The sequence below is a fragment of the Bradyrhizobium sp. WSM2793 genome (assembly GCF_000379585.1).
Classification (GTDB): Bacteria; Pseudomonadota; Alphaproteobacteria; order Rhizobiales; family Xanthobacteraceae; genus Bradyrhizobium.
In genome coordinates this window covers 1-57671 of record NZ_KB902786.1, presented here as the reverse complement: position 1 = coordinate 57671, position 57671 = coordinate 1, and the positions used below count along the sequence as shown (strand labels likewise).

The following is a 57671-nucleotide window of genomic DNA, read 5'->3' as shown; positions in this document are numbered from 1 at the left end:
GACTACGGCCGCGTCATCCCGCAGGGCAACGACAAGGAGCTCGTCGTCGACAAGAAGGATTTCGAGAACGCGGTTGACCGCGTCTCGACGATCTCGAGCGAGCGCGGCCGGGCGGTGAAGTTGTCGCTGTCACCGGGCAAGCTGGTGCTGTCGGTGACCAATCCGGATTCCGGCAGCGCCACCGAAGAGCTGGAAGTCGAATACGCCTCCGACGCCCTCGATATCGGCTTCAACTCGCGCTATTTGCTCGACATCGCCGCCCAGATCGAAGGCGACGTCGCAACACTCAGGCTCGCCGATCCCGGCTCCCCGACCCTGGTCCAAGACCGCGACGACAAGAGCGCGCTGTATGTGCTGATGCCGATGCGGGTGTGAGGGACGTGCTCCCCCTCTCGCGATACCTTGTACGCGGAGACAACCCCTCGCCCGGCTTCGGTGCGCGAAGCCACCCTCTCCTACGAGGGAAGAGGCTGAAGCTACAGCCTATCCTGTCGCCACAAGCGCGACGCACGTTGTTGTGCCCTCTCCCCTTGTGGGAGAGGGCAGCTCCGGTGGCGGATACACACTCAGTCGGGTGAGGGGTTCGTGCCGCAGGAGCCATCCCATCGGCCAGTCGCCAAGCGTCTCCGCCAATTCGCGAAGAACATGCGGCACGAACCAACCGATGCTGAAACCGCAATGTGGCGCTTGCTGAGGGATCGTCGGGTCTCCACTTTCAAGTTTCGCCGACAGGTACCATTCAAAAACTACATTCTCGATTTTGTCTGTTTCGAAAAGCGCCTTGTGATCGAGATCGACGGTAGCCAGCACGTAGAATCACAACGTGACGCGACGCGAGAGGCGACGCTTGCTGCCGAAGGGTTTTGGACATTGCGCTACTGGAACAACGACGTGCTACAGCAGCCCGCTTCTGTATTAGAGGATATCCTTGCAAAGCTTGCCGGGCGGTAAGATACCCCTCACCCGTCGCCTCACTGCGTGAGGCGCCACCCTCTCCCACAAGGGGAGAGGGGAAGAATCGCGCCAGATCGAATAACTGATGACCCCCTCCCGCATTCATCGCCTGACGCTGACGCATTTTCGCAATTATCGGGCGGCGGGGCTCGAGACGGCGGCTGACATGGTGGCGCTGGTCGGGCCGAACGGGGCGGGCAAGACCAATTGCATCGAGGCGATCTCGTTTCTGTCGCCCGGGCGCGGCTTGCGGCGGGCGACGCTGGAAGACGTCGCCGACAACCAGGGCGACGGATCCTGGGCCGTCTCGGCGCAGGTCGAGGGCGCGCTGGGGCTGGCCACGCTCGGCACCGGCATCGATGCGCCGCGGCCCGACAGCGCGGTGAGCCGGCGCTGCCGCATCGACCGCGAGCCGGTGGGGTCCGCGACGGCCTTCGGCGACCATATCCGCATGGTGTGGCTGACGCCGGCGATGGACGGGCTGTTCATGGGCGCGGGCTCGGAGCGGCGGCGTTTCTTCGACCGCCTGGTGCTGGCGATCGACAATGAGCATTCGAGCCGCATCAACGCGCTGGAGCGCTCGCTGCGCTCGCGCAACCGCCTGCTCGAAACCCGCAATTACGACGACCATTGGTGCGACGCCATCGAGCGCGAGACCGCGGAGCTTGCCGTCGCGGTCGCAGCGACGCGCGGCCAGACCGCAGCAAGGCTCACCGGCATGCTCAACGCGCGCGCGCAGGCCTCCGCCTTTCCCTCGGCGCAGATCGCGCTCGACGGCTGGATGGAGAACGCGCTGCTGACTGAGACGGCGACGTCGGTCGAGGATCGCTACCGCCAGATCCTGCGCGACAACCGGCCGCGCGATGCCATCGCCGGCCGCACCACCGACGGTCCGCATCTCACCGATCTCCAGGTGATCTATGCGCCGAAGAGCATGCCCGCGCGTGATGCGTCCACAGGCGAGCAGAAGGCGCTGCTGATTGGTCTCGTGCTGGCGCATGCGAGCCTGGTCGCCGAGATGACCGGCATCGTGCCGCTGCTGCTGCTCGACGAGGTCGTCGCCCATCTCGATCCTAGCAGGCGCGCCGCGCTGTTCGACGAGCTGCGCAAGCTCGGCGCGCAAGTGTGGCTGACCGGCGCGGACCCGGCGGCCTTCACCGAGATCGGCGCTGGAGGCGAAGTCTTCGACGTCGAGAGCGGACAGGTCTCGTCTCGACGCTAGGCCTCCGGGTTGAACCCGCCCTGTTCCATCAGCGACTAGCTGTCTGAAGCGGCGCCGACGATGTCGCCGTTGTGCAATCGCGCAGTATTTCACACACACGCGATGCTTGGAGCATAGGCATGACGACGGTAAGGCATGGGGCGACAGCTCCAGCGCGATGGCAACTTCTTGCGTGCGGCCTCGCTCTGTTCGCGAGCTGCCTGCTCGCGGCAAGCGCCGGCGCCTGGGTATCGAATTTGTCGCCGCTGTTCTCAGTGGCGCTCACGCCGGATCCCGATGCGCGGCTGCCCGCGCCGACCCGCTACCTCTATCGAGGGACCCACACCACCGTGATGCCCGGCGTCGAAGCCCCGCTCCGCACCAGGCTCGAAACCACCGTGCCCGCAGAGCTCGGCGACGTCCTCAGCTTCTATCGCACGGAGCTTGGAAAGCTTGGCTGGCAGGAACAGACCGATGGCGCGGTGATCGCAACCGATCACGCCCAGCTCGCCTTCGCCTCCCCGCTGGGGCCGGCCGCGCTGCAGCTCGCCCGCAAGGACAGCAGCACCTCGATCCATCTCGTGCAGAAGAACGCCGATGCGGCGACCCGGGCCAATATCATGCCCGAACCCGGCCAGGCGAAACTGGTGTTCAGCAACATCAGCGGGAGGGACGCGGCGCTCACGATCAACGCCCGAACCGTCAAGCGCGCTGCCGGCGCCAATGCGGTATCGCTGGACCTTGCGCCCGGCAAGTATTCCTACGAACTGAGCGGGCCAGACCATTCAGCCACCACGAACGTCCTCACCCTTGCCGCCGGCGATGCCTGGGAGCTCACGATCGGACGCGACGGAGACGCCTGGCCGCCGCTCCAGCTGTATTGAGCCATGCCTGCCTGATCAGGCCCATGACGCCGCTCGTACGCCGTCCGTTGAACCTCTCCGGTTCCCATCGCGACTTCTCGTCTGAGGCCGCGCGCCGAGGTGTCGCAGCCTGCCCATGCGCAGGGCGACGGCCCGCGCAACACCCAGGAGTTTGACGATGCGGATGATCCCGCTTGGGGCGCAAGTCCCGGCAAGATGGCTGCTGCTTGCCTGCGGCGTTCTCGCGATGGCGAGCACGTCGTATCCCGCGGACGCGGCAGACGACAGCTTCGTCGACGTCCATACGCTGCCGCGGCTGGACGGCGCGGTGGAGGATACTTCGCGCCCCGACACCTATCGCGTCATCTACACCGTCCCGACCGCCCTTGCCGCCACGTCCGACGCCACGAAGAAGCTGCTGAGCGCCGACGGCTGGGTGCCCTATGTGTATCCGCTGGACGAGAAGAGTGCCGCGCTGACCTTCAAGAAAGGACGGCAGGGGCTGCGCGTCTCCTTCACACAGGCGCGCGGGCGCTCCGACCAATCCGCCGTGTTCTACACGCCGAACCGGATCTATGCGAACGTGCCGTTCCCGGACGGCGCGACCGATCTCGTGTTCGACGAGACCCGACCCTATCTCGGCTGCATCGCGCCCGGTGCGTTCGAGGCGACCTCCGAGTTCTTTGCGAAGGACATGGCGGCCATGGGATGGCGCAAGCTCACGCCTGAAACGTCCTCGCGCTGGCCGAACGCCGATCTTGACGGGACCGTCCCGAACGGCGTGCGCGTCTTTTACGACCACCCCGATCGCGACGCGACGCACATCTATCAGAAGCCGGTGATGCTGACCCTGACACGACGCGACGACGGCCGCACCAATGTCGACATCCGGGTGGCGCCGTTCGCGCTGCCCCAAGAGCTCGAGGCCGACGATGACATGGCGGGCTTGCCGCGGCCGAAGCCGACCAAATCGGCGAGAGGCCTCGGCAGCGCGAGCTCCAACAAGCGCGAGATGTCGGCCGCCGCGATGGCCGAGCTGCCCGCCGTGCTCGCGTTCTATCACCGCGAGTTCGCCGCGCGTGGCTGGCAGGAAGGTGGCAATGCGCCGCTCGCGCCCGGCGACGACGTCGCGATCAAGATCTCCAACGCCGAGGAAACTGGCGTGCTGCGGCTCGGCCGCAAATATGATTTCACGATGATCAGCCTGACCGCGCAGGTGAAGGACTCCGCACTTGCGGCCCGGGCCAAGGCGAAGAAGGAGGCCGACGAGAGATTTCTCGGCGATGCCTTGGGGGCGGCTCAGCAGCTCATTGCCGCCGACGAGGCCAGGCGCAAGACACAGGCCGCCTCCCTGTCGGATGCGCCACTCACTGCGCTCGCGGGCAGCAACACGCCGGTGCCGCTGCCCGAAAACGCCGAAGGCGTGAAATTCGAGGGCGACGACGGCCATCTCGAATTCTCCTCCGCCTCGAGCGTCAAGGCGCTCACCGCGTTCTATCGCGTATCGCTCAAGCCCGCCGGCTGGAAGGAGCAGCCCTCCGTCATCAACCAGCCCAACATGGCTGTGATGGAATTCTCCAAGAGCGGCAAATCGATCTCGATGACCGTGATGCAGATGGGTCCGAAGGTGAGCGTGCGCGCCGACGGATCGGGGCTCGTGATGGCCGCCGCGAAGCCGGCGGCCACCGCGGACGTGCAGGCCAAATCCTCCGAGCCGCTCAAGCCCGACCCTGAATCCCAGCTCCCCGTGCCGACGCAGCGGTCCTCGACCTCGCTCGCCACCACCAAAATGCCGGGTAGCGAGATGCCGTTCCGCCGCGAGCTGGCAGCCAGCATCCCTGCCCCGCTCGGCGATGTCCTGGCCTTCTACCGGGCCGAGCTTTCCAAGCTCGGGTGGCAGGAAAAGGCCGACGGCGCCACCGTGTCCGCCGAACGCGCGCAGATCGACTTCACCTCGCCGCAAGGCCCGGCCGTGCTCAAGCTCGGCCGCACCAAGGGCGAGACCAGGGTCAGCCTGGCGCAGAAGAATCCGGATGCCGCTGTGAAGGCCGACATCATGCCGAAGCCTGGCCAGGCCAGGCTAATGCTGGGCAATATCGGGGCGAAGGAAGCCTCGCTGACCATCAACAAGCAGACGGTGAAGATCGCGGCCGGCGCCGGCGGTCCGCAATCGCCGAAAGGCCCGATGCTCGACCTGCCGCCGGGCACCTACCAGTACGCCCTGCGCATGCCCGGGCGCCCGGCCCACACCGAGACCCTCACCGTCGCTGCCGGTGACGCCTGGGGCCTGCTGGTGGGGCCGAGCGGCGACGTACTGCCGTTGCAGATGTATTGACCCCGCTTGCGCCTGTAACGACCAGGTTGAACCTGTCCGGTTCGTGGGCCGACTAGTCGTCGAGAGGCGGCGGCGACGGTGTCGCAGCCGCTGTATCGCGCGAAGATCGCGGCATTCCTGGAGAGTAGGCATGACGACGGTAAGGCGCGGGACGAAGGTCCCGGCACGGTGGTGGCTATTGATGTGCGGCCTCCCTCTTCTTGCAGCTTGTTCGCAGGAGCCGCTTACCGCAGCAGATTCCCACGCCGACATGCCCGTGCCGACGCGAGCCAGTCACGCAAGCTTCAGCACCGCGCACGCGTCCGGCATCGAAATCCCGTTCCGGCTCGAGCTCAAAGCCCATGTGCCCGCAGAACTCAGCGACGTACTGGCCTTCTATCGCGCGGAACTCGGAAAGCGCGGCTGGCAGGAGAAGCCTGATGGCGCGATGGTCGCCGCCGATCACGCGCTGCTCGTCTTCGCCTCGTCGAAAGGGCCGGGCATGCTGACGCTCGACCGCGCCAAGGGCGAGACCACGGTCGACCTCGTGCAGCGAAATACGGAGGTCGTGGCCAAGGCAAATTTCCTGCCGATAGCAGGACACGCGCGGCTGATCTTCGGCTATCTCGTACCTGACGTGGCCTCGCTCACGATCAACGACCAGACCATCGAGATCGCGGGCGGCGTCAACCATCCACAAGTGCTGGATCTGCCGCCCGGCACGTACTCCTACGCGCTACGCGTGTCGGGTCACATGGTGCACACCAACACCATCACTTTGGCCGCAGGCGAGGCTTGGTCCCTCAGGTTGAGTGACGACAGCAAGTCGGACCAGATCTACTGAACCCAGGCTTCTTCCGGAACACCACGGCGCCGCCTCGGAACAGGCCTGCGCGCGCCCGCAAAAACCCCGCCTCAGCGGGCCCAAAAGAGGCCTCGAATCGGGCTTTTGGCCAGCCTCGGAATCGGCCTTCGAACGCCTTGAAAACCGGCCTAAAAACCCCATTTAGTCAAAGGGTTGACGGAAGATACTTTGCGCTAGGCGCAGGCCCTCTTTCGTGGCACAAATAGCTCGCAAATCAGCGCCTTTTGCGCCGCTGATTCGGGCGACATCTCGAAGGCCTCTCATGACAGAACCTGCTCGGCAGCCCGCTGCCGAAAACGAGCCCTCCACCGCGAGCGATTACGGCGCGGAATCGATCCGCGTGCTCAAGGGTCTCGATGCCGTCCGCAAGCGCCCGGGCATGTATATCGGCGACACCGACGACGGCTCGGGCCTGCACCACATGGTCTACGAAGTCGTCGACAACGCGATCGACGAGGCGCTGGCGGGCCACGCCACGCGCGTCGACGTCGTGCTCAATGCCGACAATTCCGTCACCGTGCGCGACGACGGGCGCGGCATCCCCGTCGACATCCACAAGGGCGAAGGCATCTCGGCGGCCGAGGTCATCATGACCCAGCTGCACGCCGGCGGAAAGTTCGACCAGAACTCCTACAAGGTCTCCGGCGGCCTGCACGGCGTGGGCGTCTCCGTTGTCAACGCGCTCTCGAGCAAGCTCGGCTTGCGCATCTGGCGCGACAACAAGGAGCACTACATCGAGTTCGCCCATGGCGATGCCGTCGCACCGCTGGTGGTGGTCGGCGACGCGCCGGGCAAGCGCGGCACCGAGGTGACGTTCCTCGCCTCGACCGAGACCTTCAAGAACATCGAATATGATTTCGCGACGCTCGAGCATCGGCTGCGCGAGCTCGCCTTCCTCAATTCCGGCGTCAACATCGCCCTCTCCGACATGCGTCATGCGGTCGAGAAACGCGAGGAGATGCACTATTCCGGCGGCGTCGAGGAATTCGTCAAATATCTCGACCGCAACAAGAAGGCGATCGTGCCGGCGCCGATCATGGTGCGCGCGGAAGCCAACGGCATCGGCGTCGAGGCGGCGTTGTGGTGGAACGACAGCTACCACGAGAACGTGCTGTGCTTCACCAACAACATCCCGCAGCGGGACGGCGGCACCCATCTGGCCGGTTTCCGCGGCGCGCTGACGCGCCAGGTCAACGGCTATGCCGAGGCCAATGCGAAAAAGGAAAAGATCGCGCTGACCGGCGACGATTGCCGCGAAGGCCTCACCGCCGTGCTGTCGGTGAAGGTGCCCGATCCGAAATTCTCGTCGCAGACCAAGGACAAGCTGGTGTCCTCGGAAGTGCGTCCCGTGGTCGAGAACGTCCTCAACGAGGCGCTCCAGGCCTGGTTCGAGGAGCACCCGAGCGAAGCCAAGATGATCGTCGGCAAGGTGATCCAGGCCGCCGCCGCGCGTGAGGCCGCGCGAAAAGCGCGCGAGCTGACGCGCAAGAGCCCGCTCTCGGTCTCCTCGCTGCCCGGCAAGCTCGCCGACTGCCAGGAAAAGGATCCGGCCAAATCCGAGCTTTTCATCGTCGAGGGTGACTCGGCAGGAGGCAGCGCCAAGCAGGGCCGCAACCGCGAATTCCAGGCGGTGCTGCCGCTGCGCGGCAAGATCCTCAACGTCGAACGCGTCCGCCCCGACAAGATGCTGTCGTCGGAGCAGATCGGCACGCTGATCACCGCGCTCGGCACCGGCATCAGCGACGAATTCTCGGTCGAGAAGCTGCGCTATCACAAGATCATCGTGATGACGGACGCCGACGTCGACGGCGCCCACATCCGCACGCTGCTGCTGACCTTCTTCTACCGGCAGATGCGCGACATCATCGACGGCGGCTATCTCTACATCGCCCAGCCGCCGCTCTATAAGGTTTCCCGCGGCAAGTCCGAGCAGTATCTGAAGGACGAGCGGGCGCTGGAAGACTATCTGATCGACGCCGGCTTGGATGACTGCGTCTACATTCCCGGTACCGGCGGCGACCGCACCGGCCGCGATTTGCGCTCGCTGGTCGAGGACGCCCGCGTGGTCCGCAGCATCCTGCGCAACCTGCACAGCCGCTATAACCGCAAGGTGATCGAGCAGGCCGCCATCACCGGCGTGCTGAACAAATCGATCTACGGCAATCCCGAGAACGCCGCGGCCGCCGCCCAATACATCGCGAGCCGGCTGGACAATCAGGCCGAAGAGGTCGAGCGCGGCTGGATCGGGCAATACGTGGAAGGCCAGGGCTTCCTGTTCGAGCGCACCGTGCGCGGCGTCAAGGAAGCCGCTGTGATCGACGATGCCTTCCTGGGCTCGGCCGAAGCCCGCAAGCTCGACGAGTACACGACGAAGCTGCAGGACGTCTACGCCCGCTCCGGCAAGCTGCGGCGCAAGGATACCGAGCACATGGTCCATGGCCCGGTCGACCTGTTCGAGGCGGTGACCGAGGCCGGCCGCAAGGGCATCTCGCTGCAGCGCTACAAAGGTCTCGGCGAGATGAACCCGGAGCAGCTCTGGGAGACGACGCTGGACACCGACGTGCGCTCGCTGCTGCAGGTGAAGGTCAAGGAGGTCGACGAGGCCGACGACATCTTCACCAAGCTGATGGGCGACGTGGTCGAACCGCGCCGCGACTTCATCCAGGAACATTCGCTCAGCGCGACGATCGATATTTGAGGTTTGCTTCGCCACTCCCGCTTGCGGGAGAGGCCGACGCGCTCGCAGAGCGCGGCGGGTGAGGGCTTTCTCCTCGCGGAGATATTCTCGGTAAATTCGACGATCCCGCTGCGGAAGCACCCCCACCCCAGCCCTCCCCCGCAAGCGGGAGAGGGAGCGCACCACCTTCACCGCAACACCACCACCTGAACCTCCCCACCTGCCATCGCGACAAAATGACGTAGCCGGCACTGGAAGAGGTCCGAACGAATGTTGTCGACTTTAGCTGGCCAGCGCCAAATGTTCGTGCAGCAGGCCTTCGAATTGGCCGAGCTCTTCGGTTTGGAAACCCGCAATAAGTACCGCATCTGCGATCAAAATGGTCGCGATCTGCTCTATGCGGCTGAACAGCAAAAGGGACTTCTCGGCTTCTTGGGGCGCCAAGTATTTGGACATTGGCGCTCTTTCGAGATCCATTTTTTCGACAACACCCGACAGACGGTCATGCGCGGGGTTCATCCCTTCCGCTGGTTCTTTCAGTGTCTGGAACTGCATTCGCGCGACGGCCGGCTCATCGGAACGATCGAGCGTCAGTTTTCGATTCTCACCAAGACATTCCATGTGATCGATGCGCAGGGGAGAGTGGTGCTCGAGGTCAGTTCGCCATTTTGGCGCGTGTAGACGTTCCCGTTCATGCGTGGAGCGAACGAGCACGCGCGCGTCGCGAAAAAATGGTCCGGCCTTGCCTCCGAACTGTTTACGGACCGCGATAGTTTTCTCGTGGAATATCTAGACCCCGGCCTGACGGAAGATGAGCGAGCGCTGGTTCTTGCCGCTGCGATCTACATCGATCTGATGTATTTCGAAGTCAAAGGCGAGGGCGGCGTCATCAACTTGTTCCGCAATTGAAGCGCGGCGGACCTCTCTCGCTTGTCCACCGCAGCTCCCTGAACCGACCCACAAGGCCAATTCCGGCCGGGAAGTGTCACGCCATGACCGCCTCTGCAACGACCAGTTCCGCCGCGCCATCCCGCCGTCTCGGCGTGATCGGTAGCATCGTCGGCGTGCTGGCGCTGATCGCGGCCGTGTTGCCGCATTGGGTCATACCTGCGATCTACCCGCCACCGCCGGCGGACAAAGTGATCGTCGACACCGGCCATCGACTGAAGGATCGCCTGATCGCTCGCGTCAAGGGCGTCGAGTACCAGGCCCCGCCGCGGGAGAAGTCGACGGGGAGCCAATTGAGGGAGGCGTCCTCGATCGCTGCGATCTCGCTCGGCCTGCTTGCCATCCTGCTCTCGGTCCTCGCGCTGGTGTTTCGCGAAGAGCGGCTGCTGGCCGGCGTCGCGGCCGCGCTTGGGGCCGGCGCCATTGCCGTCGAAATCTCCTTCCTGGCCATGGGCGTGCTGATGCTGATCGTCATCCTTTATGTGGTGGCGAATGTTATCGGTCTGTTCTAAACGCGGGTCCGACGGGTTTCCTCGGCCGCCGAGTGGCCTTCCGCCGCAACAAGTGCGGAATTGCTCCCCTGCTCAATTCTTTGTAGTTTCCGCCCGAAACAGGCCCGCCCACCCAACAAGACAGCGAGAACCCCGTGGCGCCCATCCAATACATCGTCGAGGGCGGTCACCGGCTCTCGGGCTCGATCGAGCCGTCCGGCAACAAGAATTCGGCGCTGCCGATCATCGCCGCGGCGCTGCTCACCGAGCATCCGGTGACGCTGGGGAATGTGCCGCGCATCCGCGACACCGAGACGCTGGTCGAGCTGATCCGCTCGGTCGGCGCGGCGGCGGAATGGACCGGGCGCAACACGCTTCACATCCATGCCAAGAGCATCCGCGCCGCCGATCTCGACCCTGAGCTGTGCGTGCGCATCCGCGCCTCGATCCTGCTCGCGGGCCCCCTGCTGGCGCGCTGCGGCGAGGTGATGCTGCCGCCGCCCGGCGGCGACGTCATCGGCCGCCGCCGCCTGGACACCCATGTGCTGGCGCTGGAGCAGCTCGGCGCCAGGGTCACCGCGACCGACCGGCTCGAATTCCGCGCGCCCAAGCTTGCCGGCGCGGACGTGTTCCTGGACGAGCCGAGCGTCACCGCGACGGAGAACGCGCTGGTGGCGGCGGTTGCCGCCGACGGCGTCACCCATTTGCGCAACGCGGCCTCCGAGCCGCATGTGCAGGATCTCGCCAACTTCCTGGTCGCGCTCGGTGCGAAGATCGAGGGCATCGGCACCAACACCATGATCATTCATGGGCCGGCAACGCTGGGAGAAGCGACCTATCGGATCCAGCCCGACCATATCGAGGTCGGCTCGCTGATCGGGCTTGCCGCCGTGACGCGCTCGCCGCTTCGCATCACGCGCGCCGGCGTCGAGCATCTGCGCTCGATCCGCATGGGTTTCGAGCGGCTCGGCATCGTCTGCCGCGTCGAGGGCGACGACCTGATCGTGCCGGCGAACCAGACGCTGAAGATCCAGGACGATTTCGGCGGCCACGTGCCGAAGCTGGAAGACCAGCCCTGGCCGGCCTTCCCGGCCGATCTGATGTCGATCGCGATCGTCACCGCCACGCAATGCGAGGGCGTGATCCTGATGTTCGAGAAGATGTTCGAATCCAGGATGTTCTTCGTCGACAAGCTGATCGCAATGGGCGCGCGCATCGTGCTGTGCGACCCGCACCGCGCCATCATCGCAGGGCCCAGCCGCCTGCACGGCGCGACGATGACCTCGCCCGACATCCGCGCCGGCATGGCGATGCTGCTGGCCGCGGTGTGCGCCCAGGGCACCTCCACCATCAACAACGCCGACCAGATCGAGCGCGGCTATGAGCGCATCGAGGAAAGGCTGAACGCGCTGGGGGCGAAGATCACGCGCGTGCCGGAGCGGAAGGGCTGAGGTTCGCCCTCATCCCAACCACAGTATCGTAGGGTGGGCAAAGCGAAGCGTGCCCACGCTTCTGTTGCAATATTGACGAGGTGGTGGGCGCGGCGCAAACGCGCCTTTGCCCACCCTACGAGACCGAGCTAGCGGATAGAGCACCTCACGTCTCGTTCTCACGGGCCATGTTTTCGTCGCGCGGCCGTGCTATTGAGCGCGCCATGCTCGACACCGTGCAACATCGATCGCAGCCGCAAGCCGGCGTGCCGCAAAACCATCTCGCCGAAGAATTCGTCGAGACGCTGCGGCTGGCCGTGCCGATGATGCTGACGCAGCTCGGGCAGATCGCGATGATCACGACCGATCTCGCGCTGATCGGACGGCTTGGCGAGGATGCGGTGGCCGCGGCGGCGCTGGCGCACACGGTCTATTTCGTCAGCTTCACCTTCGGGCTCGGATTGATGGCTGCGGTGTCGCCGCTGGCCGCGCAGGCATTCGGCGCCGGCGATGTCAGGCTGATCCGCCGCTCCTTGCGCGTCGGCCTGTGGGTCGCGCTGCTGATCTCGCTGCCGATGATGGCCTCGCCGCTCTATGGTGAGCGGATCCTGCTCGCGCTCGGACAGGCGCCGCAATCGGCCGCGCTGGCCCAGCGCTACCTCAACGGCCTGGCCTGGGGCATCGCGCCGGCGCTCGGCTTCATCGCGCTGCGCAGCATGATGAGCGCAGTGAACCGGCCGCAGCCGCCGCTGTGGATCACGCTCGCGGCGATTCCGGTCAATGCCGCGCTGGTCTATGCCCTGATCCACGGCCTGTTCGGCCTGCCGGAGCTCGGCCTGTTCGGCGCCGGACTTGCGACCACGATCGTCAATCTCGGCACGTTCTTCGCCGTGCTCGCCATCGCAGGGCTGTGCAAGCCGTTTTCGGACTACCGCCCGCTCGCCCGCCTATGGCGGATCGATTGGCCCCTGATGCGCCAGCTGATTGCGATCGGCGCGCCGATCTCGTTTTCGCTGCTGCTGGAATATGGCCTGTTCTCCTCGGCAGCACTGCTGATGGGGTTGATCTCGACCGCCGCGATTGCCGCGCATCAGATCGCGCTGCAGATCACCGCCGTGCTGTTCATGGTGCCGCTCGGCATCGGCATGGCGGCCACCGTGCGGGTCGGCCATGCCTTCGGCCGCGGCGAGCCGGCGGCGGTGAAGCGCGCCGGGCTCGTCGCCGCCGTGCTCGGCATGGCGCTCGTCTCCGCCCTGACGATCGCCATCATCCTCGGCCGCTATCAGCTGGGCCGGCTGTTCTTCGGCAGCGGCGAGGCGAGCGCGGCCACCATCGAGCTGACCGCAACGCTGCTGCTGGTCGGAGCCACCTTCTTCATCGCCGACGGCCTGCAGACCATCATGGGCGGCGCGCTGCGCGGCATCAACGATACGAGAATGACGCTGCTGTTCGCGGCAATCGGCTACTGGGGCATCGCCTTTCCCATCGCCTGGGTACTGGCCTTCAACGTCGGGCTCGGCGCCGTCGGCGTCTGGGTCGGGTTTTCGCTCGGGACGTTCGTTTATGCCGGGCTCTTGATCTTGCGCTTCCGGATGCTGACGCGCAGACTGGCGGGATGAACGGGACCGTCCGCGAAGTCACGCCCGAGGTCGATGCCATCACGCTGCTGGCAGGCGCGCAATTCGTCGACGCGTTTCGCGTCGAGATCGGCGCAGCGACGGTGAATGCCCGCGAGGCCTGCACCCGGATGGTGCTGCACGGGCCCCGCTGGATCGACGTGCTGCTGCGCCTGCGCAACATTCTGGTGACGCCGTTCGGGCTGAAGACATCGGGCGAAGGCGCACCGGCTCCGCACGGATTGATCGGCCTGTTTCCGGTGGTCGACGAAACGCCCGAGCGTCTGGTCGCGGGTTTCGATGATTACCACCTCGACTTCCGCATCGTGGTCGATGTTGCAGGAGGTGCCACAAGCCGGCAGGTGACCTCGACCACGCTGGTGCGGACGCATAATCTTCTGGGCCGAACCTACCTCGCCCTCATCACACCCTTCCACAAGCTCGTCGTCCGCGCCATGATGGGGCGCATCGTGGAGCCGGCGCGATGACGCTGTCCGTCGATCTGTTCTTCTCCTTCCGCAGCCCTTTCAGCTATCTGGCGCTGCCGAAGACGCTGAAGCTCGTCGAAGACTACGATCTCGCCGTGAACCTGCGGCCGGTTTACCCGCTCGCGGTCCGCGTGCCCGGCTTCTTCAAAAAGGCCAGCCCGAACTTCATTCGCTATGTGGTGCTCGACAGCACGCGCGTGGCGCAGCACGAGCGCATTCCGTTTCGCTTTCCCCGGCCCGATCCGATCGTGCAGGACAAGACGACGTTCGATGTCGCGGCCGAGCAACCCTACATCCACCGCCTGACCCGCCTGGGCGCCATGGCGCAGCTCGAGGGACGCTCGCTCGCATTCACCTCCGCGATCGCGCGCGTGCTGTGGGACGGCTCGGTGGCGGGCTGGAACGAAGGCGATCATCTCGCGCGCGCCGCCGAGAGCGCCGGCTTCGACCTCGCCGCGATGGATGAAGCGATCAGCGCCGACGCGGATCGCTACGAGCAGGTGATCGCCGGAAACGAGAAGGATCACGCCGCCTCCGGCCATTGGGGCGTGCCGACCTTCGTATTCGAGAACGAGCCGTTCTTCGGCCAGGACCGCATCGATCTCTTGCTCTGGCGCATGCAGGGCAAGGGGCTGACGAAGCGTCCGGACCGACATTGACGAACACCGCCGTGTTCAGCCCACCGGCCCCGGGGTCCAATTGTCCCCTGCAAGCGGACTCACTCTCACATCGGGAATGACCCCGAGGTCCATGCTTGGATCGAAATGGCGCATCGTCCGCTCATTGAGGTCAATGATGCGGCCAGGTCTTAGTGGCCCCACGTCATTTATCTTGACGATGACCTTCTTGCCCACGGCTTCGACGAGGGCATATTTCGGCCTCGCGCCAAATTGAACCCCACCGAATTTGCGACGCAAGCTCGTCTTGATGGCAGCCGTCCAGGCAGAGGGATCATAACGCTCGCCGGTGGCTGTCTTCGGACCGCCCTCCTCCTTGCCGGGCTTGAACGGATTGTATGTGGACGCAGCCCCAACGATCGCATCGCCGGAGGCGGCATCGACGACGTCACTTGAGTGATCCCCGCGTGTTTCACTTCGAGCAACGGCAACAGAGAAGGCGAGCGCAACCAGGGCGCCGCAAATTGCGGCGCTCGAGCGGAATAGCATCATAAGTCCTGTGATTTTTTAGATTGTCCGGTTCCAGAACCGCAAGCGTGGTCAAGCGAACGCAGAAGCGTTCATGAACTCGCGCCAATCGTTTTGCGGATTCGAGCCAACCCCTGGCTACGGAACCGTCGTGGGAACCGGAGTGGTCTCACGTCGTGTTTTCGCTTCACACCGACTAAGACAGAGATTGCGTCAGCAGCATGACCCGATGGAACCCAGCGCGTGCAGCGTCTCAGGCTCGCAGGCAGCAGATCACGGCCAAGCCGCGCGACGTGCGCATTTCTCGAAAGCCGAGTTGACGAGGCCGCGCCCGAACTCACTCCGCCACGCGCGGGGATTTGTCGGCCGAGGCCTCCGACCATTCGCCGACGACGCGATCAAGGTCGCAGAGATTCTGGTGCATCTGCTCCAGCGAGAAGCCGAGTGCGAAGAAGCGTTCGGCAGTGTCGCCGGGCTGACCGCGGATCAGGCCGTCGTGGCGGACGGCGGCGACCGCTTCGGCGTAGTGCTGAAGCGCGACATGGACGGGATGGATCGGCGGCGCGCCGGCGCCTTCGCGCAAGGCCGCCGCGGCCGACCGCAGGAAGCGTGCGATCACGGCCGAAACTTCCGTCAGCGGCGCTGCGAGCCGCGTCTGCACCTCGATCGGCAACGGCACCACGGTGGCGCGGCCGATCATCACGACGTCATGGCGCAGGCGCAGGACGGTGCGCAGCAGCGGCCCGGTGTCCGGACCGCTCGACAGCCGTGCGGCGCGCTCGCGCTCGGCTTCGGCGCCGATCGCAGTGAGACCAACCATCGCGGTGCCGATCCCGTCCTGGATCCGGTGCAGCGCGTCGTTGTCGCGGCCGCGGGTGAGGCCCGCGAGCAGCTCGGTGAACGCGTCCGCGATCAGCTCGAGCAGGATCGCGGCGCTGGCACGGATCTGCCGCACCGCGCGCGAGGGCAGCACCAGGAACGAGACCAGCAATCCCGTAATGGCGCCGACCGCGACCTCGCTGACGCGATCGATTGCCGAGGTCATGGGATCGGAGTGATGCATGGTCGGAACCAGGAGCACGATCACGGCGGTCACGGTGGCGGCGCTGAGGCTCGGATTGATCGCGGCGATGAAGGCGAGCGGCGCGACCGAGAGCACCAGCAGGCCGAGCAGGCCTGCCTCGCTGGAATAAGGAATCAGGATCGCGATGGCGCCGCCATAGATGGCGCCGCCGATGGTGCCGAGCATGTAGTCGCGCGTCGCCTTCAACGAGCGGCCGACGCTCATCTGGGTCACGATCAGCGAGGTCAGCACCGCCCAAAGCGGCAATAGCAGATGCAGCGCGGTGGCCAGCGCATAGGCCGCGGTCGCGGCCACCGTGACCCGGATCGCCAGCCCGAGCTGCGTCCGCCGCGACCTAATCCGCTCCCACACCTGTCCTGCGAATGCCATCGTCAGACGTCCCAATCTTCTCGGGCCAAGCAAAAGCATGGCTGATGCCCGCGGCCCCAAGGCCGCTTGAAAGGCCAAATCAGCCCGCCTAACTTGCGCGCCAAAACGAGGAAACACGATGGCCCACGAAACCGCAACGCTCGCCGCCTACGTCTTCAACCTGAAATACCAGGATATTCCGGCCGAGGTGCTGGACCGCGCCAAGGTGCTGACGCTGGACTTCCTCGGCAGCGCGATCCGGGCCAGGCGCGAGGCCGAGTCGACCCCGTCGATGCTGAAAATGCTGGAGGCGCTGGCGCTCGACACCAAGGGCGAATCCACCGTGTTCGGCGACTCCAAGACCTGGACGCCCGCGGTCGCGGCGCTGCTCAATGGCGCACTCGGCCATTCCCTCGACTTCGACGACACCCACGCGGATTCCTCGCTGCATCCGAGCGCGCCGGTCGTTCCGGCTGCCTTCGCCGTCGGCGAGATGGTCGGCGCATCGGGCCGCGACGTGCTGACCGCGATCGTCGCGGGCTATGAGGTCTGCTGCCGGCTCGGCAACGCACTCGACCCGACCTCGCATTATGCGCGCGGCTTCCACCCGACCGCGACCGCCGGCACCTATGGCGCGGCGGCCGCCGCTGGCAAACTGTTCGGGCTGTCCGAGCAGCAGCTCATCGCCGCCTTCGGTGTCTCCGGCAGCCAGGCCGCCGGCTCGCTGCAATTTTTGGTCAACGGCGCCTGGAACAAGCGCTACCAGGTCGGCGCCGCCGCGATGAACGGCGTGATCGCCGCGACGCTGGCGCGCAACGATTTCGTCGGCGCGACGGAATCAGTTGAGGGCAAGCACGGCCTGCTCGCCGGCTACACCGACGATGCACATCCGGACAAGGCGGTCGCCGAACTCGGCAAGACCTACGAGACCATGAAGATCGGCGTGAAGCCATATCCGAGCTGCCGCTATACCCATGCCGCGATCGACGCGCTGATCGCGATGCGTCGCGAGCACAATCTGACGCCCGACCAGGTCAAGCGCGTCGAGATCGGTTTGCATCGGAACGGCATCACCTTGACCGGCGATGCCGCCACCAAGCGTCATCCGACCTCGATCGTCGGCGGCCAGTTCTCGATGTTCTTCACCGGCGCACTCGCGCTCGACCAGGGTTCGTTCGGCTGGGACGACTATAACCGCCTCGGCGACGCCGCCATCGACGCACTTGCCGACAAGTTTGACGTGGTCCAGGACGACCGGCTCGAGATCGGCCGCACCCATCCGTTCGGCGCCCGCGTCAGCATCACGACGGACGATGGCGTACATGAGCGGCTCTATGCGGACCCGTCCGGCGAGCCGAATTCGTTCCCGGACGCGCAGGCCATGCAGCAGAAATTCCTGACGCTGGCGCGCCCCGTGCTGAACGCGCGCGCGGAGAAATTCGCGGATGCGATCATGACGCTGGAGCGATTCGACCGCGTGGCCAAGGCGACGGAGCTGGGGCGGTAGAAGCGACGGCTCTTTCCTTCCCTTCTCCCCTTGTTGTGGGAGAAGGGGGCGCGAAGCGCCGGATGAGGGGTACGTCTCCGCGCAATCAACTGCATGAGAGGCGTGCGGAGAGAGACCCCTCACCCGTCTCGCCGCTACGCGGCGAGCCACCCTCTCCCACAAGGAGAGAGGGGAAGTAGCGCCAAGCTCTACTTTCAATTCACCCCCGCCAGCTTCCCCTTCTCGCGCGTCGCGGCCACCACATCCCGCACCAGATCGAACACGCCATCGGCCCCCAGCGGCCCGTTCGGTGAGCGACCGAGCCTCACGATCACCAACTTCTCCGACGGGATCATGATCGCGTACTGCCCGATCGTGCCCTTGGCGAAGAAGGCATCGCGCGGCCAGCCGTGCGCGATGCGAAACTTTGCACCAATGCTGTCGCCCTGGTTGGTCCAGAAGCCGGCGCCGATGCCGACCCAGGCATGCGGCGTGGCCGACGCGGAATAATTCACCCAGCCCTCGGGCAGGATACGCTTGCCGCCGGCTATGCCGTCGTTGAGATAGAGCTGGCCGAAGCGCGCCCAGTCGCGCGCAGAGGCCAGCATTTCGCCGGAGCCCTCGATCATGCCTGAAGCGTCGAGCTGAAGCGTGACGTTGACCATGCCGAGTGGCGCGAACAATTCGCGGCGTGCGAAGCGGAGCGCATCGGCAGGCTTGCCGTCGGCGGCATCACGCAGCAGATGCGCGAGGACGAGGAAGTTGCCGTCGTGATAATTCCACGCCGTGCCCGGCGCGGTCGCAAGCGGCGCGCGCTCGGCAAAGCTGGCCATATCGTCTTCGGCGTATTTCATGGTGTTGACCGGTTCCAGCGCGGAGCCGAGCGAGGCCTCCAGCGAGCTTCCGAGCGCAATGCCTGCGGTGTGACGCAGCAATTGATCGACGGTGATGGGATGACGCGGATCATCCGGATTTTGCCAGGCAGCGACGGGTGCGGGACCGTCGAGCTTCAACTTGCCCTGGCGCACCAGAATGCCTGTCAGCGCTGACATCACCGACTTCGTCATGGAGAAACCGAGCAGTTGCGTCTCCGGCCCGATGCCGTCGGCATAGCGCTCGGCAATGATGCGGCCGGCCTTCATCACGACGATCGCGCGGGTGTGACGATAGGGCGGCTGCGCGGGCTCGGCGAAGGCGCGGTCGAGCGCGGCTGCCAGGCCGTCGCTCTGCGGCGGCACGATCCCCGGGCCGGCGATCTCAGGGAGCAGCGCGGGCTGCCTGTCGTCAGGCGGCAACGCGACATCGGCGATCCCCTGCCCGTGCTCGAGCGTACAACCAAGTCCCTCGCGATAGACGGCATGGCTGCGGCCGATTCCGAACAGGGACACCGTGACATCCTTGCGCGTGCGATCGACCCGAAGATCCATCGCCCAGGTGAGCAGACCCGCGCCCGGCATCGCGTCGGTGGTCTCGGCGAGGTCGCGCATGAGATCGAGGCCGGAGACGAATATCTCCGAGCAGAGCGTGTGGGCGATGAAGCCGGTCGCAACCTTCGGCGCGTCGCGGGCGCGTGCGGCGCCGAGCGCGAGGCCGGCACAGGCGATGGTGGTGGTGAGCAGAATGATCTTGCGGCGGCGGGTCACGGGCTTTCTCCGGCTTTGGGGCGAGTGCGGGAGAGCAGGCCGGAGGCGGGCGATACGCGCTCGCCGGATTTGGAAAACGACCTCGTCGAACTGATCGAGGCTAGTCGATTTCGGAATTCTTACGCGATTTCAAAGGTCTAAAAATCTAGGCCGCATTCACCTTCAGCCGCCGATATTCCGTCGGCGTCACCCCAGTCACCGCCTTGAAAGCGCGATTGAACGGGCCGAGCGACTGGAAGCCGGCATCCATCGCGATGGTGATGACGGGGACCTCGGCCTGGGCGGGATCGGCGAGCGCCGCCTTGGCCTCCTCGATCCGGTGATTGTTCAGGAACACATTGAAGTTGCGATAACCGAGCCGCTGGTTGATCAGCCGGCGCAGCCGGTATTCCGGAATTTTCAGCCGACCCGCCAGCACGCCGATGGTGATGTTCTCCTGACGATAGATCCGCTCGTCCGCCATCAGCCGCATCAGGGCGTCGATGAGTTTTTGATCGGCGGATTCATCGACCGCAGGCTGACTGAAAACAACCGGCGGGGCGGGCGCCACCGCGGCCGGAAACAGATCCGCCCCATCGATGCGCATCATGGCATAGACGATCGCCGCGACGGTGCAGGCGAGCACGCCGGCACTGATGGTTTCGGCGACATCGCCGACGTGGTGGCCGACGACGGCGATCTGGAGCACCGCGTTCAGCCCGCCATAGAGCGCGATTGCACAGACGACGAAGACACGAGCGCTGCGGCGGCGCTCGACCAGGTCAGCCGGCCAGGAGGCGATCATCTGCCCGACCGCAAGGGCGATGAAACCGAGCACGATCAGATTGACCACCGTCACCGAGAAGCGCACATGGCCGCTGGGTGCAATCCAGACGCAGCCCGCGAAGCTGAAGGCCGTCACCAGCGCCCAGACCCATCCGTGCCACCAGCGGAGGCGAAACTCGTCGTCGAACAGGGAGCGTGTGAACAGCCAGAACACTACGATGGTGCCAGTCGACAACGCGATCAGCGGTGCATGCCAGAGCGCGATCGGCGAGGTGACATCCACCGAATAGCTCACCGCATGCGCTGCCGAGCTGAGCGCGAAGGCGGCGCCGAGGCGGGCTGCCAGCACGTTGCGAAAGTCGTGCAACAGCGACGCCGCCAGCATCAGTAGCAGCGCAACGCTGGCAGCGCGGAAGGCGAGCTCGGTTGCGGCAAGGGTCATCGGCTGGGGCGAACGGGAGTGGTTGGAACCAGCCGAACATCGTTCGTTGGCGTTATTTTTTCAAGGACCATCCTTACTCACAACTGTCAGCGCCCGGTTTCACAGATCGTAGGGTGGGCAAAGCGAAGCGTGCCCACCGCTTCTTCTCGATCAGAGAAAGATGGTGGGCACGGCGCTAGCGCGCCTTTGCCCACCCTACGGCTCGATGCACCGCTTTCGCGGAGCATGACAGTGGAGTATGTGGAGCGATTGCCCCCGGCGACGGCCCCCGGCCTTTGTCGCGACGGCGACGTCAAATCCTGCTACGATCGCGCTCGCTTAATACGGAAGGAATCCACCATGAGCTGGCAACCCTCGAACGATCCCGTGCTCGGCGATCCCATGTCCTGCGATGCGCTCGATCTCGTCATCGTGCCGCGCACGCGCGATCTCGGCGACGGATTCGCGGTGCGGCGTGCGCTGCCGCATGGCAAGCGGCAGATGGTCGGGCCCTTCATCTTCTTCGACCATTTCGGCCCCGTCCAGTTCGTCTCCGGCAAGGGCATGGACGTGCGGCCGCATCCGCATATCGGACTTGCCACCGTCACCTATCTGTTCGATGGCGCGATCATGCATCGCGACAGCGAGGGCAACGTCCAGGAGATCGCGCCCGGTGCGATGAACCTGATGACTGCCGGGCGCGGCATCGCGCATTCCGAGCGCACGCCCGAAGCGCAGCGCGCCTCGGGCCAGAAAATGCTGGGCCTGCAAAGCTGGATCGCGCTGCCGGCGGGATCGGAAGAGATCGCGCCGTCGTTCCAGCATTACGGCGCCGGCGATTTGCCGATGATCTCCGAGCGCGATTTCACCGCGCGGGTGATCGCAGGCACGTCGTTCGGCATCACGTCGCCTGTGGCGATGGTGTCGCCCTGGTTCTACACCGAGGTCACGGCCGCCGCCGGCGCGAGCGTGCCGCTCGATCCCGATCATGAGGAGCGCGCGATCTATATCGTCGACGGCGAGGTCGAGATCGCAAACGAGCGTTACGAGGCGCCGCGACTGCTGATCTTCCGCCCGGGCGACCGCATCACCGTGAAGGCGCTGAAAGCGACCCGGATGATGTTTCTCGGCGGCGATGCGCTGGAGGGGCCGCGCCACGTCTGGTGGAATTTCGTGTCCTCCAGCAAGGAGCGGATCGAGCAGGCCAAGCAGGACTGGAAAACCGGCCGTTTCGCCGCAGTTCCGCAGGAACATGAGTTCATTCCGCTGCCGGAATAGGCTAACCCGGTTGCCGGCCGTGCTGTCCAGTGCGGCCGGATATCCCGCCTGAAAGCCAAGTCCGCGAAAGCTTTGCCGATGACCACCATGCTCTCCAGCGACCTGCCCCTGACCAAGATCGGACGCGGCAAGGTGCGCGATATCTACGCCGTCGATGACGAGCGCCTGCTGCTTGTCACCACCGACCGCATCAGCGCCTTTGACGTGGTGATGGGCGAGACCATCCCGATGAAGGGCGCGGTGCTGACGCAGATCAGCGCGTTCTGGTTCGGCAAGCTGGAAGGCGTGGTGCCGCATCATATGATCAGCGCCGATACCGACGAGATCATCGCGGCCGTGCCGGCGCTGAAACCGCACCGCGCCGAGATCCTTGGCCGCGCCATGGTGTGCAAGCGCACCACCGTATTCCCGATCGAGTGCGTGATCCGCGGCTATATCTCAGGCTCGGCCTGGAAGGAGTACGCTGCCAGCGGCACGCTCGCGGGCGAGAAGCTGAAGGCCGGCCTCGTCGAGAGCGAGAAGCTCGAGCCTTCGATCTTCAGCCCGGCGACCAAGGCCGAGACCGGCCACGACGAGAACATCACGATTGCGAAAATGCGCGAGGTCGTCGGCGACGAGGTCGCCTACACGCTGGAGAGCATGACGCGCGCGATCTACACGCTCGGCGAGGAGCTGGCGCGCGAGCAGGGCATCATCATCGCCGACACCAAGTTCGAATTCGGCCGGGACAAGGACGGCCGCATCATCCTGATCGACGAAGTCATGACGCCGGATTCCTCGCGCTTCTGGGCGGTCGATGCCTACAAGCCCGGCCAGCCGCAGGCGAGTTTCGACAAGCAACCCTTGCGCGACCATCTCGACGTCGAGCGCCGTGCCGGCCGCTGGAACGGCGACGCCCCGCCGCCGCCATTGCCGGCAAGCGTGGTGGACGCGACCAGCAAGCGCTATCTGGAGGCGTATCGGCGGGTGACGGGCACGGAGCTGAAGATCTAGGCGCGATACTGCCGCACGCCCCGCCTCCTACGTCGACCGTCATTCACACTTCGCTGTCGTCCCGGACAAGCGTAGCGCAGATCGGGAACCGTCCGACGAGCAGAGAATTCGGATTTAAGTGGAGGTCGTCCTTAGGGCGGCGCTTTGGCCCCATCTGGGCTGCGATCTCGACTCCATTGATCCAGATCAAACCGGGAGCCAACGATAAAAGGAAGCTGATCACCTCGGCTTGATACAACAACGAGGGAGGTTGCCATGAGGCTGGTCGGCATCAAGCGAACGCTACTTTTTGCAGCCGTTCTGGGCTGCGGAATTTTCGGCTCGACCCAATGGTCGAACGACGCCGGCACCGTGTTCGGCGTTTCAAGCGCCGAAGCCAGGGTCGGTCGGCCGGCAACTCCCGCGAGCGTTGCCGGCGTTGCACGCCGAACCACGCGGCGCGCGGTCGTCGGTGGCGCGGCTGTGGGTGCGGCAGCTGCCGGCGCAGCATGCGTCCGCGTCTATGTGAACGGCGCCTACGTGTGCCGCTGATGCCTTCGCGCCGGCGAGTCCAATCGCCGGCGCGGGAGCCTCGATTGCCGGTCAGATCCCAGCCATCATCACGTATTTGATCTCGACATATTCTTCCATGCCGTGACGCGAGCCTTCGCGCCCCAGGCCGCTTTCCTTGACGCCGCCGAAGGGCGCAACTTCGGTGGTGATGAGACCGGTGTTGACGCCGACCATGCCTGATTCCAGCGCTTCGGCGACGCGCCAGACGCGGCCGAGATCGCGGGAGTAGAAATACGACGCCAGGCCAAACGGCGAGGCATTGCACATCGCGACCACGTCGGCCTCGTCCTTGAAGCGGATCACCGGCGCGAGTGGCCCGAAGGTTTCCTCCTGCGACACCAGCGAGTCCGACTTGACGTCGGCCAGCACGGTGGGTTCGAAGAACGAGCGGCCGAGCTCGCTGCGCTTGCCGCCGGTCACGACCTTGGCGCCGCGCTTCACCGCATCAGCAATGTGGCGCTCGACCTTGTCGACCGCCTTCAGGTTGATCAGCGGGCCCTGCGTGACGCCGCTCTCGGTGCCGTCACCGATCTTCATCGCGGCGACCTTCTTCGACAGCTTCTGCACGAACTCGTCGTAGATCTTGTCCTGGGCGTAGAGGCGGTTGGCGCAGACGCAGGTCTGGCCCATGTTGCGATATTTCGAGACGATGGCGCCTTCGACCGCAGCGTCGATATCGGCGTCGTCGAACACCACGAAGGGCGCATTGCCGCCGAGCTCGAGGCCAAGCCGCTTCACGCCGACGGAGGCCTGCTGGTAGAGGATCTTGCCGACCGCGGTCGAGCCGGTGAAGCCGACGAAGCGCACTGCCGGATGCTCGCACAGCACCTTGCCGATCGGCGGGGCGTCCCCGGTGATGATGTTGAGCACGCCCTTGGGGATTCCGGCCTTCTCGGCAAGCACGGCCAGCGCCAGCGCCGACAGCGGCGTCTCGTTGGCGGGCTTGAGCACCACGGTGCAACCGGCGGCGAGCGCCGGGGAGACCTTGCGGGTGATCATCGAGTTTGGGAAATTCCATGGCGTGATCGCGCCGCAGACGCCGATCGGCTGCTTGATCGCGAGCAGCCGCGCGTCGGGCCGCTGCGTCGGAATGGTCTCGCCGTAGACGCGCCTCGCTTCCTCGGCGAAGAACTCGATATAGGCCGCACCGATATCGACCTCGCCGAGCGCTTCCGAGAGCGGCTTGCCCTGCTCGGAGGTCAGGATCAGCGCGAGATCCTCGCGGTTGGCGATGATCAGCTCGAACCATTTGCGCAGGATGTTGGAGCGCTGCTTGGCGGTGTGCTTGGCCCAGGCCGGAAAGGCACGCTGAGCGGCCTCGACCGCCTTGGTCGTATCGTCGGCACCGAGCTGCGGCACTTTTGCAAGCTCGACGCCGGTCGCGGGATTGTTGACGGCAAAGACCGGCGTGCCGACCCAGGTGCCGTCGATGTAGCAGGCCTCCTTCAGGAGCGAGGGGTCTTTCAACCGGTCGCGGAGGGTGGCGGTGGCTTGCGTGGCGCGTGCGGCAGCGGGCGGGGTCATGGCGTTACTCCTCGAACGATCATTTTGGGGCGATCGGATCGGCCGGAATATAGGGACAAGCAGCGCGCAATGCACCGTCCCACAACGCACATCTGATGGGAGCTAAACCGGCAGCGGCCTTAGGCCGCGCCGCTCATATAGGTCTCGCGGCGACCGATCATGCGTTCGGCCGCGGCCTTGGCGTCGGCCTTCGACGAGGTTGCGCAGGTACGGTATTCGAGATCGGGAACGTCGGACGGGTTGCGGCGGCCGAACCAGTTCTTGGAGCCCACCGGCAGCAGCGCCAGCGCCTGCGCCAGATTGTCGACTGCACCGAAGGAATAGAGCGCGCCGGTCCCGGCGATCCGCACCTCGTAGATCCCAGGCGAGATCGGCGCCTCCAGGTTCTCGCCCCGTCCGGGACGGGGATAGCGCTTCCATTCGCTCCAGGTCGAAATCATCTGAGGTCCCCCCTCGCGGCCGCTCGGCGACCGCCAAATTTGCATCAAGTCTTAACGTCGGCCGTCGATTGGCCGAGTGCTGAACGCCGCAACGCACAAAATGTTTCAAGTGCTTCAAACACAGGAATCATATCGCCAGCACCCATTCACGGTCACGGCGAGATGCGGTCATCCACCGCAGATTGTGACGGAGTGTTGCCGTTCGGCCTGCTTGTCGTCCTGCGTGAGGCACCGACCGTCAAGTCACGACATCGCGACCGAAGCGGGCATCTGGACGCGCTTGCCGCGCGGAGCGTGCGGGAGGACAATCGATCACTGCCAACAATAATCAAACTCGAGGAAACGCCATGCAAAGCAAAGCTGAGATCGATGAGATTCTGCGTCAGAAGAGCGACGCCAAGGAGATCCCCGGCGTCGTCGCCATCGCCGCCAGCGGTAACGACGTGCTGTATCAGGGCGCGTTCGGCAAGCGCGACCTGTCCAAGCCCGACGCGATGACAGCGGACAGCGTGTTCTGGATCGCCTCGATGACCAAAGCGGTGACATCGGCGGGCGCGATGCAGCTGGTCGAGCAGGGCAAGCTGTCGCTGGACGCGCCGATCGGCGACGTGCTGCCCGATCTCGCCAATCCGCAAGTGCTCGAGGGCTTCGATGCCAAGGGCGAGGCGAAGCTGCGGCCGGCGAAGGGGCCGATCACGCTGCGCCAGCTGATGACCCACACCGCCGGCTTCTGCTACAACATGTGGAACGGCGATCTGGCGGTCTATCTCGACAAGAACGGCATTCCCGCGATCACCACCTGCCAGAACGCGGCGCTGAAGACGCCTGTCATGACCGATCCCGGCACGCGCTGGGAATACGGCACCAACATCGATTTCGTCGGCAAGGCCGTGGAAGCCGTCAGCGGCAAGCGGCTGGACGCCTACCTGCGCGACAATCTTTTCGCGCCGCTGGGCATGAGCGACACGGCGTTCAAGATCACCGACAGCATGCGCAAGCGCCTCGTCGGCATGCATGCGCGCGGCGAGGACGGGCAGCTCGCATCGATCCCGTTCGAGCTCGAGCAGAATCCGGAATTCCACATGGGTGGCGGCGGCCTCTATTCGACCGCAGCCGACTACATCAAGTTCACCCAGATGATCCTGAACAAGGGGAGCGGCAACGGCAACCAGGTGCTGAAGGCCGATACGATCGCCATGATGAGCCAGAACCAGATGGGCGATCTCAACATGACCAAGATGACGACGGCTGCGCCGATGTACACCAACGACGTCGATCTCTATCCGGAGCAGGTCAAGAAGTGGGGCCTCAGCTTCATGATCAACACCGCCAAGACGGCTGAAGGCCGTAGCGCCGGCAGCCTCGCCTGGGCGGGCCTTGCCAACACCTATTACTGGATCGACCCGGCGCGTGACGTCACCGGGGTGATCCTGATGCAGCTGCTGCCGTTCGCGGATGGAAAGTGCCTGGAGACATTCGCGGGCTTCGAGCGCGGGGTGTACGCCGGGCTTGATGCGGGGAGCGGGCAGAAGGCTGCCTAGCCACTTAGTATGAGGTGCGCGGCGTCGCGCGCCTTCGCCGCAATCGATAACCTCGTGCCCAAGGCCATCGGCCAGGCACGAGGCACCAGCTTTGAGGAGACGAACTTGGCGGACGATCTGGCAGATAAAGCCGACAGCTACGTTTGCGGCATCTCGGACACGCCGCTGCTCGGCGACACCATTGGCCGCAGCCTCGACCGCGCCGTGCGGCGCTGGGGCGATCGCGAGGCGCTGGTCTCGCCCAGCCATGGCGTCAGATGGACCTGGAAAGAATTCGCCGAGCGGGTCGATGCGCTCGCCGCCGGCTTTCTCGCCCTCGGGCTCGAACGCGAGGAGCGGATCGGCATCTGGTCGCTGAACCGGCCGGAATGGACGCTGACCCAGTTCGCCGCCGCCAAGGCCGGCCTGATCCTGGTGACGATCAATCCGGCCTACCGGCTCAGCGAGCTGGAATTCGCGCTGAAGAAGGTCAGCTGCGCGGCGATCGTCACCGCAACCGCGTTCAAGACCAGCAATTACATGGAGATGCTCAACACGCTGTTGCCGGAGTTGGCGCGTGCCAAACCCGGACAGTTGCAGGCGGCGCAACTGCCGGCCTTGCGGATGGTGATCCAGATCGGCGACCCGGCGGCCTCAGGTACGATCCCTTTCGAGGAGGTCGCGCGCATGGGCCAAGCGGAGCATCGCGAGCAACTTGCCGCGCTCGGTGCTGCGCTTCAGTTCGACGACCCCGTCAACATCCAGTTCACCAGCGGCACCACGGGATCGCCGAAGGGCGTCACGCTGACCCACCACAACATCCTCAACAACGGCTATTTCACGGGACGCGCGATGCGCCTGACGGAAGCGGACCGCATCTGCATTCCGGTGCCGCTCTATCATTGCTTCGGCATGGTCATGGGCAACCTCGCCTCGGTCACGCTCGGCACAACCATAGTCTACCCGGGCGAGGGCTTTGATCCGCTCGCGACGCTGCGCGCGGTCGAGCAGGAGAAATGCACCGCGCTGTATGGCGTGCCGACCATGTTCATCGCGGAGCTCGATCACCCCGAATTCAAGAATTTCAATTTGAAATCACTGCGCACCGGCATCATGGCCGGCGCGCCCTGCCCGATCGAGGTGATGAAGCGCGTCAACACCGAGATGAACATGCGCGAGGTCACCATCGCCTATGGCATGACCGAGACCAGCCCGGTGAGCTTCCAGAGCGCGACTGACGATCTGCTCGAACGGCGCGTCTCCACGGTCGGCCGCATTCACCCGCACGTCGAGGTCAAGGTCGTCGATCTCGAAGGCAGGATCGTGAAGCGGGGCGAACGCGGCGAGCTCTGCACCCGCGGCTATAGCGTCATGCTGGGCTATTGGGAGGAGAAGGAAAAAACGTCCGACGTGCTCGACGCCAATGGCTGGATGCACACCGGCGACCTCGCCACCATCGATGCCGCCGGCTATTGCAACATCGTCGGCCGCATCAAGGACATGGTGATCCGCGGCGGCGAGAACCTTTACCCGCGCGAGATCGAGGAGTTTTTGTACCGTCACCCCAAGATCCAGGACGTGCAGATCTTCGGCGTGGCCGACACCCGCTACGGCGAGGAGCTCTGCGCCTGGATCCGCGTCAGGCCGGGCGAGACGCTGACGGCCGAGGAGGTCCGCGCCTTCTGCGACGGCCAGATCGCCCACAACAAGATCCCGCGCTACGTCGAGTTCGTCGATGAATTCCCGATGACGGTGACGGGCAAGATCCAGAAATTCGTGATGCGCGATGCGGTGGAGCAGCGGCTGGGATTGAAGGCGGCGAAGACGGCGTGAGGGACTGAACACTTTGCCACGCAATCGCTGTCATTCCCCGCGGAGGCGGGGAATCCAGTACACTGCGGCTTCTCGATTCAATCACAACCGCCTCTGGAATACTGGATCGCCCGGTCGAGCCGGACGATGACAGCGAGGCTGGTGCGCGACTTCCCTAAACCGTCAGCCCGCGCTGCTGGGCCAGCTCCCTCAGCGACACAAGCGGACGCGCACCGATGTGCTGGATCACTTCGGCGGCCGCGAGCGCGCCGAGCTCGCCGCACTGCTTGTGCGCGAGGTTACGTGAAAGGCCGTAGAGGAAGCCCGCTGCGAAGAGATCGCCGGCGCCGGTCGTGTCCACCAGTTTCGTGACCGGCGAGGCCGGGGCTGCGACGGCGTCGGTCGGTGTCACCACGACGCAGCCCTTCTCGCTGCGGGTGACCACGCCGAGATTGACGTCGTTGCGCAGCTGCTTCAGGGCGGTGTCGAAATCCGAGGTCATGTAGAGCGAATGCAGCTCGGATTCGTTGGCAAAGACGATGTCGACGGTGCCGTCGCGCATCAGCGCGAGAAACTCGTCGCGATAGCGATCGACGCAGAAGGAATCCGAGAGCGTCAGCGCCACCTTGCGCTTGGCATCATGGGCGATCTTGGCCGCCTTGACGAAGGCGTCCTTGGCGTTCTTGGGGTCCCAGAGATAACCCTCGAGATAGACGATGCCGGCGCCGGCGATCTCGGCCGGATCGATGTCGGCGGGCGAAAGATCCTGCGCGGCGCCGAGATAGGTGTTCATGGTGCGCTCGCCGTCACCGGTGACCAGGATGTAGGAGCAGCCGGTGGCGGGGCCGTCCTGCGCGGCGGGCGTGTTGAAGGCGACGCCGGCAGCGCGGATGTCATGGACATAGAGCTTGCCGATCTGGTCATCCTTGACCTTGCCGACATAGGCGGCACGTGCCCCCAAGCTGCCGATGCCGACGATGGTGTTGGCGGCAGATCCCCCCGAGACTTCCGTGGCCGGCCCCATGTCCTTGTAGATGGCAGCCGCCCGCGCCTCGTCGATCAGGGACATGCTGCCCTTGGTCATGCCATGCTTGCCCAAAAAGGCCTCGTCGGTCCTGACCAGCACGTCGAACAGCGCGTTGCCGATACCGAGAACGTCATATTTCACGTCAGCCATTCACCTTGATCCTGTTTGGCGGATTGCGAACCCTGCGGAAATCCGCTTCCTGTCATCCCGAAATCTGGCTCGCGGCCTATCACGACCGGGCCTGCGCGAGCAAGCAACGGTATGATAAAGAGCCGATGATCCGCTCCTTCCTGACCGTCTCGACGGGAACACTGGCCTCGCGGCTGCTGGGCTTTGCCCGCGATTCCCTGATCGCGGCGCTGCTTGGCACCGGCGCCGTGGCGGATGCATTCCTGGCCGCCTTCCAGCTGGTCAATGTGGTGCGCCGCCTGCTCAGCGAAGGCGCGCTGAACGCGGCGCTGATCCCGGCCTGGCTGCGCATCCGTGACCGCGACGGCCCGGCGGCTGCGGCGGCGTTCGCCGGACGCGTGCTCGGCACGGTCAGTGCGGCGCTGATTGCGATCTCGCTCGGCATTGCCCTGCTGATGCCGCTGACCATGACGGTCATCGCGCCCGGCTTTCTCGGTACCGGCACGCTCGATCTCGCGGTCCAGAACGCGCGGCTGATGCTGCCTTATCTCGCCTTCGCCGGTCCCGTCACCGTGCTGATGGGCCTGCTGAATGCACAAGGGCGATTTGCGCTCACCGCGTTCTCGCCGCTGCTGTTCAACATCGCGCTGATCGCCGCGATCGCTTTGCTCCTGGTCTGGCACGCCGACGCCGGCTTCGCTGCGTGGCTGCTGGCGGCCACCGTTGGCATCGCCGGCTTGCTGCAACTCCTGATGCTGCTGTCGCAGCGCAGTGCGCGCCTTGCCACGCCTCTGCGCGTCAGTTTCGACAAGGAGATGCGCAGCTTCTTCGCCAAGGCGATCCCCGGCATGATCGCAAGCTCGGGACCGCAATGGCTGATGGTCGCGGGCGCGATCATCGCATCGGCGACGCCGTCCGCGGTGTCCTGGCTCTATTTCGCCAACCGCCTGATCGAGCTGCCGCTCGGCATCGTCGGCGTCGCCATGGGCACCGTGCTGGTGCCGGAGCTGACGCGCGCGGTGAGTGGTGGCGACCGTGATACGGTGGCGCATGCACAATCGCGCGCGCTGGAGCTTGCGACGGGGCTGGCACTCCCCGCCACGCTCGGCCTGATCGTGCTGGCCGAGCCGATCGTGCGGCTGTTGTTCGAGCATGGCGCTTTCGGCGCCGAGGACAGCATGACGACCGCGCACGCGCTGATGTGGCTGGCACTGGGTCTGCCGGCCCATGTGCTGATCAAGGCGCTGTCGCCGGCCTTCTATGCCCGCAGCGACACGATGACGCCGCTCAGGGCCACCGCCATAGGCATTGTGGTCGCGGTCGTGCTTGCCGTGCTGCTCGGCCATTTCTTTGGCGCCAGCGGGATCGCGGCGAGCATCGCGGCCGGCGCCTGGAGCGGCGCGCTCTCGCTGCTTCGGAAGGGCACCAGGGAGTTCGGCTTCTCGGTCCACACTGCTGCCCGCAACCGGCTGCCGCGGATCGTGCTCGCCGCAGCCGCCATGGGCGCCCTGCTCTGGCTGACCACGGGCCTTGTGCCTTCAGACGCGCATGGCTTCATCCGCTTCGTCGTGCTGGGCCTGCAGATCGGGGCCGGCATCGCGGTCTATGGCCTGCTGCTGCAGATCCTGGGCGCGGCCTCGTGGCGCGAGGCGGCTGCCGCCTTGAAGCGGCCCGCCTGAACGGGCTGCGCTTGCGAATTGCCCTTGACGGGGCAGCGCCGCTGTTGGAAACGACGGCCGAATACCTATGGGAAGGCTTACCATGCCATTCGTTGAACGGGTCTTTTCGGGCGTCCAGCCGACGGGCAATCTGCATCTCGGCAATTACCTCGGCGCCATCGTCAACTTCGTGAAGATGCAGGAAACCCACAACTGCATCTATTGCGTCGTCGACATGCACGCGATCACGCAGGGGGTGGACGTCTGGGGCGGGCCGGCCGAGCTCGCGCGCAACACCCGCGAGGTGACCGCGGCATTCATCGCGAGCGGCATCGATCCCAAGAAGCACATCGTGTTCAACCAGAGCCAGGTCTCCGGCCATGCCGAGCTCGCCTGGATCTTCAACTGCGTCGCGCGCATGGGCTGGCTCGGCCGCATGACCCAGTTCAAGGAGAAGGCCGGCAAGGACCGCGAGAATGCCTCCGTCGGCCTGTTCGACTATCCCGTGCTGATGGCGGCCGACATCCTGCTCTATCGCGCCACCCATGTGCCGGTCGGCGAGGACCAGAAGCAGCATCTCGAGCTCTCGCGCGACATCGCGCAGAAGTTCAACAACGACTTTGGCGATTCGATCCGCAACCTCGGGGCCAATGACGGGCTGTTCTTCCCGCTGCCGGAGCCCCTGATCACGGGCCCCGCGACGCGGGTGATGAGCCTGCGCGACGGCACCAAAAAGATGTCGAAGTCCGATGCGTCGGACAATTCGCGCATCAATCTGACCGACGATGCCGACACCATCGCGCAGAAGATCCGCAAGGCGAAGACCGATCCGGAACCGTTGCCGTCAGAGGAGAAGGGCCTGGAAGCCCGTCCCGAGGCCGACAACCTCGTCGGCATCTTCGCCGCGCTCTCCGGCCGCCCCAAGGCGGACGTGCTGCGCGAGTTCGGCGGCGGCCAGTTCTCCAGCTTCAAGAACGCGCTGGCGGAGCTGTGCGTCACCAAGCTGGCGCCGATCGCCGGCGAGATGAAGCGCCTCGTCGCCGACCCCGGCCATATCGATTCGATCCTGAATGAAGGTTCCGACCGGGCCCGCGCCATCGCCGACGAGACGATGAAGCTCTCCAAGGACATCGTCGGCTTCATCCGCCGGCGATAGAGACGGTCGGCGCCAGTGCGCCGGCCGCATCTCCTCTCCCCAACCCTGCGGGAGTGTGGCAGCATGCCGGCCGTGCACATGCCGGGAGATGCATGACCAGCAAGCGCCTTTGCTTCGAGCCGGGTCACAAGCCCAAATGCCTCGTCGTCGTCGACGACACCGCCGAATGGGATCGCGCGGTCTACTATGCCAGCCGCTGGGCGATCCGCGCCGGCGGCGGCGTAGTGATGCTGCGCATCATCGAACCCGAACAGCAGAGCCAGGAATGGCTGGGGGTCGCCGACATCATGCGCGCCGAAGCGCAGGAAGCGGCGGAGGCCGCGCTCGACCGTGCCGCCGGCCGCGCCAACGGCATCGCCGCAATCACCCCGGAGCGGGTGATCCGCGAGGGTGTGCCGATGGAGCAACTGCTGGCAGTGATCGACGAGGACCCTGATATCGCCATGCTGGTGCTCGCCGCCAATCCGGGCGCGGAAGGGCCTGGCCCCCTGGTCGCGCTGCTGGCCCACGCGGTCGGAACCTTCCCGATTCCCGTGACCATCATTTCCGGCGCGCTCAGCGACCAGAGCGTGGATTCGCTATCGTAGGCTGCTGCTCTTCTTACCCTCCCCTGGAGGGGGAGGGTCGCTACGCGTGCAGCGAAGCGGAATGCGTAGCGGGGTGGGGTGACGGTCTGTCCACCTCGCACACTGCCCGTGTTGAGAGATCACCCCACCCCGCTCGCGCTGCGCGCGATCGACCCTCCCCCTCCAGGGGAGGGTAAAGCGAAGCCAACCCTCTGAAATTCATAGACTAATATCTCACATCCCCTTGATCGTGCGTTCTCCGTCGCCATCTGCTAGTGGATAGGGCACGCGCCGGCCTTGAACCGGCGACGTCTGGAGAAAACCATGTTCATTCAAACCGAAGCCACCCCCAATCCCGCCACGCTGAAGTTCATTCCGGGCCGCGTCGTGGTCGACGGCAGCCCGATGGAATTTGCGAGCCGCGAAGCCGCCGCCCGCTCGCCGCTGGCCGAAAAGCTGTTCGAGGTGCCCGGCGTCACCGGCGTGTTCTACGGATCGGACTTCATCACCGTGACCAAGGCGAACGGTGAATGGCAGCAGCTCAAGCCCGCGATCCTCGGCGCCATCATGGAGCATTACATGTCCGGCGCGCCGCTGCTCGCCGGAGGCGAAGCGCACAGCGATGCCGATCTCGACGACGAGGACGAGTTCTTCGACGAGGCCGATGCCGAAACGGTCGACATGATCAAGGACCTGATCGAGACCCGCGTGCGGCCGGCCGTCGCCAATGACGGCGGCGACATCACCTTCCGCGGCTTCAAGGACGGCATCGTCTATCTCAACATGAAGGGCGCCTGCTCCGGCTGCCCGTCATCGACCGCGACCCTCCAGCACGGCATCCAGAACCTGCTGAAGCACTTCGTGCCCGACGTGGTCGAAGTCCGGCCGATGTAAGCGCGGCATCGTAGGTGCCGTAGGGTGGGCAAAGCGAAGCGTGCCCACCATTTCCGCCATAAGATAAAGGTGGTGGGCACGGCGCAAGTGCGCCTTTGCCCACCCACGAAGTAAGTCATAGGCCTGCAAATCGTGCGTGACGAATGGCGTATCGGCGCCTGGTTCGCTAGACTATTCGCCATTCACCACTCGCCATTCGCTTGTCCATGCTGATCCTCGCCATCGATACCGCGCTCGACGCCTGCTCCGTCGCCGTACTCGACACCGAAACGGCCGAGCTCGTTGCGCAGGAGCAGCTTCTGATGAAGCGCGGTCACGCCGAGGCGCTGATGCCGATGATCGCGCGCGTCATGCAATCGGCCAATCTCGCCTTCACCACGCTCGACCGCATCGCGGTCACTATCGGCCCCGGAAGCTTCACCGGCCTGCGCGTCGGCATTTCGGCGGCGCGCGGCCTTGCGCTTGCGGCCGAGCGGCCGGCGATCGGCCTGACCACCTTGTCGGCCTATGCCGCCGCCATCGTCGGCCAGAGCAAATCGGCACCCGTGATCTCCGCAATCGACGCGCGGCACGACCACGTCTATTTCCAGATCGTCGCCGGCGACGGCAGCCAGCTGGTGCGGCCGAGCGTCGCTCCCATCGACGAGGCGATCGCGGCCTCGCAATTCGGCGCGCCGCATCTGGTCGGCAATGCCGCAAACATCCTCGCCGACCGCTGGCCGAAGGATGTCCCGCAGCCGGTCGCGGTCGACGCGCAGCCCGCGCCCGATATCGGCTGGGTCGCATGGCTCGGCGCTGCCGCCGATCCCGCGACGAATCCGGCGCGGCCGTTCTATCTGAAGGCGCCCGATGCCAAGCCGGCGGCACAGCCGCCATTCGCAGCACAAGCCGCGACCCCATGATGAGATGGCTGTCGGAATGGTGGCGCGGCGGCACCGCCGCCGTCGAGCCCGCATCCGTGCGTGACGCCGCGCAGCTGGCGCAGCTTCACGGCGCCTCCTTCGCGCGCGGCTGGGGCGAGGGCGAATTCGAGAGCATGCTCAGTGAGCGCAACACGCTGGTGCACCGGTTGCGCCTCGGCCGCAGGACCGTCGGATTTGCGGTGTCGCGGATCGGGGCGGATGAAGCGGAAATCCTCTCGATCGCGGTGGACGAGGCCTATCGCGGCCGCGGTCTCTCCCGCACGCTGCTGATGACCCATCTCGGCCACCTCGCGGGGCGCGGCGTGCGCACAATATTTCTCGAAGTTGAGGAAAATAACCAGCCGGCGCGGCGACTCTACGAGAGGGCCGGATTCGTGGTGGTCGGGCGCCGCGAACGCTACTATAAGCAGCCGAACGGGGAACAATTGAACGCCCTTCTGATGCGACGTGACTTGTCGTAACATTGGTGGCAGAAAGCGCCCCCGCCAGGCAGACAAACTATGACCGCACTGAAACCTTCTTCCGCGTCCAAGGCGTCCGGCATCGAGGCGCGCTGTGCCGCCACCGGCATGCGCATGACCGAGCAGCGCCGTGTCATCGCCCGCGTGCTCGCGGAGGCGATCGATCATCCCGATGTCGAGGAATTGTACCGTCGCTGCGTTGCCGTCGACGACAAGATCTCGATTTCGACCGTGTATCGCACCGTCAAGCTGTTCGAGGATGCCGGCATCATCGAGCGCCATGATTTCCGCGAGGGCCGCGCGCGCTACGAGCAGATGCGCGACAGCCATCACGATCACCTCATCAATCTGCGCGACGGCAAGGTGATCGAGTTCACCTCCGAGGAGATCGAGAAGCTGCAGGCGGAAATCGCACGCAAGCTCGGCTACCGGCTGGTCGATCACCGGCTTGAGCTCTATTGCGTCCCGCTCGACGACGACAAGCCGACGTCTTGAGTGGCATGATCTCCGCGCAAACGCGTTTCGCGTTTGTCGCGCGGGAAAACCGCTACAGACTTTTCCGGATCATGCCTTAGTGCCGATAGACCTCATCATCTTCGATTGCGACGGTGTACTCGTGGACAGCGAGGTGATCTCCTGTCGCGCCCATGCCGATGTGCTGACGCGGCACGGCTATCCGATCACCTCGGAGCAGGTGTTCGAACGTTTCCTCGGCCGCTCAACGCGGCAGGCCAATCTGGAGATCGAGACCGAGCTTGGCCGCAAGCTGCCCGAGGCCTATCACGGCGATCTGCAGGACGAGCTGTTCCGCTCGTTCGAGGCCGACCTCGAGGCGATCCGCGGCATTCGCGATGTGCTTGATGTCGTCACGCAAGCCGTCTGCGTCGCCTCTAGCGGCTCGCATCAGCGCATGCGCGTGAGCCTGGGAAGCACCGGCCTCTACGAACGTCTCGCGCCAAATATCTTCTCGGCCTCGCAGGTGAGGAACGGCAAGCCGGCGCCGGACCTGTTCCTGTTCGCGGCGAACGAAATGGGCCTGCCGCCCGAGCGCTGTGTCGTGATCGAGGACAGCCTGGCCGGAATTGCCGGCGCCCGGGCCGCCGGCATGACGGTGTTCGGCTTTTACGGGGGCAGCCACTGCGGGGAGGGCCATGCCGAGACCCTGCGTCAGGCCGGCGCTGACTTGACCTTTGCCGACATGCATCAATTGCCGGAGTTGGTCCGGCGGGTCGAGGCGGAGGCCCTGGCGGGCTGATCCCATCCCCTCACAGTCATTCCGGGGCACGCGCACTGCGCGTGAACCCGGAATCTGGAGGAATTAGCTCGAGATTCCGGGTTCGCGCTAGCGCGCGCCCCGGAATGACGGCTGAAAATGGCCCCATTCGCTGGATTTTCGTCCCTCCAACCTATATTTGAAGGCCGTCCTCCACCTCCATTCCAGGTTCCATGACGCCGCCGCGCAAGCTGCACATCAAATCATATGGCTGCCAGATGAACGTCTACGATGCCCAGCGCATGGTGGACACGCTGGCTCCGGAAGGATTCGTGGAGACGGCCAGCGCTGAAGACGCCGACCTCGTCATCCTCAACACCTGCCACATCCGCGAGAAGGCGTCCGAAAAGGTCTATTCGGAGCTGGGCCGATTGCGCGTCGCCAAGGACGAGGCTGCGCGCGGCGGGCGAGCGATGCAGATCGCGGTCGCGGGCTGCGTCGCGCAGGCCGAGGGCGAGGAGATCGTGCGCCGCGCGCCTGTCGTGGATGTCGTGGTCGGACCGCAGAGCTATCATCACCTGCCGGAGCTGCTGAAGCGCGCCGGCAACGAAGGCCGCGCGATCGAGACCGAGTTTCCGGCCCAGGACAAGTTCGGCTTCCTGGCTCAACCCAAGCCCGACGCGATCCGGGCGCGCGGCATTTCCGCTTTCGTCACGGTGCAGGAAGGTTGCGACAAGTTCTGCACCTTCTGCGTCGTGCCCTACACGCGCGGCTCGGAAGTCTCGCGCCCTGTCGCCAAGATCGTCGACGATGTGAAGCGGCTCGCCGACAACGGCGTGCGCGAGCTGACGCTGATCGGGCAGAACGTCAACGCCTATCATGGCGAGGGACCAGACGGGAAAACCTGGCCGCTCGGCAGGCTGCTCGAGCATCTGGCGACAATTCCCGGCATCGCGCGGCTGCGCTATTCGACTAGCCACCCCCGCGACGTCGACGACAGCCTGATTGCCGCCCATCGCGATCTCGGTGCCCTGATGCCGTTCGTGCACCTGCCGGTGCAATCGGGTTCGGACCGCATTCTGGCGGCCATGAACCGGAAACATACCGCCGATGATTATCGGCGGGTCATCGACCGTTTCCGCGCCGCGCGGCAAGACATTGCTTTTTCATCAGATTTTATCGTGGGTTTCCCCGGCGAGGACGAGCAAGATTTTCTCGCCACCCTCGCGCTTGTCACGCAAATCGGCTACGCTGCGGCTTATTCGTTCAAATACTCCGCCCGGCCGGGAACGCCGGCCGCGGACATGCAGGAGACGGTGTCCCCCGCCGAGATGGACCAGCGATTGGAGCGGATCCAGGAACTGATCGACAGCCAGCAATCGGCCTTCAACAAGGCCGCGATTGGCTCAACGGTCGATGTGCTGTTCGAGCGTCCGGCCCGCAAGGACGGCCAGATCGTCGGCCGCACCGCATTCCTGCAGCCCGCCCATGTGATGGCCTCGCCCGACATCATCGGACACATCCTGCCTGTCAGGATCGACAGCCTCGAACGCTACAGCTTTCTCGGTGAGCTCGTGACGCCGCGTGGGGCGCACGAGCCCGCTTTATCGCCAGCCATCGGAGCCTGAACCCTTGCCAAAAAGCGCATCGGATTCGTCTTCTCTCGCTCCCAGCCGCAAATTTGACCGCGACATGCAAGTTCCGCCCGAGACCCAGGTCGTCATCGACTTCGACGACAACCGCGCCGCTTCCGCGCTGGTCGGCCCCTACGGCCAGCATCTGGCGCAGATCGAGCGGCGGCTCGGCGTCGTCGTCGATTCCAAGGGCAACCACATCACGATCGGCGGCACGCGCGACGGCTGCGACGCCGCACGCCGCGTGCTGGAGATGCTCTACGCGCAGGCCGTGAAGGGGCAGGATCTCGACCAGGGCGAGGTCGAGGGCGCCATCCGGGCCGTGATCGCGCAAGGTTCGCTGTTCGAGTTCGACGCCAAATCGGCCAAAGGGGCGACCTTCGACAGCATCAATCTGCGCAAGCGTCCGGTGCGCGCGCGCACCGCCGCCCAGGACTCCTATATCCGCGCGCTGAAGCGCCACGAGCTCGTGTTCGGCATCGGCCCGGCCGGCACCGGCAAGACCTGGCTCGCGGTCGCACATGCCGCGCAGCTGTTTGAGCGCAAGGAGGTCGACAAGATCATCCTGTCGCGGCCGGCGGTGGAAGCCGGCGAGCGGCTCGGCTTCCTGCCCGGTGATCTCCGCGAGAAGGTCGATCCTTATCTCCGCCCGATCTACGACGCGCTCTACGACCTCATGGATGCGCGCATCGTCGAGCGCGCACTCCAGACCGGCGAGATCGAGATCGCGCCGCTCGCCTTCATGCGCGGCCGCACCCTCACCAACGCCGCCATCATCCTGGACGAGGCGCAGAACACCACGTCGATGCAGATGAAGATGTTTTTGACGCGCCTCGGCGAGAACAGCCGCATGATCGTGACCGGCGATCCCTCGCAGATCGACCTGCCGAACGGCCAGACCTCGGGCCTGGCCGAAGCGACCCGCCTCCTGGGCGGCGTCGAGGGCATTGCCCAGGTTCATTTCAAAGCCGAGGACGTGATCCGCCACGAACTCGTGGCGCGAATCGTCGCCGCTTACGAAGGCTCGCCGCAGCGGCCGGCCGCCGGCAAATCCTGACGAGGCAACAGCCGGACCCAGAGGACGCGGATGAAGGCGCCTCATCGTTCCGAACAAAGACAATGTCACATCCGAACCTTCCCATGACCGAGGTCCTCGTCGTCGCCGATTGCTGGCAGCGCGAGCCCGATTCCGAAGCCGTGATCCAGCGCGCGGTTGCGGCCGCCGCCGAGAATGTCGACGAAGACGTCGCCGACGCGGAAGTGGCGGTGATGCTGACCGATGATGCCGGCATCCGCACCCTCAACAGCAACTGGCGCGGCATCGACAAGCCGACCAACGTGCTGTCGTTTCCCGCACTCCAGCAGGAGGGCGAGTGGAAGCCGGGCGATGCGCCGCGCATGCTCGGCGATATCGCGATCGCCTACGAGACGATGCGGCGCGAGGCGGACGAGGAACACAAGCCGTTCGACCACCATTTGAGCCATCTCGCCGTGCACGGCTTCCTGCACCTGATCGGCTACGATCACGAGAACGACGGCGACGCCGAGGAGATGGAAGCCCTGGAGACGCAGATCCTGGCTCACCTTGGAATTCCCGATCCCTATGCAGACCGCGCAGGGACGCACTGAGATGCCGGACTCCGACCCGATTCAGGACAATCCACGCCACACGGCCAATCTGCCGGCCGTGGTGACCCAGGGCGAGGTGATGCGCCCGACCGCCGATGGCTGGCTCCTGCGCGCCATCCGCACGCTGTTCGGCTGGAAGGCGGGATCGGTGCGCGACGACCTCCAGGTCGTGCTCGATGCGACCACGCCCGACGACACCGGCTTCTCGGCGGTCGAGCGCACCATGCTGCGCAACATCCTCGGTCTGCACGAGCGCCGCATCGCCGACGTCATGGTCCATCGCGCCGACGTCGTCGCGGTGAAGCGCGACATCCCGCTCGGCGAGTTGATGGACCGCTTCGAGAGCGCCGGCCATTCGCGCCTCGTGGTCTACAACGAGACGCTCGACGATCCCGTCGGGATCGTCCACATCCGTGACTTGCTCGCCTTCATGACCGCGCGTGCGCGCGTGCCGGAAGCCACCAAGACCAAGCGCAAGAAGCCGCTGCCGGCCGGGCTCGACCTCCGCGCCGTCGATCTCGCGCTGCCACTCGAGGAAGCGCGCATCATCCGCAAGCTGCTCTACGTGCCGCCGTCGATGCGGGCGATCGACCTGCTCGCGCAGATGCAGGCCACGCGCATTCACCTCGCGCTGGTGGTCGACGAATATGGCGGCAGCGACGGGCTGGTTTCGCTCGAGGACATCGTCGAGCAGATCGTCGGCGAGATCGACGACGAGCACGACAGCGACGAGCCGCCGTCGATCGTGCGGCTGCCCGACAATGCCTTCATCGCCGACGCCCGCGCCAGCCTCGACGACGTCCGCTCGGTGATCGGCGAGGATTTCGTCACCGGCGAGGCCGGCGAGGAAGTGGAGACGCTCGGCGGCTATCTCGTCAGCTTCGTCGGGCGCCTGCCGGTGCGCGGCGAGGTGATCTCGGGCCCCGGCAATTACGAGATCGAGGTGCTCGATGCCGATCCGCGCCGCGTCAAGCGGCTGCGCATCTCGACGCGGAAGGAGCGTCCCGCGCCGCGCACCCAGCGCGAGAGCCGGCGCCGCGAGGCTGCGCCGGACAGCGGTCCTTCGCCGGCCAATGACACGCCTAGCCCGCCGCCAAGCGACGGGACCGGCCGACAGTGAGCCCGTTCCAGCGACTTCGGCAGATTGCGCTTGCCATCATCCTCGCCTGGGGATGGAAACGCGCCGTCATCGCCATGGGGTGCGGAGCGCTGTCGGTGCTGGCGCTCGCGCCGTTCAACCTCTTCCCGGTGCTGTTCATCACCTTCCCGGTGCTGGTCTGGCTGATCGACGGCGCCGGCGCCGGACGCTATCGCGGCGTCCCCGCCGCGGCGCTGACCGGCTACTGGTTCGGACTCGGCTATTTCGTCCCCGGCCTCTACTGGATCGGCTACGCCTTCTTCGTCGAGGCCGACGTGTTCGCCTGGCTGACGCCGTTCGCCGTGCTCGGCCTGCCGGCCTATCTGTCCATCTTCACGGCGATCGGCTTTGCGCTGGCGCGGCTGCTCTGGACCAAGAACGCGACGCGCGTGCTTGCACTTGCGGCAAGCCTCACAATCAGCGAATGGCTGCGCGGCCACCTGCTGACCGGCTTTCCCTGGAACGCGTTCGGCTATGCGCTGTCCGAGCCGCTGCCGCTGGCGCAGACGGCCTCGCTGGTCGGCCTGTGGGGCATGACGTTCCTGACCGTTGCGATCTTCGCGAGCCCCGCGACGCTGATCGACCGCACGCCCGATCGCCGCCTGGCGTGGCGGGTGCCGGCGGCTGCAATTGCGCTCCTGCTTGTCATGAGCATCTTCGGCGCGATCCGCCTGTCGCTGCATCCGACCACGATGGTTGCTGGCGCCAAGCTGCGCCTGATGCAGCCGAACCTGCAGCAGGACGCCAAATTCAATTACGCCGCCAAGTCGGAGGTGATGAAAAAATATTTGGCGCTGTCGGACCGCGCCTCCGGCCCGCAATCGACCGGCGTGCGCGACGCCACCATCCTGATCTGGCCGGAATCCGCATTTCCGTTCTTCCTGACCCGCGAAGCCGACGCGATGGCACAGATCGCCGATCTTCTGCCCAAGGGCACGGTGCTGATCACGGGGTCGGTCCGCGCGCCCGACCTGCCGCGCGGCACGCCGATCACGCGTGCCTATAATTCGATCTACGTCATCGATCACGACGGCAGCGTGCTCGCAGTGTACGACAAGTTGCATTTGGTGCCGTTCGGAGAATTTCTTCCCTACCAGGCACTGATGGAGAAGCTCGGCTTCGAGCAACTGACGCGGGTGCGCGGCGGCTTCATTCCCGGCACGGTGCGGCATGCGCTGCAGGTGCCCGGCGCGCCGCCCGCGCTACCGCTGATCTGTTACGAGGCAATCTTTCCCGGCGAGGTGGCTGGACGCAACGAACGTCCGGGCTGGATCGTGAACCTCACCAATGACGGTTGGTTCGGCATCTCGACCGGCCCCTATCAGCATCTGGAGCAGTCGCGCATGCGCGCGATCGAGCTGGGATTGCCGCTGGTCCGCTCTGCCAATACCGGTATCTCTGCGGTGATCGATCCAATGGGCCGCACCGTCGCCAGCCTCGGTCTCGGCATCGAAGGCATTTTGGATGCAAGCCTGCCTGCCGCGATATCACCGACCGTCTATGCGCGGGTTGGCGATGTGCCGGCCGCCATGCTCGTCGCGCTGGCCGTGATTCTGGCGGTCCGCCGACGTGTCACCAAGCGGAAGGCCTGATCGCGCCGTCGCCGCGGAGGCGGCCGGAAACTTTTGACAACCGTAGTCCCACGGTTGACAGACTGCACATGGGCTCCCCATTCTGCACCGGCTGCAAAAGACAGTGGGCATTGCTAAATTTCTCCGCAATGTTTCCCAATAAGAGGGTCTGATTTGACGATGCTTGCACCTGAGGCACTCCAGTTGATTGCGCTGAAGGTGGTGTTTGGAGGGCTGAGGAAATGTCGAAAGCGCCCAACCCTGTTGACAAATATGTCGGCAGTCGCGTGCGTATGCGCCGCATCATGTTGGGCATGAGCCAGGAAAAGCTCGGTGAAGCTTTGGGCCTGACTTTCCAGCAGATCCAGAAATACGAGAAGGGCACGAACCGGGTCGGTGCGAGCCGCATCCAGCAGATCGCCGAAATTCTCCAGGTGCCGGTGTCGTTCCTGTTCGAGGGCGGCCCGAGCGGCGTGCCGGGTCCGGATGGCTTCAGCGAGGGCGCCTCGCCTTCCTATGTGTCGGACTTTCTCGCGACGTCCGAAGGACTTGCACTGACCAAGGCGTTCACGCGAATTACCGATTCGAAGATGCGCCGCTCGATCGTCGATCTCGTTGAGCAGATTGCGGCTCGCGAAGGTCCCGACAAGCGCTGATCGCCAGCTCAATGGCGATTTGAGACCGCGTCAAATCTGGCCTATGTCGTCATTTGTGGCCGCGCTTTGATGCGCGTCCGCTTCGATGATGCGATTCAAAGGCACAGATGCGTCCATGGCCAGCTCCAATTGGTTCAATTCCCAAACTATTCTCGATGGCATCCGCCGCTGGGTGGAGGTCGAGACGCCGACGGAAGCGCCCGAGCAGGTCAACAGGCTGATCTCAATGGTCGCGGAGCAGTACCGCGATCTGCCTGTCACGCTCGAACGCGTCGCCGGCGTCGATGGTTGCGGCGATCATCTCATGGCGCGCTCGAATTGGGGGCAGGACCGGCCGGGCATCCTGGTGCTGAGCCACCTCGATACCGTCCATCCCATGGGATTCATCGAACGTCTGCCGTTCAAGGTCGAAGGCGACGTCGCGTACGGTCCCGGCATCTACGACATGAAGGGCGGCGCCTACATCGCCCATCACGCGTTTGCCGCGCTGTGTGCCACAGCCGATCGCTCGCCGCTCGGCATCACGCATTTGTTCACCTCCGACGAGGAGATCGGAAGTCCCACCTCGCGCGCACTCATCGAGACGGAAGGGCGCAGGGCCAAATACGTGCTGGTGACGGAGCCGGCGCGCGACGGCGGCAAGATCGTCACCGGGCGCAAGGGCGTCGGGCGCTTCAAGGTGTTCATCAAGGGCGTGCCCGCGCATGCCGGCTCGCGGCCGGAAGATGGCCGCAGCGCCGTGCGCGAGCTTGGCAACGTCATCCTCGCCCTGGAAGGGATGAACGACCTGACTCGCGGCGTGAGCGTCAATGTCGGCGTGGTGCGTGGCGGCACGCGCCCCAACGTCACGCCGGAAGCGGCCTATGCCGAGGTCGATCTGCGCGTGCTGAGCCTCAAGGACGCCGAGGAGTTCGTCGGCAAGATCCTTGGGCTGACGTCGAAGACCGACGGCGTCACCGTCACCGTCACCGGCGAGCTCAACCGTCCGCCCTACGAAAAGAGCAACGCAGGCGCCTCGCTGTACGAGCACGCGAAGACACTCGCCGGCGAGATCGGCTTCGAGCTGACCGACACCCATACGGGCGGCGGCTCGGACGGCAATTTCACCGCGGCCCATACCGCAACGCTCGACGGCCTCGGCGTCGACGGCAAGGGCGCGCACACTCATTATGAGCAGCTCTATATCTCGTCGCTCGCGCCGCGCGCGCGGCTGCTCCACCGCCTGTACCAGACGCTGCGATGAGCGAGCGCAAATCAGAGCCCGGTCGCGATGACAGCGAGCGCGCGTTCTTCGGGCGCCGCAAGGGTCACAAGCTCAGGCAGCATCAGGCCGAGCTGATTGGTCAACTGCTGCCGCATCTGGCGCTCGACATCGACGGCGAGGCGCCGGCGGATGCAAGCGAGATCTTCGATCCCGCCGCCGACGATGTCAGGCTCGAGATCGGCTTCGGCGGTGGCGAGCATCTCGCGGCCGAGGCCCAGAGCTTCGCCACGACAGGCTTCATCGGCTGCGAGCCCTATGTCAACGGCATGGCCAAGATCCTCGCGCAGATCGAGGCCGCCAACATCGGCAACATTCGCCTGTTCGCGGGCGATGCCGCCGAGCTGCTGGCCTGGCTGCCCAAGGCATCGCTGTCGCGGATCGACCTGATCCATCCCGATCCCTGGCCGAAGCGGCGGCACTGGAAACGGCGCTTCGTCCAGGACAGGACCATCGCCGCGATGGCGCGCGTGCTGAAGCCGAACGGCGAATTCCGCTTCGTCTGCGACATTGACGATTACTGCGCCTGGACGCTGTCGCATCTTGCGCGTTCGCAGGATTTCGTCTGGCTGGCCGAACGCGCCGACGATTTCAGGCAGCCATGGGCGGGCTACACCATGACGCGCTACGGCCGGAAGGCCGCGCGCGAAGGACGGAAGGCTGCGTATTTGCGGTTCAGACGACTCTAGATCGTCTGCCGGTTGCGCCAGAAATTGACGACGCGCTCGGCGGTCGTCGGCATCAGGCGCGTGAAGTTCACGCGCGCGGCCTCGATATCGGCATCGGCCGGCGTGCGATGCGGACCGTACCAGAGCAGGATGAGCGCGCGCACCGTGGGCCAGCCGAGATTCAGCACGCGGCCGAGAATGAGGATCGGGTCGTAGCGGTCGCCTGCGATCAGGCGGTCGAGCACAGAGAGGCGAACGCCGGACATCGCCGAAAGCGAGGCGATCGATTCCTCGTATTTGTTCGCCTTGGCGAAGCCGAGCAGCGCGCTCTCGCCGAGATGGCCCTCGCGATGCAACACCAGCACCGTGCGCTGGGCCGCGGAGAAATCGCGCCGCGGTCCCGGCGGCAGCGTGGCCTCCTCGATGGCCACCATCGCGTGCTTGATCTCGACCTGGCGCGCGGGATTGACCACGCTGGAGAGCCGGCGGCGGATGACGTCGAGCGTGCCGTCGAGAAGCTGTTTCAGGTTCTCGCCCGAGAGATCACGGCGCTGGCCGATCTTGAGCGTCAGCACGCCGTCCTGCGCCGCACGCTTGATCAGCTCGGAATAGCTGCCAGGCGAGAACACCGCACCGGCATTGCCCGCGGCGCGGCGCACCACGTCGCGATCGCCGCGCTCCACCAGCACGTCGGTGATGACGGGAGACAAAGCGGGGCGCTCCGTCATCGCAAGCAAATGCCCCTGGCCCTTCAGCCGCGCGATCTCGACCAGTGCGGCGTCATCGAGCACGGGCGAGCGGCGCAGCACGGGGCCGGCCACCATGATCTCGTTCTCGCGCGCGAGTTGATTGACCAGATGCGGCGGCGCGTTGTTCAGGTGCGAGAAGCGCTCGGCGAGGTCGACGCGCGAGGCAAGCTCCGCATGCGGGACGAGATCGATCAGGAGGTTGTCGAAGAGATCGATGAGCTCGGGCCGAAGATTGGCGGAATCCTGGAAGAACAGCTCGGAGATGGCGCGCGCGATTTCGCCGCGTCGTCGCGGATCGCCGCGTTTGACGATATCGTCCAGTCCGGGAATGAGCGACGTGGCAACGGTCATGAAAACGCTACTCGAACAGGGCACGCCGCGGGTGCGCCCTTGGTCGAAGCCGCCCCACAATCAGGGAATTTAGCCCCCCGAGGTGAAGGAAGCGTTAGGCCCGGGGCGCCGCGAATCGGACGCAAAAAGCCTCGTCTGGCCCGCGATGGGCCTTGTCCGGGGGGACAGAAAGCGCTATATCAGCGCCAATTCATCTTCTCATACGATCCGCGTAGTGAGAGTGGGCCCGAAAGGACCCGCTCTTTTTTATTACCCGAACGCGGCTTGGCGGAAGATGCGGCCCGACGCGCTGTCGGGAAGTTCCGAAGCGGGCTTTGAAAATCGTAACCAAGCCTTAACCATCGAGCGCCTTGACCCCTGATATGACCGAACCGAACACTGGTTCCACGGATGCCGAGTTGCTGGCCGAGCCGAGGCTCGTGGTCGAGCCGGGCGTGGCAGCACGTGTGTCCGCGGTCGCAGCACCGGTGCTCGAGGGCATGGGCTACCGTCTGGTGCGGATCCGCATTTCCGGGGAAGCCGGCTGCACCGTGCAGATCATGGCCGAGCGGCCGGACGGCTCGATGCAGCTCGAGGATTGCGAGGCGATCTCGCGGGCGCTGTCGCCCGTGCTCGATGTTGCCGACCCCATCGATCGCGCCTACCGGCTGGAAATCTCCTCACCGGGAATCGACCGGCCGCTGGTCCGCCGTTCCGATTTCGAGCGCTATTCCGGCCATCTGGTGAAGATCGAGATGGCGGTTGCCCATGAGGGGCGCAAGCGGTTCCGCGGCATGATCGGTCCGGTCGAAGGCGATCGCGTGCATCTGCGTCGCGACGACGTCAAGGCGGGCGACGATCCCGACGTGCTCCTGACGATGGAGGATATCGGCGAGGCCCGCTTGGTGCTGACCGACGAGCTGATCGCCGAATCGATGCGCCGCGGCAAGGCCGAGGAGCGCCAGATGCGCCGCGATCTCGGCCTGGAGCCGCCGCAGGCGCCGCACGCCAAAATCAGCGAAAAGACCACCAAGAACACCAGGCCGAAGAAGAAGCCGGCCCCGACCAATACGAAGAAGCATCGCCTGGCCGCCGAACGCGCGCGACGGGGCGAGATCGAGCCTGACGAAGGAGACTAGCCATGGCAGTCAGCGCCAATCGACTTGAGTTGCTCCAGATCGCCGATGCCGTTGCGCGCGAGAAATCGATCGACCGCGGCATCGTCATCGCGGCGATGGAGGACGCCATCGCCAAGGCGGCGCGCGCCCGTTACGGCAGCGAAACTGACGTTCACGCCGAGATCGACCCGAAGAAGGGCGAGCTGCGGCTGTCGCGCCACATGCTGGTGGTCGAGAAGGTCGAAAACCATTCCAACCAGATTTCGCTGGTGGACGCGCAACGCGCCAATCCCGGTGCCCAGGTCGGCGACACCATCGCCGACACCCTGCCGCCGCTGGAATATGGCCGCATCGCCGCGCAATCGGCCAAGCAGGTCATCGTGCAGAAGGTGCGCGAGGCCGAGCGCGACCGGCAATATCAGGAATTCAAGGATCGCATCGGCGACATCGTCAACGGCGTCGTCAAGCGCGTCGAATATGGCAGCGTGATCGTCGACCTCGGCCGCGGCGAAGCCATCATCCGCCGCGACGAGATGCTGCCGCGCGAAGTCTTCCGCAACGGCGACCGCGTCCGTGCCTACATCTTCGACGTCCGCCGCGAGACGAGAGGTCCGCAGATCTTCCTTTCCCGCACCCATCCGCAGTTCATGGCGAAGCTGTTCGCGCAGGAAGTGCCGGAAATCTATGACGGCATCGTCGAGATCAAGGCGGTTGCCCGCGATCCGGGCTCGCGCGCAAAAATCGGCGTGATTTCCCGCGATTCCTCGGTCGATCCGGTCGGCGCCTGCGTCGGTATGCGCGGTTCGCGCGTGCAGGCCGTGGTGAACGAATTGCAGGGCGAGAAGATCGACATCATTCCGTGGTCGCCCGACATCGCGACCTTCGTGGTCAACGCGCTGGCGCCGGCCGAAGTCTCCAAGGTCGTGATCGACGAAGACCGCGAGCGCATCGAGGTGGTGGTGCCCGACACCAACAACCAGCTTTCGCTGGCGATCGGCCGCCGAGGCCAGAACGTGCGTCTGGCCTCGCAGCTCACCGGCTGGGACATCGACATCCTGACCGAGCAGGAGGAATCGGAGCGCCGCCAGGCCGACTTCGAGAACTCCACCCGCGTCTTCATGGAATCGCTCAACGTCGACGAAGTGGTCGGCCAGCTGCTGGCGTCCGAAGGCTTCACCTCGGTCGAGGAACTCGCCATGGTGGACCTCAAGGAACTCGCCGGCATCGAGGGCTTCGACGAGGAGACCGCGCAGGAGCTCCAGAGCCGTGCCCGCGAATATCTCGAGCAGCAGGAAGCTGAGATCGAGGCCAGGCGCAAGGAGCTCGGTGTCGAGGACGCCGTCAAGGACGTGCCCGGCGTCACCTCCAAGATGCTGGTGAAGTTCGGCGAGAACGACATCAAGACGGTCGACGACCTCGCCGGCTGTGCCACCGACGATCTGGTCGGCTGGACCGAGCGCAAGGAAGGCGGCGAGCAGACCAAGTTCCCCGGCGCGCTCGACGGTATCGACATCTCCCGTGACGATGCCGAGGCGATGATCATGCAGGCCCGCGTCAAGGCAGGCTGGATCACCGAGGCCGATCTGGCCAAGCCCGCCGAGGAGGCTGAGGCGACCGAAGATCAGCCGGCTTAAGGGCAAAGGAGAATGTCGCCCGGATGCTCACCGATACTGACCCCGAACTCGACCATGGCCCGCGGACCGAAAGGTCCGCGACCATGCGGATGTGCGCGGTCAGTCGGCAGGTCCGGCCGATCGACGAGCTGATCCGCTTCGTCATTTCGCCGCAAGGCGACGTAGTTCCAGACCTCAAGCGCAAGCTGCCCGGACGCGGCATGTGGCTCACCGCCTCACGCGGGGTGGTTGCGGAAGCCGTCCGGCGTCACCAATTTAGCAAGGCCTTCAAGCGCGAGCTGCGCATCCCTCAGACGCTTCCTGCCGATATCGAGGCGCTCCTGGTTCGGAGCGTGACGGAAGCCCTTGGGATCGCCGCCAAAGCGGGTCAGGTCGTGGCCGGCTTCGGCAAGGTCGAAAGCGCCCTTCGGGAAGGCACGGCCGGGGTCCTGATCCACGCCAGCGACGGGGCCGCGGACGGAATCCGCAAATTGGACATGCTGGCGCGTCAAAATGCCGGAAATCGCGGCGCCAAGCCGCAGATTCCCGTCGTCACCGCGTTGAAATCGTTAGAATTGGATTTGGCACTGACCCGGTCAAATGTGATACATGCTGCCCTGCTCGCGGGCCCGGCGAGCAAGTCATTCCTGTCACGTAGCCAGATGCTGGTCCGATACCGGATGGCGGACGCTGACAAGACTGCCGAAAAGCCCGGCCAGGATTTCTGAGAGATACGACGACCCGATAGGACGGTGCGGCAACGCACAACACTGATAAATCAGGATTAGGACTGCTGAATGGTTGATACCAAGACCCCTGACGACAAGAAGCTGAGCGTTCCGAGCAAGACGCTATCGCTCAAGCCGCGCGTCGAAACGGGCACTGTCCGCCAGAGCTTCAGCCATGGCCGCAGCAAGCAGGTCGTGGTCGAGAAGCGCGGCAAGCGCCGCATCGACGGCAGTGCCGAACCGCAGGCTCCCACGGTCGTCGCGAAGCCGGCGCCGGCCGCGCCAACTCCGACGCCCGCTCCGTCGCGCCCCGCGCCGCCGCGCAACGCCGGATCCGGCGTGGTGCTGCGTACGCTGACCGAGGACGAACGTTCCGCCCGCGCCAGCGCGCTGGCCGATGCCAAGGTGCGCGAAGTCGAAGAGCGCCGCCAGGCCGAGGAAGAGGCCCAGCGCCGCGCTGTTCGCGAAGCCGCTGAACGCGTCGAGCGCGAAGCTGCCGAATCCCGCCGCAAGGCCGAGGAAGAGCGTCACCGTCACGAGGACGAAGCCAAGCGCAAGGCAGAGACCGAGGCCAAGAAGCGTTTTGGCGAAGGCGAGCAGCCGGCATCTGCGCCGCGCCCCGCAGCCGCCGCCCCGGCCACTCCGGCGCCGCGCCCCGGTGCCCCCGCAGCGCGCCCTGGTACCACCACGGCACGCCCGGGAACATCGACCGCGCGCCCGGGAACGACCACAGCGAGACCGGCAGGTGGCCCGTTGGGCCGCGCTCCCGCGGTTGCTGCCGGCCCGGACGAGGACGATGGTCCGCGCCAGATCCGCCGCGGTCCCGGCGGCGCCGCGCGTCCCGTGGTAGCCCCCAAGCCCACCCACAAGCCCGGCCCGCAGAAGGAGCGCGGCCGCCTGACCGTCGTCACCGCGCTCAATGCCGACGAAGTCCGCGAGCGTTCGATCGCCTCGTTCCGCCGGCGCACCCAGCGCCTGAAGGGCCACGCCTCGAACGAGCCGAAGGAGAAGCTCATCCGCGAGGTGGTCATTCCGGAAGCGATCACGATCCAGGAACTCGCCAACCGCATGGCCGAGCGCGCGGTCGACGTCATCCGCATGCTGATGAAGCAGGGCGCGATGCACAAGATCACCGACGTGATCGACGCCGACACCGCGCAGCTCATTGCCGAAGAGCTTGGCCACACCGTCAAGCGCGTTGCTGCGTCCGACGTTGAAGAGGGTCTGTTCGACGCCACCGACGATTCGACCGATACCGAGACGCGTTCGCCCGTGGTGACCGTCATGGGTCACGTCGACCACGGCAAGACTTCGCTGCTCGACGCGCTCCGTCATGCCAACGTCGTCTCCGGCGAAGCCGGCGGCATCACCCAGCATATCGGCGCCTATCAGGTGCTGTCGCCCGAAAGCGGCAAGAAGATCACCTTCATCGACACGCCCGGCCACGCCGCATTCACCGCGATGCGCGCCCGCGGCGCCAAGGTGACCGACATCGTCGTGCTGGTGGTTGCGGCCGATGACGGCGTCATGCCGCAGACGATCGAAGCCATCAACCACGCCAAGGCGGCGCGGGTGCCGATCATCGTTGCCATCAACAAGATCGACAAGCCCGATGCCAAGCCCGAGCGCGTGCGCACCGAGCTGCTCCAGCACGAGGTGCAGGTGGAATCCTTCGGCGGCGAAGTCGTCGACGTCGAAGTGTCCGCCAAGAACAAGACCAACCTCGACAAGCTGCTCGAGATGATCGCGCTCCAGGCCGACATCCTCGACCTCAAGACCAATTCGGAACGGCCGGCCGAGGGCACCGTGATCGAGGCCAAGCTCGACCGCGGCCGCGGTCCGGTCGCGACCGTGCTGGTCCAGCGCGGCACACTCCGGGTCGGCGACATCATCGTCGCAGGCGCCGAGATGGGCCGCGTCCGCGCGCTGATCTCGGATCAGGGCGAGACCGTGCAGGAAGCAGGTCCCTCGGTGCCGGTCGAAGTGCTCGGCTTCAACGGTCCGCCGGAAGCCGGCGATCGTCTCGCCGTGGTCGAGAACGAAGCCCGCGCCCGCCAGGTCACCAGCTACCGTGCGCACCAGAAGCGCGAGAACGCGGCTGCCTCGATCTCCGGCATGCGCGGCTCGCTCGAGCAGATGATGTCGCAATTGAAGACCGCGGGCCGCAAGGAATTCCCGCTGATCATCAAGGCCGACGTGCAGGGCTCGCTGGAAGCGATTCTCGGCTCGCTGGAGAAGCTCGGCACCGACGAAGTCGCAGCCCGCATCCTGCATGCCGGCGTCGGCGGCATCTCGGAATCCGACGTGACGCTGGCCGAAGGCTTCAACGCCGCGATCATCGGCTTCTCGGTTCGTGCCAACAAGGAGGCCGCTGCGGCCGCCAAGCGCAACGGCATCGAGATCCGCTACTACAACATCATCTACGACCTCGTGGACGACGTGAAGAAAGCGATGAGCGGCCTGCTCGCGCCGACCTTGCGCGAAACCATGCTCGGCAATGCCTCCATCCTGGAGATCTTCAACATCTCCAAGGTCGGCAAGGTCGCCGGCTGCCGCGTCACCGACGGCACCGTGGAACGCGGCGCCAATGTGCGCCTGATCCGCGACAACGTCGTCGTGCACGAAGGCAAGCTGTCGACGCTGAAGCGCTTCAAGGACGAAGTGAAGGAAGTCCAGTCCGGTCAGGAATGCGGCATGGCCTTCGAGAACTACCACGACATGCGCGCAGGCGATGTCATCGAGTGTTATCGCGTGGAGACGATCCAGCGCTCCCTGTAAGTCCAAATCTTACCGAAGCGAGTGGATCTTTTGAGCTGAAATTGCGGGAGTGCGATGGCCGGATTTATTCCGGCCATCGCACCGCATTCGTTTCAACAGGACAAATGACAATGCTCGTGTCCCAAACGCGGGCATGACGAGGTGATTTTCGAGAATGCCACGCCATCATCAGAAAAAAAATTCCGCACCCGGCGGAGGCTCGCAACGTCAGTTGCGCGTCGGCGAGCAGGTTCGCCACGCGATGGCCGATATTCTGGCGCAAGGCAATGTGCATGATGCGGATCTCGAAGGTCACATCATCACCGTGCCGGAGGTGCGGATGTCGCCCGACCTGAAGCTCGCGACAGTCTACGTGATGCCGCTCGGTGGCCACGACACCGCGGTCGTCATTGCTGCGCTCGAACGCAACAAGAAGTTTCTGCGCGGCGAGGTCGCGCGGCGCGTTAACCTGAAATTTGCACCTGATCTTCGTTTCCGCGTCGACGAACGATTCGACGAAGCGGAACGGATCGAGAAGCTTTTGCGAACACCTGCGGTTCAGAAGGACCTCGAACAGGATTTGGAACAGGATCCGGAGACGGATCGGGAAGAAGAACGATGACCATGGACCCGGCTCACGACACGATCAGCGGCGAACAGGCCGATCAGCGCGACGTGCAGAAAAATAGTTTTGCGGACGACAATTTTGCGGACCTGGGCGGCAATTCCCGACCGCATCAGGAGCCGCGCCGCGTCAACAACGATCCGCGCGCCAATGCCAAGCAGAAGGGCAACCAGGTTCGCCGCGACCGGCGTGACGTCCATGGCTGGGTCGTGCTCGACAAGCCGATCGGCATGACCTCGACGCAGGCGGTCGCGGTGCTGAAGCGCCTGTTCAACGCCAAGCGCGCCGGACACGCCGGCACGCTCGATCCGCTCGCCTCGGGCGGGCTGCCGATTGCGCTCGGGGAAGCCACCAAGACCGTTCCCTTCGTCATGGACGGCCGCAAGCGCTACCAGTTCACGGTGTGCTGGGGCGAGGAGCGCGACACCGACGACATCGAGGGCCGGGTGACCGCGACCTCGGACCAGCGTCCGACCCGCGAGGCCATCCTGGCCCTGTTGCCCCGCTTCACCGGGGTGATCGAGCAGATCCCGCCGCGTTATTCCGCGATCAAGGTCCAGGGCGAGCGCGCCTACGACCTCGCCCGCGACGGCGAGGTCGTGGAGCTGGCCCCCCGTCCGGTCGAGATTCACCAATTAACCCTTGTGGATCAACCGGATAACGACCGGGCCGTATTCGAGGCCGAATGCGGCAAGGGCACCTATGTCCGGGCACTGGCCCGCGATATGGGCCGGATTCTCGGCACTTACGGCCATATCTGCGCGCTCAGGCGGACCCTGGTCGGCCCATTTGGCGAAAACGACATGATTCCGCTGGATCAGCTGGAGGCTTTGTGCGATAGAGCCGCGTCCGGCGAGGGTAGCCTCGCGGACGCGCTTATGCCCGTTGAGACCGCGCTGGACGACATCCCGGCACTGGCCGTCACTCGGGCTGATGCGGCAAGGCTCCATCGGGGCCAGGCCGTTTTGTTGCGCGGACGGGATGCGCCCACTTGTAGCGGCACAGTCTATGTCACGGTGGCAGGCCGTCTTCTCGCGCTTGCTGAAGTCGGCAATGGCGAAATCATCCCCAAGCGTGTGTTCAACCTGACCGGCCTGACTGCCAGCCCCGGTCGCAACGAGAGAAATTGACGATGTCGATTGCCGCAGAACGCAAAGCGGAAGTCATCAAGACGAATGCCAACAAGGCCGGCGACACCGGCTCGCCCGAGGTTCAGGTCGCGATCCTGTCGGAACGCATCAACAACCTCACCAACCATTTCAAGACCCACGTGAAGGACAACCATTCGCGTCGCGGCCTCTTGAAGCTGGTTTCGACCCGCCGCTCGCTGCTCGACTACCTCAAGAAGCGGGACGAGGCGCGTTACAAGGCGTTGCTCGAGAAGCACAACATTCGCCGTTAAGAGTTCTTGCGCGCGCCAACGGCGCGCGTTTTCGCACGTGGTTTCGAACGAAAGCGCTTATTTTAAGCTTTTTGATCGAGGTTGCGCGCACGTCGGAGACGGATCGTTGATGATTCGCATCCGGGGCACGATCAGCGAAGACCGCGGTTCGGTGTTCGCATTCGTGCCGACTGACAGTCCAGCAGCAATCCGGCGGCTGGGCACAACGGGCAAGGCGCCCGTATGACCCGAAAGGATGGACGCCATCCGAAATCCAAAAACCATGGCAGGATCGCAGGACGCTGATCACCCGCTTCGATCAGCGCCCCGCAATCTTGCGCATGGTTTTTGTTTTTCGAGCCGTCCTTCTTTCGAGAACCCATGAAAGAAGACATCTATGTTCAATAAGCATTCGGTCGAGATCGACTGGGGTGGACGCACTCTCAAGCTGGAAACCGGCAAGATCGCCCGTCAGGCCGACGGCGCCGTCGTCGCCACCTATGGCGAGACCGTGGTGCTCGCCACCGTCGTCGCGGCGAAGGCGCCGCGCGAAGGCGTCGACTTCCTGCCTCTGACCGTCGACTATCAGGAGAAGACCTACGCTGCGGGCCGCATTCCCGGCGGCTATTTCAAGCGCGAGGGACGTCCGACCGAGAAGGAGACGCTGGTCTCCCGCCTGATCGACCGTCCGATCCGTCCGCTGTTCGTCGACGGCTGGCGCAACGAGACCCAGGTGATCGCCACCGTGCTGTCGCACGACATGGAAAACGATCCTGACATCGTCGCGCTGGTGGCTTCGTCCGCTGCGCTGACGCTGTCCGGCGCGCCCTTCAAGGGCCCGATCGGCGCCGCCCGCGTCGGCTTCGCCAATGACGAATTCATCCTCAACCCGACGCTCGACGAGATGGTCGACACCCAGCTCGACCTCGTCGTCGCCGGCACCGCCGACGCCGTGCTGATGGTGGAATCGGAAGCCAAGGAACTGAACGAAGACATCATGCTCGGCGCCGTGATGTTCGGTCACCGCCACTTCCAGCCGGTGATCAACGCGATCATCGAGCTCGCCGAGAAGGCGGCCAAGGAGCCGCGCGAAGTCACCGTCATCGACAATTCGGCGCTCGAGAAGGAAATGCTCGGCCTGGTCGAGCAGGAGCTGCGCGCCGCCTACGCCATTCCGGTCAAGCAGGATCGCTACGCTGCGGTCGGCAAGGTCAAGGAAAAGGTGATCGCCCACTATTTCCCGGAAGGGCAGGAGCCGAAATACGACAAGCTGCGCATCGCCGGCGTGTTCAAGGAGCTCGAAGCCAAGATCGTTCGCTGGAACATCCTCGATACCGGCAAGCGCATCGACGGTCGCGACAGCAAGACCGTGCGCAATATCGTCGCCGAAGTCGGCGTGCTGCCCCGCGCTCACGGTTCGGCGCTGTTCACCCGCGGCGAGACCCAGGCGATGGTCGTGACCACGCTCGGCACCGGCGAGGACGAGCAGTACATCGACGCGCTGTCGGGAACGTACAAAGAGACGTTCCTGCTGCACTACAACTTCCCTCCCTACTCGGTCGGTGAGACCGGTCGCCTCGGCGGCACCAAGCGTCGCGAGATCGGCCACGGCAAGCTGGCCTGGCGCGCGATCCACCCGGTGCTGCCGCCGCATCACGAATTCCCCTACACCACGCGCGTGGTGTCGGAGATCACCGAGTCGAACGGCTCGTCCTCGATGGCTTCGGTCTGCGGCGCCTCGCTCGCGCTGATGGATGCCGGCGTGCCGTTGAAGCGGCCGACCGCGGGCATCGCGATGGGCCTGATCCTCGAAGACAAGCGCTTCGCGGTTCTCTCGGACATCCTCGGTGACGAGGACCATCTCGGCGACATGGACTTCAAGGTCGCCGGTACCGAGCAAGGCATCACCTCGCTCCAGATGGACATCAAGATCGAGGGCATCACCGAAGAGATCATGAAGGTCGCGCTCGCCCAGGCCAAGGATGGACGTATCCACATCCTCGGCGAGATGGCCAAGGCGCTCACCAACGCCCGCGCCGAGCTCGGCGAATACGCGCCGCGCATCGAGACCTTCAAGATCGCCACCGACAAGATCCGCGAAGTGATCGGCACCGGCGGCAAGGTGATCCGCGAGATCGTCGAGAAGACCGGCGCCAAGGTCAACATCGAGGACGACGGCACCGTGAAGGTCGCCTCCAGCGATGGCGAGGCGATGAAGGCCGCGATCAAGTGGATCAAGTCGATCGCCTCCGATCCGGAAGTCGGCCAGATCTATGACGGCACCGTCGTCAAGGTGATGGAGTTCGGCGCCTTCGTGAACTTCTTCGGCTCCAAGGACGGTCTCGTCCACATCAGCCAGCTCGCGTCGGCGCGTGTGCAGAAGACCTCCGACGTCGTCAAGGAAGGCGACAAGGTCAAGGTCAAGCTGCTCGGCTTCGACGATCGCGGCAAGACCCGCCTGTCGATGAAGGTGGTCGATCAGACCACCGGCGAAGACCTCGAAGGCAAGGACAAGGGCGGCGAGGGCGAGAAGGCCCCGCGCGAAGCAGCCGGCGAGTAAGCCTCGCTACACTGCAGAAAACGAAAGGGCGGCCAAAGGGCCGCCCTTTTTGTTTGTGCCGCTCCGGGCGAGATGCGCCCCCTCTCCCGCTTGCGGGCAGGGGAATCGCATATGGGTTTTGTCTAGCTATTGCATTGGAAGGCAAGACGGATTCTGAAGACGACTCCCGGAAGACGGAGGGGGTCGGATGCAGAAGTTCAGAAAGGCCTTTCGGCGGTTGCCGGACCCGCGCGCGGACAATGCCCGGCATGATCTGCTGGAAGTACTGTTCATCGCGTTGGCGGCGACGTTGTGCGGGGCGGATTCGTGCTCGGACATGGCGGACTTCGGACAGTCGAAGGAGGAGTTGTTGCGGCTCTTCCTTCGCC

51 protein-coding genes and 1 pseudogene (1 of these 52 running past the window's edge) are annotated in these 57671 nt (G+C 65.1%); 44 read left to right on the top strand and 8 right to left on the bottom strand.

Going from position 1 to position 57671, the window contains the following annotated elements; translation table 11 throughout:
- The 13 genes and pseudogenes from dnaN to A3AS_RS0120560 form a co-directional block, all read left to right on the top strand.
- Positions 1-375 carry the final stretch of a DNA polymerase III subunit beta gene (gene dnaN / locus A3AS_RS0120625; protein ID WP_018319464.1) on the top strand. It extends 744 nt beyond the left edge of the window, so the window shows 375 of its 1119 coding nt (coding positions 745-1119); its start codon lies beyond the left edge, outside the window; its stop codon occupies positions 373-375.
- A 210-nt stretch (positions 376-585) separates the two neighbouring features.
- A complete protein-coding gene (locus A3AS_RS0120620; RefSeq protein ID WP_018319463.1) occupies positions 586-951 on the top strand; it encodes an endonuclease domain-containing protein in 366 nt (121 codons plus the stop codon).
- Positions 952-1039: 88 nt separating this feature from the next.
- Positions 1040-2176, top strand: coding sequence for a DNA replication/repair protein RecF (gene recF, locus A3AS_RS0120615; RefSeq protein WP_018319462.1), 1137 nt, complete (start codon positions 1040-1042; stop codon positions 2174-2176).
- 119 nt (positions 2177-2295) lie between these two features.
- Entirely contained in the window at positions 2296-3039 is a 744-nt protein-coding gene (locus A3AS_RS0120610; RefSeq protein WP_018319461.1) for a hypothetical protein, read from the top strand.
- 157 nt (positions 3040-3196) lie between these two features.
- Positions 3197-5353 carry a hypothetical protein gene (locus tag A3AS_RS0120605; RefSeq protein WP_018319460.1) on the top strand — a complete coding sequence of 719 codons (2157 nt, stop codon included), beginning with the start codon at positions 3197-3199 and terminating at the stop codon, positions 5351-5353.
- Positions 5354-5603: 250 nt separating this feature from the next.
- The gene (locus A3AS_RS0120600) at positions 5604-6176 is read left to right on the top strand and encodes a hypothetical protein (RefSeq protein WP_018319459.1); all 573 of its coding nucleotides are present in this window, start codon (positions 5604-5606) and stop codon (positions 6174-6176) included.
- Between the two features lie 283 nt (positions 6177-6459).
- Positions 6460-8895: a DNA topoisomerase (ATP-hydrolyzing) subunit B gene (gyrB, locus tag A3AS_RS0120595; protein WP_018319458.1), complete on the top strand. Its 2436-nt coding sequence runs from the start codon at positions 6460-6462 to the stop codon at positions 8893-8895.
- A 249-nt stretch (positions 8896-9144) separates the two neighbouring features.
- Positions 9145-9783: pseudogene (locus A3AS_RS49120) on the top strand (phospholipid scramblase-related protein).
- Positions 9784-9866: 83 nt separating this feature from the next.
- Positions 9867-10334 (top strand): hypothetical protein, encoded by a 468-nt coding sequence (locus A3AS_RS0120580; RefSeq protein WP_018319455.1) that lies wholly within the window; start codon positions 9867-9869, stop codon positions 10332-10334.
- Between the two features lie 134 nt (positions 10335-10468).
- The gene (gene murA / locus A3AS_RS0120575) at positions 10469-11764 is read left to right on the top strand and encodes a UDP-N-acetylglucosamine 1-carboxyvinyltransferase (RefSeq protein ID WP_018319454.1); all 1296 of its coding nucleotides are present in this window, start codon (positions 10469-10471) and stop codon (positions 11762-11764) included.
- Between the two features lie 203 nt (positions 11765-11967).
- A complete protein-coding gene (locus A3AS_RS0120570; protein WP_026202182.1) occupies positions 11968-13362 on the top strand; it encodes an MATE family efflux transporter in 1395 nt (464 codons plus the stop codon).
- Entirely contained in the window at positions 13359-13847 is a 489-nt protein-coding gene (locus tag A3AS_RS0120565) for a DUF2867 domain-containing protein (RefSeq protein ID WP_018319452.1), read from the top strand. The genes A3AS_RS0120570 and A3AS_RS0120565 overlap by 4 nt, the downstream gene beginning before the upstream one ends.
- Positions 13844-14506, top strand: coding sequence for a 2-hydroxychromene-2-carboxylate isomerase (locus A3AS_RS0120560; protein WP_018319451.1), 663 nt, complete (start codon positions 13844-13846; stop codon positions 14504-14506). Before A3AS_RS0120565 ends, A3AS_RS0120560 begins: the two co-directional genes overlap by 4 nt.
- 15 nt (positions 14507-14521) lie before the next feature.
- Here A3AS_RS0120560 and A3AS_RS0120555 read toward each other — a convergent pair whose 3' ends face one another.
- Both A3AS_RS0120555 and A3AS_RS0120550 read right to left on the bottom strand, forming a co-directional pair.
- Positions 14522-15016, bottom strand: coding sequence for a septal ring lytic transglycosylase RlpA family protein (locus A3AS_RS0120555; protein WP_018319450.1), 495 nt, complete (start codon positions 15014-15016; stop codon positions 14522-14524).
- 313 nt (positions 15017-15329) lie between these two features.
- The gene (locus tag A3AS_RS0120550; RefSeq protein WP_018319449.1) at positions 15330-16445 is read right to left on the bottom strand and encodes an aromatic acid exporter family protein; all 1116 of its coding nucleotides are present in this window, start codon (positions 16443-16445) and stop codon (positions 15330-15332) included.
- A gap of 118 nt (positions 16446-16563) precedes the next feature.
- Between A3AS_RS0120550 and A3AS_RS0120545 the strand changes: the two genes are divergently transcribed.
- Positions 16564-17931 carry an MmgE/PrpD family protein gene (locus A3AS_RS0120545; protein ID WP_018319448.1) on the top strand — a complete coding sequence of 456 codons (1368 nt, stop codon included), beginning with the start codon at positions 16564-16566 and terminating at the stop codon, positions 17929-17931.
- Positions 17932-18125: 194 nt separating this feature from the next.
- On the opposite strand, the gene A3AS_RS0120540 is transcribed toward A3AS_RS0120545, so the two are convergent.
- Together A3AS_RS0120540 and A3AS_RS0120535 are read right to left on the bottom strand one after the other, a co-directional pair.
- A complete protein-coding gene (locus A3AS_RS0120540; protein WP_018319447.1) occupies positions 18126-19553 on the bottom strand; it encodes a serine hydrolase in 1428 nt (475 codons plus the stop codon).
- Between the two features lie 145 nt (positions 19554-19698).
- On the bottom strand, positions 19699-20760 hold the full coding sequence (locus tag A3AS_RS0120535; protein ID WP_018319446.1) for a helix-turn-helix domain-containing protein: 1062 nt from the start codon (positions 20758-20760) through the stop codon (positions 19699-19701).
- 339 nt (positions 20761-21099) lie between these two features.
- Here A3AS_RS0120535 and A3AS_RS0120530 point away from each other — a divergent pair, with 339 nt between their 5' ends.
- From A3AS_RS0120530 to A3AS_RS0120515, 3 genes are all read left to right on the top strand, one after another.
- Positions 21100-22017: a pirin family protein gene (locus A3AS_RS0120530; RefSeq protein ID WP_018319445.1), complete on the top strand. Its 918-nt coding sequence runs from the start codon at positions 21100-21102 to the stop codon at positions 22015-22017.
- 78 nt (positions 22018-22095) lie between these two features.
- Positions 22096-23010 (top strand): phosphoribosylaminoimidazolesuccinocarboxamide synthase, encoded by a 915-nt coding sequence (locus tag A3AS_RS0120525; RefSeq protein WP_018319444.1) that lies wholly within the window; start codon positions 22096-22098, stop codon positions 23008-23010.
- A 255-nt stretch (positions 23011-23265) separates the two neighbouring features.
- Positions 23266-23541, top strand: coding sequence for a hypothetical protein (locus tag A3AS_RS0120515; RefSeq protein WP_018319442.1), 276 nt, complete (start codon positions 23266-23268; stop codon positions 23539-23541).
- Positions 23542-23592: 51 nt separating this feature from the next.
- On the opposite strand, the gene A3AS_RS0120510 is transcribed toward A3AS_RS0120515, so the two are convergent.
- Entirely contained in the window at positions 23593-25086 is a 1494-nt protein-coding gene (locus tag A3AS_RS0120510; protein WP_018319441.1) for an NAD-dependent succinate-semialdehyde dehydrogenase, read from the bottom strand.
- A gap of 119 nt (positions 25087-25205) precedes the next feature.
- Positions 25206-25526, bottom strand: a complete 321-nt coding sequence (locus A3AS_RS0120505) for a hypothetical protein (protein ID WP_018319440.1) — start codon at positions 25524-25526, stop codon at positions 25206-25208.
- A 347-nt stretch (positions 25527-25873) separates the two neighbouring features.
- Between A3AS_RS0120505 and A3AS_RS0120500 the strand changes: the two genes are divergently transcribed.
- Positions 25874-27067: a serine hydrolase gene (locus tag A3AS_RS0120500; protein ID WP_018319439.1), complete on the top strand. Its 1194-nt coding sequence runs from the start codon at positions 25874-25876 to the stop codon at positions 27065-27067.
- A gap of 117 nt (positions 27068-27184) precedes the next feature.
- Positions 27185-28879 (top strand): AMP-binding protein, encoded by a 1695-nt coding sequence (locus A3AS_RS0120495; protein ID WP_026202181.1) that lies wholly within the window; start codon positions 27185-27187, stop codon positions 28877-28879.
- A 154-nt stretch (positions 28880-29033) separates the two neighbouring features.
- Here A3AS_RS0120495 and A3AS_RS0120490 read toward each other — a convergent pair whose 3' ends face one another.
- Complete coding sequence (locus A3AS_RS0120490) at positions 29034-30035, bottom strand: adenosine kinase (RefSeq protein WP_018319437.1); 1002 nt, start codon at positions 30033-30035, stop codon at positions 29034-29036.
- Positions 30036-30160: 125 nt separating this feature from the next.
- On the opposite strand from A3AS_RS0120490, the gene murJ reads away from it, so the two are divergent.
- The 16 genes from murJ (at position 30161) to trmB (ending at position 45463) form a co-directional block, all read left to right on the top strand.
- Entirely contained in the window at positions 30161-31693 is a 1533-nt protein-coding gene (murJ, locus tag A3AS_RS0120485) for a murein biosynthesis integral membrane protein MurJ (RefSeq protein ID WP_026202180.1), read from the top strand.
- Between the two features lie 82 nt (positions 31694-31775).
- Positions 31776-32828, top strand: a complete 1053-nt coding sequence (gene trpS, locus A3AS_RS0120480) for a tryptophan--tRNA ligase (protein WP_018319435.1) — start codon at positions 31776-31778, stop codon at positions 32826-32828.
- 92 nt (positions 32829-32920) lie between these two features.
- Complete coding sequence (locus A3AS_RS0120475) at positions 32921-33415, top strand: universal stress protein (protein ID WP_026202179.1); 495 nt, start codon at positions 32921-32923, stop codon at positions 33413-33415.
- A 303-nt stretch (positions 33416-33718) separates the two neighbouring features.
- Positions 33719-34288: a NifU family protein gene (locus A3AS_RS0120470; protein WP_018319433.1), complete on the top strand. Its 570-nt coding sequence runs from the start codon at positions 33719-33721 to the stop codon at positions 34286-34288.
- 206 nt (positions 34289-34494) lie between these two features.
- Positions 34495-35190 carry a tRNA (adenosine(37)-N6)-threonylcarbamoyltransferase complex dimerization subunit type 1 TsaB gene (tsaB, locus tag A3AS_RS0120465; protein ID WP_018319432.1) on the top strand — a complete coding sequence of 232 codons (696 nt, stop codon included), beginning with the start codon at positions 34495-34497 and terminating at the stop codon, positions 35188-35190.
- Complete coding sequence (gene rimI / locus A3AS_RS0120460; protein WP_018319431.1) at positions 35187-35672, top strand: ribosomal protein S18-alanine N-acetyltransferase; 486 nt, start codon at positions 35187-35189, stop codon at positions 35670-35672. Before tsaB ends, rimI begins: the two co-directional genes overlap by 4 nt.
- Positions 35673-35711: 39 nt before the next feature.
- Positions 35712-36167 (top strand): Fur family transcriptional regulator, encoded by a 456-nt coding sequence (locus A3AS_RS0120455; RefSeq protein WP_018319430.1) that lies wholly within the window; start codon positions 35712-35714, stop codon positions 36165-36167.
- 79 nt (positions 36168-36246) lie between these two features.
- The gene (locus A3AS_RS0120450) at positions 36247-36927 is read left to right on the top strand and encodes an HAD family hydrolase (RefSeq protein ID WP_018319429.1); all 681 of its coding nucleotides are present in this window, start codon (positions 36247-36249) and stop codon (positions 36925-36927) included.
- 191 nt (positions 36928-37118) lie between these two features.
- The gene (gene miaB, locus A3AS_RS0120445; protein ID WP_018319428.1) at positions 37119-38513 is read left to right on the top strand and encodes a tRNA (N6-isopentenyl adenosine(37)-C2)-methylthiotransferase MiaB; all 1395 of its coding nucleotides are present in this window, start codon (positions 37119-37121) and stop codon (positions 38511-38513) included.
- Between the two features lie 64 nt (positions 38514-38577).
- On the top strand, positions 38578-39576 hold the full coding sequence (locus tag A3AS_RS0120440; protein ID WP_018319427.1) for a PhoH family protein: 999 nt from the start codon (positions 38578-38580) through the stop codon (positions 39574-39576).
- A gap of 83 nt (positions 39577-39659) precedes the next feature.
- Positions 39660-40148 carry an rRNA maturation RNase YbeY gene (ybeY, locus tag A3AS_RS0120435; RefSeq protein WP_245283238.1) on the top strand — a complete coding sequence of 163 codons (489 nt, stop codon included), beginning with the start codon at positions 39660-39662 and terminating at the stop codon, positions 40146-40148.
- A 1-nt stretch (position 40149) separates the two neighbouring features.
- Positions 40150-41268 (top strand): hemolysin family protein, encoded by a 1119-nt coding sequence (locus A3AS_RS0120430; RefSeq protein WP_026202178.1) that lies wholly within the window; start codon positions 40150-40152, stop codon positions 41266-41268.
- Positions 41265-42878 (top strand): apolipoprotein N-acyltransferase, encoded by a 1614-nt coding sequence (gene lnt / locus A3AS_RS0120425; protein ID WP_018319424.1) that lies wholly within the window; start codon positions 41265-41267, stop codon positions 42876-42878. Before A3AS_RS0120430 ends, lnt begins: the two co-directional genes overlap by 4 nt.
- 221 nt (positions 42879-43099) lie before the next feature.
- On the top strand, positions 43100-43513 hold the full coding sequence (locus tag A3AS_RS0120420; RefSeq protein WP_018319423.1) for a helix-turn-helix domain-containing protein: 414 nt from the start codon (positions 43100-43102) through the stop codon (positions 43511-43513).
- Positions 43514-43598: 85 nt separating this feature from the next.
- Complete coding sequence (locus A3AS_RS0120415) at positions 43599-44756, top strand: M20 family metallopeptidase (RefSeq protein ID WP_018319422.1); 1158 nt, start codon at positions 43599-43601, stop codon at positions 44754-44756.
- Positions 44753-45463 (top strand): tRNA (guanosine(46)-N7)-methyltransferase TrmB, encoded by a 711-nt coding sequence (gene trmB / locus A3AS_RS0120410; protein WP_018319421.1) that lies wholly within the window; start codon positions 44753-44755, stop codon positions 45461-45463. Before A3AS_RS0120415 ends, trmB begins: the two co-directional genes overlap by 4 nt.
- Here the strand turns inward: trmB and A3AS_RS0120405 are convergent.
- Complete coding sequence (locus A3AS_RS0120405) at positions 45460-46542, bottom strand: DUF2336 domain-containing protein (RefSeq protein WP_018319420.1); 1083 nt, start codon at positions 46540-46542, stop codon at positions 45460-45462. The two genes, trmB and A3AS_RS0120405, sit on opposite strands and share 4 nt — an antisense overlap.
- A gap of 362 nt (positions 46543-46904) precedes the next feature.
- Between A3AS_RS0120405 and rimP the strand changes: the two genes are divergently transcribed.
- The 9 genes from rimP to A3AS_RS0120360 form a co-directional block, all read left to right on the top strand.
- On the top strand, positions 46905-47660 hold the full coding sequence (gene rimP, locus A3AS_RS0120400; protein ID WP_018319419.1) for a ribosome maturation factor RimP: 756 nt from the start codon (positions 46905-46907) through the stop codon (positions 47658-47660).
- A gap of 2 nt (positions 47661-47662) precedes the next feature.
- The gene (nusA, locus tag A3AS_RS0120395; protein WP_018319418.1) at positions 47663-49273 is read left to right on the top strand and encodes a transcription termination factor NusA; all 1611 of its coding nucleotides are present in this window, start codon (positions 47663-47665) and stop codon (positions 49271-49273) included.
- Positions 49274-49296: 23 nt separating this feature from the next.
- Complete coding sequence (locus A3AS_RS0120390) at positions 49297-49980, top strand: RNA-binding protein (protein ID WP_018319417.1); 684 nt, start codon at positions 49297-49299, stop codon at positions 49978-49980.
- Positions 49981-50049: 69 nt separating this feature from the next.
- Positions 50050-52758 (top strand): translation initiation factor IF-2, encoded by a 2709-nt coding sequence (infB, locus tag A3AS_RS0120385; protein ID WP_018319416.1) that lies wholly within the window; start codon positions 50050-50052, stop codon positions 52756-52758.
- Positions 52759-52912: 154 nt separating this feature from the next.
- Positions 52913-53359 (top strand): 30S ribosome-binding factor RbfA, encoded by a 447-nt coding sequence (gene rbfA / locus A3AS_RS0120380; RefSeq protein WP_018319415.1) that lies wholly within the window; start codon positions 52913-52915, stop codon positions 53357-53359.
- A complete protein-coding gene (gene truB / locus A3AS_RS0120375) occupies positions 53356-54492 on the top strand; it encodes a tRNA pseudouridine(55) synthase TruB (protein ID WP_018319414.1) in 1137 nt (378 codons plus the stop codon). Before rbfA ends, truB begins: the two co-directional genes overlap by 4 nt.
- 2 nt (positions 54493-54494) lie before the next feature.
- Positions 54495-54764: a 30S ribosomal protein S15 gene (gene rpsO / locus A3AS_RS0120370; RefSeq protein WP_008131787.1), complete on the top strand. Its 270-nt coding sequence runs from the start codon at positions 54495-54497 to the stop codon at positions 54762-54764.
- 376 nt (positions 54765-55140) lie between these two features.
- Complete coding sequence (pnp, locus tag A3AS_RS0120365; RefSeq protein WP_018319413.1) at positions 55141-57303, top strand: polyribonucleotide nucleotidyltransferase; 2163 nt, start codon at positions 55141-55143, stop codon at positions 57301-57303.
- A gap of 187 nt (positions 57304-57490) precedes the next feature.
- Positions 57491-57671, top strand: a 181-nt coding sequence (locus A3AS_RS0120360; protein ID WP_018319412.1) for a transposase family protein, incomplete at its 3' end; no start/stop codon positions are given.

What these genes read in the sequence shown, in the direction of transcription:
- recF (WP_018319462.1), top strand. Translation starts at nt 1,040, where the DNA reads ATGACCCCCTCCCGCATTCATCGCCTGACGCTGACGCATTTTCGCAAT.
- A3AS_RS0120610 (WP_018319461.1), top strand. Translation starts at nt 2,296, where the DNA reads ATGACGACGGTAAGGCATGGGGCGACAGCTCCAGCGCGATGGCAACTT.
- A3AS_RS0120605 (WP_018319460.1), top strand. Translation starts at nt 3,197, where the DNA reads ATGCGGATGATCCCGCTTGGGGCGCAAGTCCCGGCAAGATGGCTGCTG.
- A3AS_RS0120600 (WP_018319459.1), top strand. Translation starts at nt 5,604, where the DNA reads ATGCCCGTGCCGACGCGAGCCAGTCACGCAAGCTTCAGCACCGCGCAC.
- gyrB (WP_018319458.1), top strand. Translation starts at nt 6,460, where the DNA reads ATGACAGAACCTGCTCGGCAGCCCGCTGCCGAAAACGAGCCCTCCACC.
- A3AS_RS0120580 (WP_018319455.1), top strand. Translation starts at nt 9,867, where the DNA reads ATGACCGCCTCTGCAACGACCAGTTCCGCCGCGCCATCCCGCCGTCTC.
- A3AS_RS0120570 (WP_026202182.1), top strand. Translation starts at nt 11,968, where the DNA reads ATGCTCGACACCGTGCAACATCGATCGCAGCCGCAAGCCGGCGTGCCG.
- A3AS_RS0120565 (WP_018319452.1), top strand. Translation starts at nt 13,359, where the DNA reads ATGAACGGGACCGTCCGCGAAGTCACGCCCGAGGTCGATGCCATCACG.
- A3AS_RS0120560 (WP_018319451.1), top strand. Translation starts at nt 13,844, where the DNA reads ATGACGCTGTCCGTCGATCTGTTCTTCTCCTTCCGCAGCCCTTTCAGC.
- A3AS_RS0120555 (WP_018319450.1), bottom strand. Translation starts at nt 15,016, where the DNA reads ATGATGCTATTCCGCTCGAGCGCCGCAATTTGCGGCGCCCTGGTTGCG.
- A3AS_RS0120550 (WP_018319449.1), bottom strand. Translation starts at nt 16,445, where the DNA reads ATGGCATTCGCAGGACAGGTGTGGGAGCGGATTAGGTCGCGGCGGACG.
- A3AS_RS0120545 (WP_018319448.1), top strand. Translation starts at nt 16,564, where the DNA reads ATGGCCCACGAAACCGCAACGCTCGCCGCCTACGTCTTCAACCTGAAA.
- A3AS_RS0120535 (WP_018319446.1), bottom strand. Translation starts at nt 20,760, where the DNA reads ATGACCCTTGCCGCAACCGAGCTCGCCTTCCGCGCTGCCAGCGTTGCG.
- A3AS_RS0120530 (WP_018319445.1), top strand. Translation starts at nt 21,100, where the DNA reads ATGAGCTGGCAACCCTCGAACGATCCCGTGCTCGGCGATCCCATGTCC.
- A3AS_RS0120525 (WP_018319444.1), top strand. Translation starts at nt 22,096, where the DNA reads ATGACCACCATGCTCTCCAGCGACCTGCCCCTGACCAAGATCGGACGC.
- A3AS_RS0120515 (WP_018319442.1), top strand. Translation starts at nt 23,266, where the DNA reads ATGAGGCTGGTCGGCATCAAGCGAACGCTACTTTTTGCAGCCGTTCTG.
- A3AS_RS0120510 (WP_018319441.1), bottom strand. Translation starts at nt 25,086, where the DNA reads ATGACCCCGCCCGCTGCCGCACGCGCCACGCAAGCCACCGCCACCCTC.
- A3AS_RS0120505 (WP_018319440.1), bottom strand. Translation starts at nt 25,526, where the DNA reads ATGATTTCGACCTGGAGCGAATGGAAGCGCTATCCCCGTCCCGGACGG.
- A3AS_RS0120500 (WP_018319439.1), top strand. Translation starts at nt 25,874, where the DNA reads ATGCAAAGCAAAGCTGAGATCGATGAGATTCTGCGTCAGAAGAGCGAC.
- A3AS_RS0120490 (WP_018319437.1), bottom strand. Translation starts at nt 30,035, where the DNA reads ATGGCTGACGTGAAATATGACGTTCTCGGTATCGGCAACGCGCTGTTC.
- murJ (WP_026202180.1), top strand. Translation starts at nt 30,161, where the DNA reads ATGATCCGCTCCTTCCTGACCGTCTCGACGGGAACACTGGCCTCGCGG.
- trpS (WP_018319435.1), top strand. Translation starts at nt 31,776, where the DNA reads ATGCCATTCGTTGAACGGGTCTTTTCGGGCGTCCAGCCGACGGGCAAT.
- A3AS_RS0120475 (WP_026202179.1), top strand. Translation starts at nt 32,921, where the DNA reads ATGACCAGCAAGCGCCTTTGCTTCGAGCCGGGTCACAAGCCCAAATGC.
- A3AS_RS0120470 (WP_018319433.1), top strand. Translation starts at nt 33,719, where the DNA reads ATGTTCATTCAAACCGAAGCCACCCCCAATCCCGCCACGCTGAAGTTC.
- tsaB (WP_018319432.1), top strand. Translation starts at nt 34,495, where the DNA reads ATGCTGATCCTCGCCATCGATACCGCGCTCGACGCCTGCTCCGTCGCC.
- rimI (WP_018319431.1), top strand. Translation starts at nt 35,187, where the DNA reads ATGATGAGATGGCTGTCGGAATGGTGGCGCGGCGGCACCGCCGCCGTC.
- A3AS_RS0120455 (WP_018319430.1), top strand. Translation starts at nt 35,712, where the DNA reads ATGACCGCACTGAAACCTTCTTCCGCGTCCAAGGCGTCCGGCATCGAG.
- miaB (WP_018319428.1), top strand. Translation starts at nt 37,119, where the DNA reads ATGACGCCGCCGCGCAAGCTGCACATCAAATCATATGGCTGCCAGATG.
- A3AS_RS0120440 (WP_018319427.1), top strand. Translation starts at nt 38,578, where the DNA reads ATGCAAGTTCCGCCCGAGACCCAGGTCGTCATCGACTTCGACGACAAC.
- ybeY (WP_245283238.1), top strand. Translation starts at nt 39,660, where the DNA reads ATGACCGAGGTCCTCGTCGTCGCCGATTGCTGGCAGCGCGAGCCCGAT.
- A3AS_RS0120430 (WP_026202178.1), top strand. Translation starts at nt 40,150, where the DNA reads ATGCCGGACTCCGACCCGATTCAGGACAATCCACGCCACACGGCCAAT.
- A3AS_RS0120420 (WP_018319423.1), top strand. Translation starts at nt 43,100, where the DNA reads ATGTCGAAAGCGCCCAACCCTGTTGACAAATATGTCGGCAGTCGCGTG.
- A3AS_RS0120415 (WP_018319422.1), top strand. Translation starts at nt 43,599, where the DNA reads ATGATGCGATTCAAAGGCACAGATGCGTCCATGGCCAGCTCCAATTGG.
- trmB (WP_018319421.1), top strand. Translation starts at nt 44,753, where the DNA reads ATGAGCGAGCGCAAATCAGAGCCCGGTCGCGATGACAGCGAGCGCGCG.
- A3AS_RS0120405 (WP_018319420.1), bottom strand. Translation starts at nt 46,542, where the DNA reads ATGACCGTTGCCACGTCGCTCATTCCCGGACTGGACGATATCGTCAAA.
- rimP (WP_018319419.1), top strand. Translation starts at nt 46,905, where the DNA reads ATGACCGAACCGAACACTGGTTCCACGGATGCCGAGTTGCTGGCCGAG.
- nusA (WP_018319418.1), top strand. Translation starts at nt 47,663, where the DNA reads ATGGCAGTCAGCGCCAATCGACTTGAGTTGCTCCAGATCGCCGATGCC.
- A3AS_RS0120390 (WP_018319417.1), top strand. Translation starts at nt 49,297, where the DNA reads ATGCTCACCGATACTGACCCCGAACTCGACCATGGCCCGCGGACCGAA.
- infB (WP_018319416.1), top strand. Translation starts at nt 50,050, where the DNA reads ATGGTTGATACCAAGACCCCTGACGACAAGAAGCTGAGCGTTCCGAGC.
- rbfA (WP_018319415.1), top strand. Translation starts at nt 52,913, where the DNA reads ATGCCACGCCATCATCAGAAAAAAAATTCCGCACCCGGCGGAGGCTCG.
- truB (WP_018319414.1), top strand. Translation starts at nt 53,356, where the DNA reads ATGACCATGGACCCGGCTCACGACACGATCAGCGGCGAACAGGCCGAT.
- rpsO (WP_008131787.1), top strand. Translation starts at nt 54,495, where the DNA reads ATGTCGATTGCCGCAGAACGCAAAGCGGAAGTCATCAAGACGAATGCC.
- pnp (WP_018319413.1), top strand. Translation starts at nt 55,141, where the DNA reads ATGTTCAATAAGCATTCGGTCGAGATCGACTGGGGTGGACGCACTCTC.